Origin of the sequence: Pseudoalteromonas sp. SR44-8 (assembly GCF_014163635.1) — a bacterium.
GTDB classification, from domain to species: Bacteria; Pseudomonadota; Gammaproteobacteria; order Enterobacterales; family Alteromonadaceae; genus Pseudoalteromonas; species Pseudoalteromonas rhizosphaerae.
On sequence record NZ_JACJDS010000004.1, the window covers coordinates 57,672 to 107,981 of the forward strand.

General features: G+C 41.3%; 32 protein-coding genes (1 of these 32 cut by a window edge). 10 read left to right on the forward strand and 22 right to left on the reverse strand.

The features are described from left to right. Together H5183_RS02695 and H5183_RS02700 are read right to left on the reverse strand one after the other, a co-directional pair. Nucleotides 1–667, reverse strand: partial view of an ATP-binding protein gene (locus H5183_RS02695; RefSeq protein ID WP_182730867.1) — the 5' portion only. 2,111 nt of this gene lie to the left of the window's left edge; 667 of the gene's 2,778 nt are visible here — the first part of the coding sequence; the start codon lies at nt 665–667; the stop codon falls past the left edge of the window. Nucleotides 668–743: 76 nt separating this feature from the next. After that, entirely contained in the window at nt 744–1,631 is an 888-nt protein-coding gene (locus tag H5183_RS02700; protein ID WP_145236287.1) for a cation diffusion facilitator family transporter, read from the reverse strand. 217 nt (nt 1,632–1,848) lie between these two features. On the opposite strand from H5183_RS02700, the gene H5183_RS02705 reads away from it, so the two are divergent. Further along, on the forward strand, nt 1,849–3,291 hold the full coding sequence (locus tag H5183_RS02705; protein ID WP_182730868.1) for a diguanylate cyclase domain-containing protein: 1,443 nt from the start codon (nt 1,849–1,851) through the stop codon (nt 3,289–3,291). Nucleotides 3,292–3,886: 595 nt separating this feature from the next. On the opposite strand, the gene H5183_RS02710 is transcribed toward H5183_RS02705, so the two are convergent. The 4 genes from H5183_RS02710 to H5183_RS02725 all read right to left on the reverse strand — a co-directional run bounded on the left by H5183_RS02710 (nt 3,887) and on the right by H5183_RS02725 (nt 7,161). Next, a complete protein-coding gene (locus tag H5183_RS02710) occupies nt 3,887–4,762 on the reverse strand; it encodes an SMP-30/gluconolactonase/LRE family protein (RefSeq protein ID WP_182730869.1) in 876 nt (291 codons plus the stop codon). Between the two features lie 39 nt (nt 4,763–4,801). Next, nucleotides 4,802–5,509 carry a sulfite exporter TauE/SafE family protein gene (locus H5183_RS02715; protein ID WP_145234128.1) on the reverse strand — a complete coding sequence of 236 codons (708 nt, stop codon included), beginning with the start codon at nt 5,507–5,509 and terminating at the stop codon, nt 4,802–4,804. Between the two features lie 99 nt (nt 5,510–5,608). Beyond that, on the reverse strand, nt 5,609–6,388 hold the full coding sequence (locus tag H5183_RS02720; RefSeq protein ID WP_182730870.1) for an SDR family NAD(P)-dependent oxidoreductase: 780 nt from the start codon (nt 6,386–6,388) through the stop codon (nt 5,609–5,611). A 41-nt stretch (nt 6,389–6,429) separates the two neighbouring features. Then, nucleotides 6,430–7,161, reverse strand: coding sequence for a FadR/GntR family transcriptional regulator (locus H5183_RS02725; protein WP_145234132.1), 732 nt, complete (start codon nt 7,159–7,161; stop codon nt 6,430–6,432). A gap of 247 nt (nt 7,162–7,408) precedes the next feature. On the opposite strand from H5183_RS02725, the gene H5183_RS02730 reads away from it, so the two are divergent. Next, a complete protein-coding gene (locus tag H5183_RS02730) occupies nt 7,409–9,037 on the forward strand; it encodes a sodium:solute symporter (RefSeq protein WP_182730871.1) in 1,629 nt (542 codons plus the stop codon). A 124-nt stretch (nt 9,038–9,161) separates the two neighbouring features. Then, complete coding sequence (locus H5183_RS02735) at nt 9,162–12,416, forward strand: glycoside hydrolase family 88 protein (protein WP_259397090.1); 3,255 nt, start codon at nt 9,162–9,164, stop codon at nt 12,414–12,416. 58 nt (nt 12,417–12,474) lie between these two features. Here the strand turns inward: H5183_RS02735 and H5183_RS02740 are convergent, their stop codons facing one another. Beyond that, the gene (locus H5183_RS02740; protein WP_182730872.1) at nt 12,475–13,503 is read right to left on the reverse strand and encodes a family 43 glycosylhydrolase; all 1,029 of its coding nucleotides are present in this window, start codon (nt 13,501–13,503) and stop codon (nt 12,475–12,477) included. 102 nt (nt 13,504–13,605) lie between these two features. Between H5183_RS02740 and H5183_RS02745 the strand changes: the two genes are divergently transcribed. After that, nucleotides 13,606–14,616, forward strand: a complete 1,011-nt coding sequence (locus H5183_RS02745) for an arabinan endo-1,5-alpha-L-arabinosidase (protein ID WP_149980056.1) — start codon at nt 13,606–13,608, stop codon at nt 14,614–14,616. A gap of 97 nt (nt 14,617–14,713) precedes the next feature. Here H5183_RS02745 and H5183_RS02750 read toward each other — a convergent pair whose 3' ends face one another. The 6 genes from H5183_RS02750 to H5183_RS02775 form a co-directional block, all read right to left on the reverse strand. Further along, nucleotides 14,714–15,148 (reverse strand): FKBP-type peptidyl-prolyl cis-trans isomerase, encoded by a 435-nt coding sequence (locus H5183_RS02750; RefSeq protein ID WP_145234141.1) that lies wholly within the window; start codon nt 15,146–15,148, stop codon nt 14,714–14,716. A 10-nt stretch (nt 15,149–15,158) separates the two neighbouring features. Continuing rightward, complete coding sequence (locus H5183_RS02755) at nt 15,159–17,609, reverse strand: glycoside hydrolase family 127 protein (RefSeq protein ID WP_182730873.1); 2,451 nt, start codon at nt 17,607–17,609, stop codon at nt 15,159–15,161. A gap of 22 nt (nt 17,610–17,631) precedes the next feature. Continuing rightward, a complete protein-coding gene (locus tag H5183_RS02760; protein ID WP_182730874.1) occupies nt 17,632–18,576 on the reverse strand; it encodes a glycoside hydrolase family 43 protein in 945 nt (314 codons plus the stop codon). Nucleotides 18,577–18,590: 14 nt separating this feature from the next. Further along, nucleotides 18,591–19,928, reverse strand: a complete 1,338-nt coding sequence (locus tag H5183_RS02765; RefSeq protein WP_145234145.1) for an MFS transporter — start codon at nt 19,926–19,928, stop codon at nt 18,591–18,593. A 248-nt stretch (nt 19,929–20,176) separates the two neighbouring features. Beyond that, nucleotides 20,177–22,984, reverse strand: coding sequence for a TonB-dependent receptor (locus H5183_RS02770; protein WP_182730875.1), 2,808 nt, complete (start codon nt 22,982–22,984; stop codon nt 20,177–20,179). A 529-nt stretch (nt 22,985–23,513) separates the two neighbouring features. Then, complete coding sequence (locus H5183_RS02775) at nt 23,514–26,351, reverse strand: TonB-dependent receptor (RefSeq protein WP_182730876.1); 2,838 nt, start codon at nt 26,349–26,351, stop codon at nt 23,514–23,516. Nucleotides 26,352–26,907: 556 nt separating this feature from the next. Between H5183_RS02775 and H5183_RS02780 the strand changes: the two genes are divergently transcribed. From H5183_RS02780 to H5183_RS02800, 5 genes are all read left to right on the forward strand, one after another. After that, nucleotides 26,908–27,870 carry a glycoside hydrolase family 43 protein gene (locus tag H5183_RS02780; protein WP_145234152.1) on the forward strand — a complete coding sequence of 321 codons (963 nt, stop codon included), beginning with the start codon at nt 26,908–26,910 and terminating at the stop codon, nt 27,868–27,870. Between the two features lie 325 nt (nt 27,871–28,195). Then, on the forward strand, nt 28,196–31,621 hold the full coding sequence (locus H5183_RS02785; RefSeq protein ID WP_182730877.1) for a LamG-like jellyroll fold domain-containing protein: 3,426 nt from the start codon (nt 28,196–28,198) through the stop codon (nt 31,619–31,621). Nucleotides 31,622–31,768: 147 nt separating this feature from the next. Then, a complete protein-coding gene (locus H5183_RS02790; RefSeq protein WP_182730878.1) occupies nt 31,769–32,629 on the forward strand; it encodes a chlorophyllase/cutinase-like alpha/beta fold protein in 861 nt (286 codons plus the stop codon). Between the two features lie 11 nt (nt 32,630–32,640). After that, entirely contained in the window at nt 32,641–34,233 is a 1,593-nt protein-coding gene (locus H5183_RS02795) for a carboxylesterase/lipase family protein (protein WP_182730879.1), read from the forward strand. Between the two features lie 114 nt (nt 34,234–34,347). Next, the gene (locus tag H5183_RS02800; protein WP_259397091.1) at nt 34,348–34,767 is read left to right on the forward strand and encodes a hypothetical protein; all 420 of its coding nucleotides are present in this window, start codon (nt 34,348–34,350) and stop codon (nt 34,765–34,767) included. A 289-nt stretch (nt 34,768–35,056) separates the two neighbouring features. Here H5183_RS02800 and H5183_RS02805 read toward each other — a convergent pair whose 3' ends face one another. The 8 genes from H5183_RS02805 to H5183_RS02840 all read right to left on the reverse strand — a co-directional run bounded on the left by H5183_RS02805 (nt 35,057) and on the right by H5183_RS02840 (nt 45,990). Then, nucleotides 35,057–35,830 (reverse strand): ABC transporter substrate-binding protein, encoded by a 774-nt coding sequence (locus H5183_RS02805; RefSeq protein ID WP_182730880.1) that lies wholly within the window; start codon nt 35,828–35,830, stop codon nt 35,057–35,059. Nucleotides 35,831–36,245: 415 nt separating this feature from the next. Continuing rightward, the gene (locus H5183_RS02810) at nt 36,246–38,216 is read right to left on the reverse strand and encodes an RICIN domain-containing protein (RefSeq protein WP_182730881.1); all 1,971 of its coding nucleotides are present in this window, start codon (nt 38,214–38,216) and stop codon (nt 36,246–36,248) included. After that, nucleotides 38,188–40,155, reverse strand: coding sequence for a glycoside hydrolase family 97 protein (locus H5183_RS02815; RefSeq protein WP_182730882.1), 1,968 nt, complete (start codon nt 40,153–40,155; stop codon nt 38,188–38,190). Before H5183_RS02815 ends, H5183_RS02810 begins: the two co-directional genes overlap by 29 nt. Next, a complete protein-coding gene (locus H5183_RS02820) occupies nt 40,155–41,222 on the reverse strand; it encodes an aldose epimerase family protein (RefSeq protein ID WP_246175459.1) in 1,068 nt (355 codons plus the stop codon). Before H5183_RS02820 ends, H5183_RS02815 begins: the two co-directional genes overlap by 1 nt. Nucleotides 41,223–41,438: 216 nt before the next feature. Then, nucleotides 41,439–42,029, reverse strand: coding sequence for an HAD family phosphatase (locus H5183_RS02825; RefSeq protein ID WP_182717781.1), 591 nt, complete (start codon nt 42,027–42,029; stop codon nt 41,439–41,441). 88 nt (nt 42,030–42,117) lie between these two features. Then, on the reverse strand, nt 42,118–43,617 hold the full coding sequence (gene araA, locus H5183_RS02830; protein WP_182730883.1) for an L-arabinose isomerase: 1,500 nt from the start codon (nt 43,615–43,617) through the stop codon (nt 42,118–42,120). A 22-nt stretch (nt 43,618–43,639) separates the two neighbouring features. Continuing rightward, nucleotides 43,640–44,341, reverse strand: coding sequence for an L-ribulose-5-phosphate 4-epimerase (locus H5183_RS02835; RefSeq protein WP_182730884.1), 702 nt, complete (start codon nt 44,339–44,341; stop codon nt 43,640–43,642). Then, entirely contained in the window at nt 44,338–45,990 is a 1,653-nt protein-coding gene (locus tag H5183_RS02840) for a ribulokinase (RefSeq protein ID WP_149980043.1), read from the reverse strand. The genes H5183_RS02835 and H5183_RS02840 overlap by 4 nt, the downstream gene beginning before the upstream one ends. A 238-nt stretch (nt 45,991–46,228) precedes the next feature. Between H5183_RS02840 and tal the strand changes: the two genes are divergently transcribed. Further along, nucleotides 46,229–47,182 carry a transaldolase gene (tal, locus tag H5183_RS02845; protein ID WP_182730885.1) on the forward strand — a complete coding sequence of 318 codons (954 nt, stop codon included), beginning with the start codon at nt 46,229–46,231 and terminating at the stop codon, nt 47,180–47,182. Between the two features lie 107 nt (nt 47,183–47,289). Here the strand turns inward: tal and tkt are convergent, their stop codons facing one another. Further along, complete coding sequence (gene tkt, locus H5183_RS02850; RefSeq protein ID WP_149980041.1) at nt 47,290–49,290, reverse strand: transketolase; 2,001 nt, start codon at nt 49,288–49,290, stop codon at nt 47,290–47,292. Nucleotides 49,291–50,310 lie beyond the last annotated feature (1,020 nt).

Genomic DNA, 50,310 nt, shown 5'->3' on the forward strand with positions numbered 1-50,310 from the left:
AGTCATTTAAATACAGGTCGATTTTTTCGGCAATGTCTTCAGATTTTTCAGAAAGCTGCGCCTTCACTTCGTATTCGATACGCGCGTAATGATTGTTGGTAAGTACAATGGAGGTTAATAACACCACTAAAATGATGAGAATGCTTACAATGTAATTAAGAATTTTATACAACGAATTTGGTCGCTTTTGCCATACCTGCTGAATAAAGAAAAAGCTCAATAAATCAATAACACATAAAACAATAGCGGCATTTAAGAAGTACTTAACTAAGGCTGTTACTATAGCAAGTATGGGTAGCTCAATGATAAAATAACCAATTAGCCCCAGCAGTGGAATACCTATTAACAGCCAATAAATAATACCGCGGATAAACAGCAGCCGTGCGGCTTTAAAGCTAAAATGATACAGCCAAAGTACTTCGCCAACAAATACGATTGATGGCCAACAATGCCCCCAGCGATAAAAAATAAAAGCCGCACTGATAGCGCAAGCAATTAACGCGTAGCGTAAGCCAAATAGCAACAAACAAATTAAAACAAAAAGCTGACCAAATAAAAATTCAGAGCTGTCTAGAAACCAAAATGGCAGTAAATTAACAAAGCCGGCCAACACGCCCAAAAGTATGGTGCAGCTAAATGCAAAGTATCGATGCTGAGAAAACGGCAATGTTTGCTTCCGAATAAAATAGACTATATCTAAAAGTAAAAGAAAAAACGCATTTTGCCAAGTTAACTACTTGTATTTAATGCTGACAACCATGGCTTTCGATTTGTAAAACGCTATTACCAACATTAAATTGCTGGGCTAACAATTGCTCAACTTTAAGTCGACATGCTTCATCATGTTTTTCTTTAGTGCAATGTTGTTTAAGTACCACATGCGCCCCTACAACTAACTCCTTATCGCGGCGCATAACCGTAACATTATGTACATTTTCTACGTGCTCAACTTGCCCTATGGCACTTTCAATATCGGCCACATCAGGTAGTTTTGCTTTATTTAAACGCAGACCTTTAACACAACCAACAATTACTTTTACGCCTGTAAACAAAACAAATAACGCAATCAACATGCTTGATAAAATATCAATAACACTCCAACCCGTTAGATAAATAAGTATACCGGCGATAAACGTAGACACGGTTGAAATCAAATCAAAAAATGAATGTAAAAATACCGCATAAACATTAAAGCTGGCCTTTCTACCTTTATATAATACCCATGCTGCGGCACCGTGAAATAAAAATCCAGTGGCGGCAATAACCGACATTAAATAACTATTGACAACTGGCCCTTGTCCTTCATGGTGATGTACAAAGCGCTCGCCGCCTTCGTATAAAATCACCAGGCTGATCGCCAAATATAAACAGCCATTGATCAAACCACCGGTCAACTCTGCTTTTTGATAACCATCGTTGTAGTTTTTAGCTAAATGAATCGCTAAGCTCGATGCGATCAAAGCAATAAATAAAGAACTATTATGAACAAATAAATGCCCTGCATCGGCTAATACAGCAAGAGAGTTTGCATAATAGGCACCAATCACTTGGATAATCATAAATGAGCTAGTGATGGCTAATGCAATTAATAATCTACGTCGTGATGCTTGGTGAGTTGTAATGTCGGTCATGAAAGGCGGTTTTACCTGTGCTTTAGTGTGCTAAGAGTCATCATTCTAAGAAACGTTAAAAGAGTAATGATATACAGTATCAATTGTAGTACTTCCATCAGTCAAACGCACTAAAAACTTAATATCGAGTTAATTTATATATAAAACGGCTAATTAAAGTACCATTTTCTTAAAATTGAATGTAAGCTTAATTTGTTAATAGGAAGTTGGAAATCCAGTGAGACAGTATTCTGTAGACGAAATTTGGCAATCTTTACAAGCCTTACCACTTGCAATCGTATTGTTTGATCAACAAACAGACACGCTGCACGCCAATGCATTGAGCCAACAGTTACTAAATTTAATGCCGGCAATAAGTCCAGTAGAAAAAGCGTTTCAGCACTTATCTATTAAACAAACAGAAAACCACACGATTGTTGATTATCACACCTTTTTAACTCCCCAAAATAACACCGAACAAACCTATAATATCGCCACAAAACACACAATATCCTGTGTAACAGTCACCTACAGTCTAATTGGCCCACAATTAATGATGCTGGTGTTAAAATCACACTCATCGTGTTCTGTGCAAGCTGACTTTGACGAAGTAATAGCAAAAATATCAACGCAACTAATTGATATACAGATAGATAATCTAGACCAACAAATCGAAAGTGCTTTAAAAACCATAGGTACATTTTGTGATGCTGACCGCAGCTATTTATTTCAATTTAGCGAAGACGGCAAAGAAATGAGTAATACCCATGAATGGGTTAATACACAGATCAAGCCATTTAAAGAAAAGCTGCAAGGTATTCAGCAAGATTTACTACCGTACTTTTTTACTATGATGAACGAAAAGCACGTTTTTAAGGTACCGAATGTTAATTTACTCCCTCCAGCCGCTGCAGCCGAAAAAGCTGAATTTGAATCCGAAGGGATCAAATCTGTTTTATGCATTGGGCTTCGCTCTGAGAACTCCTTGTTTGGTTTTATTGGCTGTGATTGCGTAACACATATACGCCACTGGACCGACACCGATCTTATGCGGATCAAACTGGTGGGTGAAATTATTGCCAATGCACTCAAAAACGTTCTGTATAAACAACGCTTAGAGCAAGCTCAACAACAATTACTATTGGTCAACCAAGAACTGCAATCACAAGCAAACCTCGACAGCCTAACAAATATCGCCAATCGTCGCTGTTTTGATCAAACATTACTTAATGAAATTCAACGTGCAACACGCTCAAATCAACCATTGAGTTTAATCATTTGTGATATCGATTATTTTAAACTTTATAACGACAATCATGGCCACCAGCAAGGCGATGAAGCGCTCAAACAAGTTGCCCATGCACTACATAACTTATGTAAGCGACAAGGTGATTTAGCAGCCCGCTACGGCGGAGAAGAATTTGCAATTGTGTTACCCAGCATTGATAAAACCCACTGTTTAAAATTTGCCAAATTACTGCAACAGCAAATCAGTCAACTAAATATCCTGCACCCAAATTCAAACATCGCCGACCACCTCACCCTCAGCATCGGATGTTACAGCTGTACACCAGATAAACATACCACCGCAGATATGATGATCCTCGCCGCCGACAGCGCACTCTACGTAGCAAAAAAATCAGGCCGCAATCAAATTCAAATCTTTGATGAAGAGCATTAGAGCCATGTATTCGTAGCAGCGAGTTTACCTCGCGACAAATCAAAGTGAACTTAATTTCAGATAAACCGCGCTGTTAACAATCCGTCCATGGAGCTTGGTTACATCGGTCATTGCCTAAATGGATTTAGGTACTTAGATTTTGTCGGGAACAAAAATCTGCCATGAACTCACTTCCTCAGGCTGCACTCTTTACTAGATATGTCGTTTACTTTAGGCTTCCTGCCCTTCGCCATAAAGGTCTGCTTCGCAGTTCAAAAATATTCCCGATATTTTTGTCGGTCCATCGTCACCCAAGCTGTAAGCTGCCTGCGTTGCAGTGAACAATAGAATATCAGCAAAAAAATTTTAAACGGACAGTTAGATTAAATAAGGTAACTTATCTTATAAAACATGACATATTGTACCCACTGTTTGTATACCATATTTTTAAAGTTCAAAATAAAGGCTTAAGCAAGGTATCGTGTCTGGTTCATTCAAAGCTAAATCGTTGTAGTTATACTCCCCTGAACGGCTTGTTGTAGGTCAAAAATTAAACATACTTTCGTGTGCGACCTCTAATAACAAGGGGATACATCGTTTATTTGGATCTACTTAATTACAGTTGTGCTGGGCTTTCTGCGATCCCTTTGACGCTTGCCGTTAAAATAAATACGGCGCCGCTGTAGGGGTATTGTTTTAGTATCTCAGGTTCTAGGCCAGTACGGGCGGAGGTAACGGCGATGGTTGTTAGATCATCGCCAAAAAAAGTGAGGCTGGTGATCCTAGGTGCGGGAAGTCGATAAAAATGCACGATAGTGCCATTTTCACAAAAACGATAAAGGCCGTGGCCATTCCAAGACGCGACCCACAAGTGATTGTCGTTATCGACTGTCATGCCATCGGGAAAGCCCATTGTCTCGTCAAATTTTACAAATACTCGCTTATTGCTAAGCTCACCTTGCTCATTTAAATCAAATTGATAAATAGTGCGGGTGGATGATTCTGTTGAATATAAAATACGGCCGTTTTTACTTATTGCAGGGCCATTACTGATCACATAATTGCTATCAACAATGGTTGGCGTTTGTTGCTGACCAAAGCGATACAACGCCCCAGTATTGTGTTGTTCATGTTTATCCATAGTGCCGAAAAACACATGCCCGTTGCGGTCGGTTTTGGCATCATTTAAACGGTTATTTACTGCAAGAGTAGCCAGTGGATACAACTCACTAGGTTGGAACGTGTTGTTATCAAGGTAATAAATGCCGCGCTCAAAACCTGCGATTAAACGCTGTTCGGTGGTTTCCATTATCCAACAAATAGCCTGCTCCATCGGGTAACGGCACACTGTTTGTTGCTGGCAATCAAAACGGTAAAGTAGTTTGTCTAAAATATCGACCCAAAATAAACACTTTAGCGATGCGCTGTAATATGGCCCTTCGCCAAGTAAACATTGGCAAGGAATGATCATTTTAATCGAGTTAATCGCCATTATTTACCTTAAAACAGCATGTGAGTTTATTGCGCTATTTTAACGTTGAAAGAAAATCAGTGCCAGCCCTGAAAAAGTCGCCACAATAATAATTAAAATACGCGTGGCTTGTTCATTAATTGTATTATTTAACAAGTATGAAAGCCCCCAACCAATTAAAATGGCGGGTAAGCATTCAATAAATAGCAGTAAGTCATTAGAGTCAGCGGTGCCCGTAAGCAGCAGCGCAGTGATCCCAAATAAATTAATAAACACGAAGAAAATACTTAAGTTAGCTTTGATTTTATCTTTATTTTGCGCTTGATAAAGTAGTCCCATCGGAGCGCCGCCTGCGGATGTGGTAGTACCAATAAAACCGGATGCTAGTGATGCCAGTACATTAGAGATAAAGGTAAGCTTAGGCGACCAACCTGTAAGTGATAACGCAACTGCAATTAGTAAACAACAACCGAGTAAAATACGATACTGATGGGGATCAACATGCAACATTACCGCTGCAGCAATTAACACTCCTACGGCGCCACCAAAAATTGAATAGCCGGTTTGCTTTAGATCTATTGCGCCACGGTGCTTTATGGCAAGAATTGAGGTGAGTAATAAAGCATTTAAAATCATTGGCCCTGGCACTAACTCTGGCATAAGCCAGTATAAAATAGGTGCGCACAATAAGCCAAGACCAAACCCAATCACGCATTGTAAGCATGCGCCTATTATTAATATAAAATAAACTAATACGATATCGGGCAACGCGTTTCTACCTTATTTAACTAGGTTTGACTAATTTACAGACAAGAATATCCTAATATTATAATATCATTGGCGTTAGGTAAATTTTTTTATTGAGTTTTAAGTCCAACCTGCATCAACAACAAGTGATTGTGCGGTCATCATTTTACTGTCGTCTGCGGCTAAAAATAATGCGGCATTGACAATATCATCCGCCTGTAATGTTTCATTTATACATTGATTATGTCTAACATTTTCAATCATATCTGGAGTTAACCAATGCGTTATTTGCCGTTCGGTCATCACCCAGCCAGGCACTAAGGTGTTAATACGAATATTATCTTTACCATAAGTCGCAGCTAATGAGCGGGTTAGTCCTTCAATTCCTGCTTTGGCGGTCGTATAAGCTGGCATGCCCGTTTGCTTAATACGCCAACTCACTGAGCCCATATTGATAATGCTACCACCACCAATTCGCTGCATTTGCGGAGCTACGGCTTGCGCCGAAAAAAAGCATGGCCGTAAATTAACGGCTAACTTATCATCCCAATATTCAACACTCATGGTATCGGCAACGTGGCGAGTATCGTCAGCGGCATTGTTGATCAATACGCTGATCTCACCTTGTGTTTTACCCGTTGTTTCAATAGCGGCTTTTAATTGTTCAATGTCACGAAGGTCACAGTAAATATACTGCGGATCAAAGCGATACAGGCCAGCTAACTGGCTGCACAATTGCTCACCTTGCTGTTTGGCAATATCAATAAAAGTTACTTTTGCATGCTGCTGACAAAAGCGTTTTACCATGACTTCACCGATCCCCGTTGCACCGCCGGTAATAAAAACACTTTTACCAGCGAGACTTGGATAACTTGTTGTGTGTGATGTTGAGACTGGCATGATTTCCTTAAGTATTAAGATAATTCATTAACAAAACATGGTTACTTCGATTCGTTTTGTGACTCTTTTTCAGCTATTTCTTTTTCAATAAATGACATAGCTTCGTCAATCATGTACGTCATCATGTTTTTAGCGCGCTCAGGCTCACCATTTAAAATTGCTTGATACACTTTAAAGTGTTCATCCGCAATGGCTTTTTTATTACCTTTCGCGGGTGTTGTATGCTGAATACTAACGTTAAGAGCAGTACAAATAAAATCACGCAATTGAAAGAAAAAACGATTACCGCTGGCAAACAAAATTGCGGTATGAAAAGCTAAATCACTTTCATGGATTTCGCCATCGGAGGCATCAGCCGCCGCTTGCATTTTTTCAACTGCAATCGCAATCTCTGCAATTGCGCCTTTATCAGCACGTCTTGCTGCAAGTGCCGCTGCTTGCGGTTCAATAGCTAAGCGTACTTGTAAAAATTCTTTTAACACATATAAGGTCGGGCTACTATCGAGCAACCATTTTAATACGCTGGTGTCGTATAAATTCCATGTGTTTGCTGGTTCAACCCGAATGCCTTGGCGCGGGCGCGATGAAATAAGCCCTTTGGCAGCAAGCATTTTCACTGCTTCACGAATAGCAGTACGACTAATGCCATACTCTTCACATAATTTTGCTTCAGTAGGTAAACCCGTTTCAGCAGTGTAATGACCATTAATAATGGCTTTACCTAACTCATTGGTTACCTGTTGCGACAAATTTAAATTTTCAATGCGTGCCATAAACAGTTCCTTTAAAAATACTTATTCTATGATACTACTATAACCTTACCGCGTCATCAGGCAAATCTTTGACAATGCTACTGTAAATACTTTTTTCCGCTGTTTGAACTGTGTAATTGCTGAAAACATAAAAATTTAAAGCATTACTAATTTTTAACAAATCTCTTTCATTCACCTCATTTGTATTATAATATTTTTATACACACAAATAATCCGGATTGATCTCCGGGCTTAGATGGAATTAAAGATGATCGAATTAAGTACACTCGACTGGCTAGTGTTAGCGGGATTTTTTGTTTTGTTATTAGCCGTTGTCGTCGTCTCGATGAGACAAAAAGAAGAAGATACTACAGATTATTTTTTAGCTGGGCGTAATGCGAGTTGGTTAGTTATTGGTGCGTCAATTTTTGCCTCAAATATTGGCTCAGAACACCTCGTTGGTTTATCTGGTGCAGGTGCACAATCAGGCATGGCATTAGCCCACTGGGAAATGCAATCGTGGATTATTTTATTACTTGGTTGGGTGTTTGTGCCTTTTTACTGGAGCAGTAAAGTATATACCATGCCGGAGTTTTTAGAGCGTCGCTATAATTCAAAATCACGCACTTTTTTATCGGTTATTTCCTTGATCAGTTATGTACTGACTAAAGTTGCGGTGACTGTTTATGCTGGCGGCATCGCGTTTAAAACTATTTTAGGAATTGAAAGCATTTGGGGCATTGATTTCTTCTGGATCTCAGCCATTGCTTTAGTAGTGATCACCGGTATCTATACTGTACTCGGGGGTATGAAAGCCATCATGTGGACCTCTGTTTTACAAACGCCAGTACTTATTATTGGCTCTGTGGTGATCTTAGTTGTCGGTTTGGATAAAGTCGGCGGGTGGTCTGAAGTTGAACGCATAAACGATATGAACATGCATTTAATTCGCAGTGCCTCAGATACCGAGTTTCCGTGGCCGGGGATCGTATTTGGTTCATTTATCATTGGTTTTTGGTACTGGTGTACCGACCAATATATCGTACAACGGGTACTGTCGGCGAAAGGTATTAAAGAAGCTCGTCGCGGTACTATGTTTGCAGGTTACTTAAAGCTATTACCTATTTTTATCTTTTTAGTACCGGGCATGATTGCCTATGCACTAAAAGTTAAAGGCATTATTAGTTATGACAGTGCGGACCAAGCGTTTCCTACATTGGTTGCCGAATTACTCCCATCCGGCGTCAAAGGCATCGTAATTGGTGGCCTCGTTGCAGCATTAATGAGCTCGTTAGCGTCGTTATTTAACTCATCAGCGACGTTATTTACTATCGATTTCTATAAAAAATTCAAACCCGAATCGAGCGAAAAGCATCTGTTAAAAGTTGGCCGCTTGGCAACCGTTGCAATTGTTATTTTAGGCTTATTGTGGATCCCCATTATGAGCTTAATTGCTGATGTACTTTATGAGTACTTACAAAGCGTTCAATCGTTAATAGCCCCTGGTATTGCCGCCGTGTTCTTGCTAGGTATATGCAGTAAACGTTTTACTCCTGATGCTGGTTTTATCGGTTTAGTGTCTGGGTTTGTGTTAGGTATGATCAGATTAGTACTATTGCCTTTCAAAGATGCTATCAGCGGTACACCGCTTGCGTGGATCACCGACATGAACTGGCTTTACTACTGCATTTTACTGTTTGTAGTGGTGGTAGCGATAATGATTGTGGTGAGTTTTTTCACTAAACCCGCCAGTGAAGAGCAGCTTAAAGGCTTAACCTTCTCAAGTATCGGCAAAGATACTTTAAAAGAAGTGGCTGCCGGATTAGATAAGTGGGATTACATTCATACTGCGGGGATCATCGGTATCACTGCGTTTATTTACTACCGCTTCTGGTAAAACTTAATTAGTTGTTCCCACGTTTATAGGGAGTGTTATCACTCCCTTTTTTGCACACAGATAAAGACACTCATTAATCAGGCTATCTAGCTTCCTCTCGTGTTGTTAGCCTCAGTGCCAATTAATGAACAATCATAAAGAGGTGATGATGAACACTCTGCTTAAAATTGCATCTATAAGTTCTCTAGTATTACTCAGTAGCTGCTCCTCAATAATTCCCCAAAAAAGTGTAGAAGCACGCTTTGTTCCTGAGCGTATGGACGACTTTGCGTTTGAAAATGATAAGGTTGCCTTTCGCGTTTATGGGCCTGCTTTAACAGACTCTGCTGAAAACAACGGTACTGACTGCTGGCTTAAACGGGTTGATTACCCAATTATTAATAAATGGTATAAAGGAGAACGAGAAGGTATCTCTTATCATGAAGATCATGGTGAAGGTTACGACCCTTATCATGTTGGTAATTCATTAGGCTGTGGCTCAATGGCCCTATGGGATGAAAATGCCGATAAAAGCGACAGACTGATACAGCCCAATGTGTATACTGATTATTCAATAATAGAAAAAACCGCTGATAAAGTCGTTTTTGAGCTCACTTACCAGTATAACGATAAAGACATCACCGAGAAAAAACGCTACACACTTGAAAAAGGTAGCCAATTTTATAAAGTACACAGCCAATTTACGCACAATGGTCAACCCATTCAACTTAAAGTTGCTGTCGGTGTCACTACCCATGATGGTAAAGCACAAGCACATGTCAACTCTGAAGGTGATGCAATAACAACGTGGGAAACCATTGACGGTAGCCAAGTGGGTACATCTGTACTATTACCTAAATTTACCCACACTCATTATATTTTACAACAAAGTGATAAGAAAGATCGTTCGCATGCACTGCTTGTTGCGCAAACGAATAAAGCGGGTGAAATTACCTATTATGCTGGTTTTGCTTGGTCAAAAGCGGGTGACATAACAACCTTCAAACAATGGCAAGATTATGCGAGTAACTATTTAGCCAAAGATAAAAACAAACAAGTAACCGCAGAATCTGTAAAGTCATTAACGAAAAAAGTAGCAGACTGGCAAATTGCACATTTTGACGAAGAAGGTAAATACCGCGCGCTGCCACGCAAACCACCACAGTGGATGAATCGCGAGCAATATCATGATTTAGAGTGGCATCATGGTGCCCTTTACGCGGGTATGAACGAATGGCGTAAAATTGCTGATGATGATAAATATACAAACTTTTTAATGGAAATTGGTCAGCGAAATGACTGGAAACTTCACCAGCGCCCTTATCACGCCGATGATCAAACGGTAGGTCAATTTTATCTGTCTTTATACGAAGACTTCCACCAACCAGAAATGCTTGAACCAACACGTAAGCAATTTGATTGGATTTTGGCTCACCCAAAAACCGGCACACTTGATTGGCTTGCCGAAAATACTCATGCCCATGATCGTTGGGGCTGGTGTGATGCATTATTTATGGCACCGCCTGTATGGGCACGTTTAGCTAAAATTACCGGTGAAGAAAAATACTTAGACTTTATGGATCAAGAGTACCACGCCACGTATGACCTATTGTGGAGTGAGAAAGATCAGCTATTTTGGCGTGATTCTAGTTTCTTTGATAAACACGAAAAAAATGGCGAAGACGTTTTTTGGGCTCGTGGCAATGGCTGGGTATTTGGTGGATTAGCTTTGATGATACCTGACTTACCAGTTACTTGGGAAAAGCGCGATTTTTACATTAATTTGTATAAAAGAATGGCGGCACGTTTAATTGAAATCCAACGTGAAGATGGCACATGGTCAATGGGATTATTAGGTGGAACCGAAGGTTACCCAATAAAAGAAACCAGCGGTACGTCGTTTTATGCATATGGTATTGCATGGGGTATCAACCAAGGTTACTTAGATAAAGTCACTTACCGTCCAGCGTTAATGAAAGCATGGCAAGCGCTGCAAAATTCAGTCACCGCTGAAGGCATGCTCGCCTTCGTACAGCCTGTAGGCGCAGCTCCTGGAGATTCATTTCCAGATTACACTGAAGTGTATGGTGTTGGAGCATTTTTAGCAGCCGGTAGTGAAGTGTATAAACTACTTGAAGATGAAAAACCAAAAAAACACGTCGCTCACAATACAATTCAAACGTTAATGCATAATGCAGGGTGGTGTTGGTTTCAAGATCCCCGCGCCATTATCCAAAACGGTAAATTAATTATCGGTAGCGTTGCTGGCAATGGTGTGGGTGACGCTGCGGTAGGTGTCTACGACCTTGATAAAAAGCAACTACTCGGTCGTACCACATTAAAAACTGAATTTGACCATGATGATCATAACTCACCGGTTTTTTATGCGCGTCCTGATGGCAGTGTATTAACCGTTTACGCACGTCATAATAGTGAAAAAGCACATTACTACCGTATTTCAAATTCTGACAATTTTTTAAATTGGGGCGAAGAGAAAACGATACAAAGTCCTGCCAACGTAACCTACATGAACTTATATGACTTATCCGATGAAGGAACACTTTATAACCTTTATCGCGGTATTGATTGGAATCCAACGTATGTTACATCAAAAGACGATGGTGCTACCTGGAGCGATGAACATGTTCATCTCATTCAAAATGAAGTCCCAGGCGTACAAAGACCGTATGCACGCTATGCAGGGAATGGCAAAGACACCATAGGTTTGTCATTTACTGACGCTCATCCGCGTGATTTTGGTAACAGCATTTATTATTCTGAGTTTCGAGATGGTAATTTCTATAACGTGGATGGCACATTGATTAAAAACCTGAAAAAGGAAGGTCCGCTAAAACCCTCCGAAGCAGAGAAATTATTTCAAGGTGGCGGCGGAACCTTCCGCGGTGTTGATTTAAGTGTTGAAAAAAGCGCTTGGACCAGCTCAGTAGCATTTGATGATAAAGGCTATCCACACGTTGCTTATACTTATTATTTAAATAATCAAGATCAGCGCTATCGTATTGCATCTTGGGATGGCAAAAAATGGCATGACCGTGAAGTTGCGTTTGCAGGAAGCCGTTTATATGACCGTGAAGCCAGCTATACAGGCTTAATCACTGTGGATCCTAGCGACCCTTCTCACGTGGTTATTTCAAGTAATGTAAATCCTACGACAGGTGAGTCTTTATCAATGCCGCATCAAATATTTAGCGCACACATTGGGCTTGATGATGATACTAAAAGTATTCAGTGGCAGCAGTTAACACATGATAAGCACAATGAAAATTTACGCCCTATGATAGTCAACTCTGATCAACATAAAGTGATTATGTGGTTACAAGGGCAATATAATAGTTGGACAGACTATTATTTAGATGCTGTAGGGATTATTGTTGAGTAATCAGCCCTAATTCATTAAAAAGGAGCCACAGGCTCCTTTTTTATTATCAGCTCTATAATTAGTCCGGAAACTCTGGCGAAAGAATAGGAAATCCTTGGTCATCCCACTTTATTATACGCGCTCGCGCATGGCGATTTGGATCTGTTAAGGGTGTACCCTGTAACTCTTTATAATCACGGCTATGGTAAATTAGTAAGTCTGTAACACCGTCCTCTGCTTTTACAAAACTATTGTGACCTGGACCAAAGCGCCCTACTTTTTCGTTACTTGCAAAAATTGGCTGTGGCTTTTTATGCCAGCTTGCGGGGTCGAGTAAATCAGCATCTGCATCGGCCCATAACAAGCCCATTGCATATCGATCATCGGTGGCACTGGCAGAATACGTAAGTAGCACTTTCCCCTCACGGATCATCACTGCAGCTCCTTCATTCACCTTATAGCCTTGTATTTCCCAATCAAGTGTTGGCTCTGAAATATTCACTATTGGCTCTTTTATCGATGTTGGTGAATCCATTTGTGCAATCCACAATGCGGAGTTATACGTTGCGGGTTGGTTTTGTTGTGCCCACACTAAATAACGCTTACCTTTATGGCTAAATGTTGTAGCGTCCAACGAAAAACTATCAAGGTGGGTTTTTAACTGACCCATTTCTTGCCACTGCCCGTTCATCGGGTTTTCACTGTCATTTTTGAGTACATACATGCGGATACTAAACGGCTTTTCTACATCACCCGCTGCAAAATGAATATACCAACTGCCATCAACTTTATGTAGCTCTGGTGCCCAAATATTGGTACTCATTGGGCCTTTTTCATTTTTATGCCAAATCACTTTTGGTTCAGCTAACTTCAAGTCATTAAGTCTACAAGCTTGACGTAATTCAATTTCGTCAAACTTAGGGGATGTACCAATAAAGGTATAACAACCGGTTTTTTCATCGCGGACCAACCAAGGATCAGCGCGTTGCAAAACAATCGGGTTATCAATTGGCATTAATGTTGGGCTATTATTTGCCTCTGCAACACTGTAAAAGCATGACATACTAAGTACGCTTATAATTGCAGTGGCAATCAGATTCTTGGCCATGGTATTTCCTATTTTTATAGTTTAATTTCCATTGTTAATATTGTATTACATATATTATAGTAGCTGATAAGTTTAATGATTAAAATAAAAAGGTAGGCAACTATGAAACACGCAAAAAAGTTCGCTCATACATGTAAACTGCTCGGTGCAAGCACATTACTTTGTTTAGCAAGTAATACCATGGCTAAACAAGTTGAAGTACACGACCCTGTAATGACCAAAGAAGGCGATACCTATTACGTCTTTAGCACGGGTATGGGGATCACGTATTACGAATCCAAAGACATGAAAAATTGGCAGCTTACCGGGCGCGTATTTAAAGACGAGCCGAGCTGGGCAAAACGAGTTGCCAGTGACTTTGGTGGCCACCTTTGGGCGCCGGATGTATACCAAAAAGATGGCAAGTTTTACCTTTATTATTCTGTGTCTGCGTTTGGTAAAAACACCTCGGCGATCGGTGTAACGGTTAACGAAACTCTAGATCCTAAATCACCAGATTATAAATGGATAGATCACGGTATAGTTATACAGTCTGTGCCTGAGCGTGATAACTGGAATGCCATAGATCCAGCGATTGTTGAAGATGACAATGGTACACCATGGATGAGCTTTGGTTCGTTTTGGGGCGGTCTTAAATTAGTGAAACTTGACGATGATATGGTACGTTTGGCACAACCACAAGAATGGCATAGCATTTCAGCACGCCCTAACACTGAACACGGACCTGTAGAAGCACCATATATCTTTAAAAAGAATGGCTATTACTACCTATTTGTGTCGTTTGATAAATGCTGCCAAGGTTTAGACAGCACTTACAATGTCCGTGTAGGGCGCAGTAAAAACGTAGAAGGCCCATACCTTGATAAAGAAGGCCGTGACTTAAATAATGGCGGTGGTTCGCTGGTGATCGAAGGTAATAAAGACTGGGTAGCGCTTGGTCATAATGCCGCTTATACCTTTGACGGTAAAGATTACTTAGTACTTCATGCTTACGAAACGGCTGATAACGGTTTACAAAAATTACGTATTCTACCGATGACTTGGGACGATAACTGGCCAGTAGTTGATAGCAAAGATCTAAACAAGCGCACCACTAAGCTGATTGAGAAGTAACACTTAAGAACAGCCACTAAAAACCTGCATTTTTTGCAGGTTTTTTGTTTTGATATATCGCATTCTTAACACAAGAATTACTGCTCTAGCACCAATATTACTCTTTAAAATCAATGAGTTTAATATCCATAAAAATAAGCTGCTCACTGCTTGTCGCTAAAGATTCATTCAGTGCCACACTGTAAATATCGTAGGCTAGATGCGGTAAAATCAAAAGTTCATAACGGCTGCCTTTAGGCATCAGCATGAGTGCTTCTTGCAAACCTTCAATTGCTTCTGCTATCTCATACTCAGCCACTTGCTCGATTTGCCGCGTATCATAAAGCACATGCCCTGTTGCAGTCATCACGCGTTGCTGCACCTTAACAGTAGCATCCCATGAAGGTGGTTCGCCACTTCCCAGTTCAATAATTCGATACATTAAACCCGAGCCGGTTACATGCACACCAGGCTGTGTTATGTATTGCTCTGCGAGCGGGTAGCGCCGAACACTCACTTTAGAATGCACATCGTCATAATGCTGTAAACTCATACTCGTCCTACTAGTTATTATTGATTAAACGAATACCGTAAATACCACCAGCAACCGATCCTTTTATTGCACTAAAGCGCAGTGTTAATGAGCTAGCTTTTTTCATTTCATCAGTTAATGGATAATCAATACTGTAAAATTCTGCACCGGTTTGCTTAGCAGGTAAGCTAACTTTTGCCAGCACCTCACCATTAATTGTGATAGTAAACTTACGTCCAACATCTGCAGTAAAGTAACGGATACGCAGTGCAACTGCCTGCTGCTCTGAGTTAGTTAGCTTATATTCAAACCAACCTGTTGCATCACGCCAATGATGGCCGTTATTAACACCTGCACGGGTATTTTCACCTTTAAAGTCATGCTCAACTTCAGGCTGTTGCTCGCCCGGTGTAATTTGGTCAACGGTCAATAAACGTAATTGCTCTTTTGCTTGTTCAGCCGCTTTTGAATCTTTAACAAATTGAGTAAATTCGGCTTCACTTTGCTGCGGCCAGTAAACTTGATAGCGACTATCATGAAGCCTAAAGAACGGAATTAACTGAGTTGTTTGTGTGCTCCCTATCCCCTGCTGAGCAATGGCGACATTTTTATCTGTGGTAAATGCAAGTTCTGCGCTAGGGGCTCGCTTTAAATCAGCAATAAACTGCTCGGGTTCACTGAGCATGATAGGCAGTGCTTCGGGTGGACAGGTCGGCCCTGCTGCAATATGACCCATGCGACTGTCATCAGCAACAAAGTTTAAATGCTCATTTTTAAACGCTTGTACTTTGGTTGCCATTACCACAGGACCATACAATACCGCATAGTAATCTTGGTCATCAGGCAACTGCTCTGTGTACAGTTTTGGCGCTAAAGAAAAAGTTAATTTATCGCCATCATGCCAGTCATGTTTTATTGCGTAATACCCCTGCTCTGCAGTGGCATTTATTGCTTTGCCATTAAGTTCAAATTGCAATTCATCAGTAACCCAACTTGGTTTACGAATATGCAGCTGCGCTGATGAGTTATGTTTTTTATCTAATGTGTTAATCACTAAGGTTATATTATTAGCATCAGGAAAATGGCTTTGTTGAGTTACTTTTAAGCCCTGTTGCTGCCAATCAAGGGTACTTGGAATAAATAGATTTACCCATAAGTTATTGTCTTTTTTGCTGTAGATAAGCTCACCGTATTTACTATGATTTTCGATACCCGAACCGACACAACACCACATTGAATCTTGTACCGATGAATACATACGATAGTGCCCAGGACGCATTGGCGTAAAGTACACAAGCCCACCGTGCTCAGGATGTTGCGACGATAAAATATGGTTATAGGTTGCGCGCTCGTAGTATTCTAAATAGCGAGTGTCCGCGGTTTTCAGAAACAGCAGCTTGCTGAGTTTCATCATGTTGTACGTGTTACAGGTTTCAGGGCCTTCAACGTCTTCAACCATCGCGGTAAAATCTTTTTTGTCGTGAAAATGCTCACGCACACTGTTACCACCAATGGCCACTGAGCGCTCTTTAGTCACTGTTTGCCAAAAATAATCTGCGCCTTGTTGCCACGCTTTATCATCAGTGGCCTCAGCGACCTTCAACATACCAATAATTTTTGGAATTTGGGTATTAGCATGTAAGCCAGTTAGCTTATCTTGTTTTTTTAACAGCGGATCGACAATGCTATTTTGAGTAAACTGTTGCGCTAATTTGAGATAACGCTTATCGCCACTGAGCGTCGCCATATCGGCAAATACCGCATTTAAACCGCCATATTCTGAATACAGCATCTGTTGAATCTGCTGCTCGCTTAACTTAGAGGTTAAATTTAAAAACCATTCGCCTAAATCAAACAGCATGGTTTTTGCTTGTTCACTGCCTGCAATAAAATAAGCATCACGCAGACCATGGAAAATTTTGTCTATGTTATAAAGCGGCACCCAACGATCATTTAAACTAAATAAATCGGCTTTAATATTGCCATCATGGATTTGTTGCCACATCGCTTGACCATTTGGTATGCCTCCTAAATAACCGTCATTAACCTGTTGTGCGCGTTGTAGCTCATTTAACATGTAATCTAAACGGCGCTTTAGTTCTTCATCGCCAGTTGCAGCCCACGCAAGGCTTAACGCCGATAAATAATGACCGCCAATGTGACCATCAAGCCCCGAGTCTTCCCAATTACCATAAGATGACGCTTTGGGCTCGATACCAGCTTCACGTAAGTAAGGGGCTAATAATTGATCTGGGTGCAATGCCAATAAATAACGAACGTTAGTTTGCTGGGCATGTAAAAATGGGCTTGCACTTAAGCTAACTTGCTCAAGTGCAAAAAGTTGTTGTGGTGTGCGCTGTGTATGATGCGTATTAACAGTTTTATCGACTGCATTAGGGTGTTCGCTGCAAGCCGATAACAACATTACCGCAAGTGAAAAACTAATAACGTGTGGTAATTTTTTTACTGCTAAAACAAACATACACAGAGTCCTTTTGTTATTTTTATTGTTCGCCAGGCTTACCAAAAACAGGCATACCGTTATCATCCCAATTTAGTGATTTTGTGAAGGTATGACGATCTGGGTTCCACAGTGGATCACCTTCAATTTCAGTATATTGACGACAGTGATAAACCAGCACGTCGTTACCATTTTCATCTTGCGTAAAACTGTTATGCCCGGGGCCAAACATCGACTTAGGCTCGTTACTACGAAATACCGGCTCTTGCACTTTAGTCCAGCTATTTATATCTAATAAATCACTATCTAGGTCCGCATATAGCAAGCCCATAGCATAGTTTTCATCGGTGGCACTGGCTGAATACGTTAAGAATATTTTACCGTTACGTTTAAGTACGTTAGGGCCTTCATTCACCCAAAAACCAATTATTTCCCAATCAAGTTCAGGGATGGTTAAACGGGTGATTTCGCCAGTGATCTCTGTTGGTGATGACATTTTTGCCAAGTACAGATTTGAGTTACCTTTTACACCCGGTTCTTTTTGTGCCCAGCAATAATAAAGCTCATCATTATGATAAAAAGTCGTGGCATCTAAACAAAAAGTATCCCATGGGGTTTCAATTTGACCGCAAAACTCCCACTCGCCTTCAATCGGATCCGCATCTTTACAGCTAATTGCATACATACGATGCTGAAATAAATCGTGCTTAATTTCACGACTCGGTGCTGCGGCAAAATAAACATACCAAGCGCCATCATTAAAATGGATCTCAGGAGCCCAAATAAGCTCAGAATATGGACCTGTTTGTGGCTTCATCCAGACCATTTTTGGCGTTGCAGTTGCAAGCCCTTCTAGGGTTTTTGCACGGCGCAGTTCAATGCCATCATAGGCAGGCACTGACGCGGTAAAGTAATAATAACCATCTGTGTGCTTATGAATATATGGATCAGCACGTTGTGGGATCAAAGGTTTAGGTAAAGTTGACATAAATGCTCCTAAAATTATTCTGGTAACCGCTGGTTTTTAACCATATCGGTATAATAGTTATCGGTAATTTTGTATTTAAATAGCACAAAGCCCAAAATGGCATGAAACACACCAGGAATTATGGTCAGCATTAATGCTAATCCAGTCATGGTAAATTGACTTTGTTCAATATTTGGCTGGTAATCAAAAAAAGCTAACAGTAAACCACCGGCAAGACCCGCTAAACCACCACCGGCTTTTTGGCAAAATGAAATCCCGCCAAATGACAAGCCTGATGCCCTAACACCATCTTTAATTTCGCCATAGTCAACCGCTTCTGCAATCGCGGACCAAAATACCGGTGCATGCAAATCAACCACGAAAGATAAAATGATATACAACACAAAGGCTAACCAAATATCACCAGGTTGCACTGCAAAAAACATTATCAGCGAAATAAACAACACTGCGATTTGTGACCATCTAAATAGTTTTAACTTACAATAACGTTGGGTGATCCACGTACTTGCCACCATAGATACTATTGATGCTGCGATACCGGCACTAGTAAATGTACCCGCCAGATCAGGAGCACCTAAATAGTACTTAGCGTAGTACATAGCCACACTGCCACGAATTGCATAACCTAGAGTACCAAGTACACATGCGGCGCATAGCAGCAACCATTGATCGTTTTTAATCAGCACTTTAAATTGGGTCAGTATACTTTCGGTTTGTGGTTCATGAGTAATACGTTCACGAGTAGTAAAAAAACAAAACAGAAACAATGCTACACCGCAGGTAGACACTAAAATCATTGCCAGTTTATAACCATGAGCGATATCGCCACCGCCCCACATTGACGCAAGTAAAGGTACTGAAAATACAATAATAACATTGGCTATTTTGGCAAAAAACATCCGAAAACCATTCGCTGATAAACGTTCTTTAGGATCTGCGGTTAATACGCCAATGTACGAAATATAAGGAATTGCTACACCGGTAAACATCAAGGTGGCAAATAAATAAGTAAGGTAAGCCCACACCAACTTCATATTGTAATCAAAATCTGGAGTGGTAAATAGCAGGACGATTGAAATACCATAGGGCACAGATAAAAATAAGAACCAATGGCGGAACTGCCCCCAGCGAGTTTTTACTTTATCGGTAATCACGCCCATTAATGGGTCAGTAAACGCATCAACAAAACGTGCAACTAAAAATAAAATACCCATATCAACAGGGTCGAGGCCATAAATGTCGGTGTAGAAAAACGACATAAAATAAAATAATGCAGCAACCATAACGTTTACTGCCATATCACCGGCACCAAAACCGACTTTTTCTACCACTGATAACTTTTGATTTTCCATACAACTACCTGATTTTTAAAATACGTTGTACCTTAATACGCCATATTTAAAAGAATAAAGGTCACCTATTCTTTGTTTTATCACATTGGTGACCATTGTATTGCTTATTATTGTAAATTTAATGATAACCTGATTAATAGTATTATCATACTATTTGTAACGCAACCATTTTCGCTTAGACAAAGGTCATATAATAGAAAATAGAAAAGCCTCGGACGATCCGAGGCTTTTATTTGATATAACTGTGATTAGAAAGAGTAACGTACACCTAATGCAAATGTGCGACTATATAGTGCACTATTTGAATTATGTGTCGTTGGATACTCATAATAACTTTGATACGTTTCTTGCGTTAAGTTAGTACCATCAAATGTCACCATCAGATCTTCTGTAACATCGTAGCTTACCTGAAAATCTAAACTCTGTTCTGGGCTACGGTAGATACCCAGTGGGTTAGCAAATTGTGCGGCCTCATAGCTATTTAAGAAATCATCACGCCATAAATAGGCCAAACGCATATCAAAGTCTTCTCGTTCATAGATTAAAACAGTTGAGTACGATGACTTAGACACACCAAACATATCACGCGAATCTGTACCAACTAACTCACCTACATCGTTATACTTCGGTAAATCTTGTTTTGAATCAAGTAAAGTAGCACTGGCTTGAATACCTGCCCCCATTAACCAATCAGGCAAATTGTCAGGGAAATATACAAGACCAAGTTCTAAGCCATCTAATGTACCATTTGACGAATTATTTGGTTGAGTAAGAATGTAATCCTCAGGCTCAGTCGCATCTGGGCCTTGATATTGAATGATACGGTTAGAGCCATAGACAAATCCTTCTATATCGCGCTTAAACAATGTGCCATACAGCGAGCTTGCTTCAGCAAAATACCACTCTAAAGTTAAATCATAATTCTTCGATTCAACGGGTTTTATGCTTGGATTCCCACCATTTGCAGTACCATAACCAATATCTGTGACATCTTCAGTATAATAAATAAACGAGTTTAGCTGTGAAAACTCAGGACGACGAATAGTCTGAGTATAAGCGGCACGTGCAATCAAATCTTCCGCTAAATGGTAGCGTACAACAAAGCTAGGTAACCAAGCCGATGAACTATTATCTGCAAAACTAACATCGGTAGGATTTTGATCAATATCGAAAAATGTCATATCAATCTTAGCATTTTCGTAACGAAGGCCAACTTGACCATCAATATCACGACCAAATAATGTGCTTGAAAAATTACCCTGAATATAAGCCGAATAAGCTTTTTCATCAACATCGAATGTTTTTTCTAACTCCAAACTTTCTGGCTTTATACCATATAGTTCGCGGAAATAGCCTCGATTCGCCTGAATGTAGTGGCCACTTGGAGCAACCCACGATGATGGCCAATTAGCTTTGCCATCAAAAAAGTCTTCATTAACAGCGGCTAATCCAGCATCAAGTGATGAAAAGGGTTGCCCAAGTGTCTCAACGAGGAACTTGGATTCACGTGATGCTTCTGAAGATCCTTTACTATCGTACTTAATACCGAAACCTATTTCATCGAAACCCAAACGGTCTACAAACAGTTCACCATCCAGCGTGAAGGTAAGTGAATCACCTTTGCGATTGCCACCATTGTCATACAGTTGAGCAACATTCCATTGCGAGGTATCGGTTAAATCAGCTTCATTCGCTGGGGTATCTGGATTATCAACATATTCTAATGCTGGGACACCATCTTTATCATTAAAATCAACATTTAAGCCATATGCTACCCGATCACTTCGCATTGCCAGGAATTCTGTTTCGTATTGGCTATCTTGATAATAAATTTCAGACGACAAATTAAAGTTATCATTGATAGTCCATTCGCCACCTAATGCAAACACGTAACTGTCGGTTTTACTTACATTCAAATCACCGCTATTAAAACCGTATGGTGCATCAACATAACGTTCTTTAATAATGTTAGTACCGTCAAAGGTCGTCGGTGGATTTTGCGTATCAACATTGCCCCACCAATCTACGAAGGTAAAGCTTAGCGAATTGAATGACTCATTACGGTAGCCATTATAAAAGGCTTCAAAGGTATATTGTGAATCGCTGTTAGGGCGCCATTGCAATGAAAGATTGGCAGCTGGGCGTTCACGCTTACCAGTTAAGTCATTAGAAAAAACGGCATCGCGTGACAAGTAATATTCAGTTGGCACACCATTGATATTCAATGTCGAACCCGATTGATATGGTAGGCCGTTTTCAAGACCAGGTTCCCATATTGGGCTTTCACTTACATTACCATTGCTTGGGAAAATACGCTCAAACGGTGCAAATCCTGCTGCCGGGTTAAGGGTCATAAATGGCACCATTGCACCTGCAGCCATATTTTGGTCGCGGTAATTAGTCTCTGCGTATGAAAGGTTGATCAAGGCACCAAACTCACCCATACCAGATTCCCAGCGATTACTCGCTAGTGCAGATAAAATTGGATCAACCTCTTCTGCTTGGTCTTGGTAAACACCGCGAGCAGAAACAACCACTCTTGAACCATCAAAGTTAAATGGGCGCTGGGTTTTGATGTCAATTTGACCGGCAATACCACTACCTACTTGTGAAGCGGAACGCGTTTTGAATACATCAACACTTTCCAATAAAGCTGCCGGAATATCAGCAAGCGCTACATTACGACCAGAAGCTGTAAATACTTGTCGACCATTGACTGTTGTTGTTACGTCCGTTAAACCACGGATAGATACCGTGTTTACTTCACCAGCACCACGGTCAGTAACCTGTATACCGGTTACCCGTTGCAGCGCTTCTACAACGTTATTATCTGGAAACTTACCGATATCTTCGGCAACAATCGCATCAACAACTTGGAATGACTGTCGTTTAATGTTCAGGCCTTTATTTAAGCTACCACGAATACCAGAAACCTGAATAACTTCAATGTCGTCTTTCTCAGCATTTGCTGATGTATTATCTTCTTGCTGTGCATATGCAAACTGGCATGACACTGCCATTAAAATTGCGCTAGCTATGTGTGTTTTTTTGAACATGAGTGGTGTTCTCCATTTGTTTTTCCCCCAGAAGGCTAATTACCCTCTGCTCCCCCTTATGTACAAAGCTTGTTGTCAGAGCCTGTATTAAGGTTGTCTTTTATTATGTTAATTATTTGCTGCCTGATATTGATAATATTGTATGATTAATTAGCAGTCAACTTATAACGCTAAATAAATGTTAATTGAAAAAATCGAAATACAGGCTTTAAAGTTGTGAAGAATAGAAAATAAAACAATAAATAACATAATCTTAGTTATTTTATTATGGAAAGGATTAAGAGCTTAACTATATTTTTGCAACAATTAAATGAATTTATTTTATTTAACATGGCAAATAAAGATACTATATTACAATTTAGCCAAGGCAACTTATTGCTCTGTACAACAAGTTCATTTTGATAATCATCATAAAACCCAGTTAAAAATTAACATTTTAGGTACTGCTAGGTAAGAGGTGCCGTTGGATAAAAAAAGTCCCAGACAGGCTGGGACTTTTTGGGCTTATACTTTTGGGCTTATATAAATATTAGAAAGTGTAACGTGCACCAATTGCAAATGTACGAGAGTAGATACCGTTGCTAAAGTTAAATAGGTTATCGTTACCTTCACCGTAATAGCTTTGATACACATCATCTAAGATGTTTGTTGCATCAAATGTCACCACAAAATCATCCGTCACGTCATAACTAAATTGAAAGTCTAAACTTTGCTCAGGACGGCTCCAAAATTGTAGCGGGTTCGCAAAAATAGCCGCTTCGTTACCGGTATAGAACTCTGAACGCCATACGTACGATAAACGCATATCAAACGAATCTCGCTCATAAATACCCACAATACTGTATGACTGATCCGACACACCGGCCATGCTTGACTCAACATAACCACTAATAGTTCCATCATCATTATATTCTGGTAATTGTTGAGATGAATCTAGCGCAGTAAAACTTGCTTGTACACCAACTCCGTCAAGCATCTCCGGTAAATTATCTGGGAAATATACTAAACCAAACTCTAAACCAGATAATTCACCTTCACTGGCATTCACAGGCGCACTTAATGCAAAGGGAATAACCTCTCCATCTGACGCTCTAGGTCGCATTACAATTTTACGCCCAGGGACAATCCGGCTATCTATGTCACGTAAAAAGTACGTTGCATATAAAGAGCTCGAATCTGCAAAATACCACTCAAGTGACACATCATAGTTTGTAGACTCCTCAGGTTGTAATTGCGGATTCCCCCCCACCCCAGTACCGTTTTTAGTCCCATCAGTTAATGGTTCAGTCCAGTATTGCAAGGCATTTAAATCTGTGAAATTAGGCATACGTAAGGTATTAGTATATGCAAAACGTCCTATCACATCATCGGTTATATTCCAGTTTAGAACTAAGCTTGGCAGTAATTTACTGACATCTGCGCTCGCAGAGCTTGACTCAAACACATTGGTATTTAGCCCTGTTTCAGCAGTAAAATCCATTTCTTGCTCATAGCTCACATAGCGAACACCAAACTCCCCGCTGATATTTTCAGTTAAGAAAAAGTTTGTTGTGGCATATAGCGCATACGAGTTTTCTTCGATATCAAAGGTCTTATATACATCTTCTGCTTCTAGATCATACACGCTGCGAACTGCACCAGCGTTATCTAGCATATAGCCACCATCTGCGGTGATAAAGCTATTAAATGTATCTGCACGGCCATCAAAGTAGTCATCAACTTGGAATACTATTCCAGAGCCATCGCCTGCTGCACCAGCTGCACCAAGTTGTTGGATCAGGCTTTCAACACTTGTACTATTTCCGATCCCACCTTCATTTGTTCGAGTGAATTCTTCAGCGGTGCGTTTTTCGTAACGACCACCAAATTTAATTTTATCGAAAAAGTTACCACCTACTAGATACTCAGCATCAAAGGTAAATGTTGTTGAGTCGCCGCGATTCCCGCCTCCATTATCATAGGCTGTTCCCGCATTCCAGTTTTGTATTGCAGCCATATCGGCTTCATTTACAGCTGTATTAGGATCATCCCAAAATGCGATACCTGGAACACCATCATTGTCATTAAAATCAACATCTAAACCAGTTGCAACACGGTCAAAGCGCATTGCAAAAAAGTCTGTTTCATACTCACTTTCTTGATAAACGACCTCAGTGTTAATAGTTAAATAATCACTGGCTTGCCACTGTGCACCAAGTGCGTATAAATAGCTGTCTGTTTTACCATAAGAGAAATCGCCACTTTGGAAACCACCCACAGCAATTGCTTGCTTTTCTTTTACAACGTTAGTGCCATCAAATACAACAGGCGTTTCGATGAAGCCGTTACCGTTTTCGAACGTATTAGAGAACCACATGGCATTTTGCGATTCATTTTCATAACCGGTGTAAAAGCCTTCAGCGGTAATTTCTAGGGTATCAACCGGCGCCCATTGAAGTGAAATTGAAGCAGCAGGGCGTTTACGCAAACCAGTAAAAGACGTACCAAATATCGCATCACGGGCAATTAAATACTCGGTTGGTTCGCCCTCAACATTCAATGTAGAGCCCGGAGCATAGGGTAAACCATTTTCTAGACCTATTTGCCAAACTTTATTACCTTGCGAATCATATTCAGGAATACGTGAATAGGGTGAATACATTGCTTGCGGTTTATTGGTAAAAAATGGAAACGCTGCACCCGCTGTTATCGTATCATCTCGATAATGGGTCTCAGAGTACGACACATTAAACAGTGCACCAAACTCACCCCCACCATCAAGTTCCCAGCGGTTGCTTAATAATGCGCTCACATTTGGGTCAACTTTATCAGGTTGATCGGAGTAAATACCACGTGCAGCTAAAACAACTTTTTTGCCGTCAAAATTAAAAGGACGATTAGTTTTAATGTCGATTGAACCGGCAATACCACGCTCTACCTGATCAGCTGAACGTGTTTTATAAACGGTAACACCCGATAATAAGCTTGCTGGGATATCTTGTAGCGCTACATCACGCCCTGCACCAGTAAAAATATCACGACCATTTACAGTGGTATGCACATCCGACAAACCACGAATAGATACTTGGCTCACTTCACCCGCACCACGGCCAGTAGTTTGCACCCCAGTTACCCGTTGCAATGCTTCTACTACGTTGTTATCGGGGAACTTACCAATATCTTCAGCAATAATAGCGTCAACGATTTGCACGCTAGCACGTTTTTCATCTAACGCTTTATTTAAACTGCCGCGAATACCTGTAACCTGAATAACCTCGATTTCATCAACGCTTTCTTCAGGAGTATTAATTGCTTCTTGTTGTGCATAGGCAAATTGACAAGTGAATGCCAACACTATCGCACTTGCTATGTGTGTTCTTTTAAACATTAGCGGTGTTCTCCAAGTTATAGTTATATCGGCGGGCTGAACTATTCCATTTAGCTACCGAAGAGTGACCACTGCATTGTCCAGAGATGTTGTCAAAACAGTACACGGGGATCTACATATTATTTTGTTAATAGATTAGCGCCCGAACTTTGATCATATTGTATGACTAATCAGCGGTCAACTCTAAAATCCAAATTAAAACAATCCGTAAAGAATATATTAAAGTTCTCTCCCAATTAAACCTTACCGGTTTGCTTGCATACGTCCTAAAAATTAAAATAAACAATAAAATACAACAGTATAAACAATTAAAAAAGCGAAACATCTACATAGTAGTAGGCTGTCGAGTTACAAAAAATAAGTAACCAGATATTTACCTTCGCAATTTTGCTGCTAAGATAATAAAAATACAATATTACAATAAAGAATTGTTTTTCACTGTATGTTTACTTTTTTGTACCAATTAAGCTCATTTTCGTACTCTATAATACAATTTGAGTCTGTGACCGTGAAGAGCGTATATTGAATTACAATCATTAATCACAAAGGACACCTAATGAACAATAAATTAACAGCCTTTGCACTGCCGTTACTGCTATCTAGCACTATGGCCGCTGCACAAAACCCATTATTTACCGATGTGTTTACTGCAGATCCTGCCGCATTGGTGCACAAAGATACGGTTTACCTGTATACCGGCCACGATGAAGCCCCCAATAACGATGTATTTTTTGAAATGCATGACTGGCTTGCCTTTTCATCAACCGATATGGTGAATTGGAAAAAGCACGGCCCAATTATGAAAGCCACTGACTTTAAATGGGCGAAAGGTGAAGCTTGGGCTTCTCATATGATTGAACGAGACGGTACTTTCTACTTTTTTACTACCGTTCGCCATGATGATACTAAACCAGGTTTTGCAATTGGGGTTGCCACCTCAAAATCCCCTACTGGCCCATTTAAAGATGCCATCGGTCATGCACTAGTAACCGATGATATGACCAAACATACACCTAATGACTGGGATGATATTGATCCGGCTATCTATGTAGAAGAAAACGGTGATACATACATGTTTTTTGGTAACTTAGTGCCTAAATATGTAAAACTAAGTGATGACTTACTCAGCTTGGATGGTGAAATTAAAACCATTGATTTACCAAACTTTACTGAAGCACTGTGGGTACATAAGAAAGAAGAATACTATTACGTATCTTATGCGTGTGAATTCCCTGAAAAGATCTGTTATGCGATGAGTAAAAGTATCCATGGGCCTTGGCAGTACCAAGGTATCCTCAATGAGATTGCCGGTAACAGCGAAACCAATCACCAATCAATTATCGAATTTAAAGGTAAAAGTTACTTTATTTACCATACCGGTGCAGTACCACCAAAAGACGGCAAACCAAGTGGCGGACGCTTTCGTCGCTCTGTTGCGATTGAACCACTGCTCTACAATGATGATGGCACCTTGCAGCGTATCATCATGACCACTGAAGGATTGAGTAAAGGTAAATAACTCAGTCAATAAATGGGCTCTTATTGCAGAGCCCTCATTACTATGATTTATCTTCCCCTACCTGCTAGACACATCTAGTGTTCCCATTAAAACAGCGAAAAAGCAGCACAAACCATTGCTTGATAATAATTAAAACACCGCGGTAATCATTGTAAACAAAGCACTTTTAATTTACATGTTAATTACTTTTGCAAAAGTATTTGCACATTTTAAATAGTACTATAAAATTACAATAATACGTAGCTACTACTTTACGTTAGGTGTACAGCAATTTTATCGACAACATTAAATAACAAAAATCCCCGTTATAAGAGGACACACAAAAATGAAACTAACCAGATTAGCAATGGTGATCACCTGCGCTTTAGCTGTTACAGCATGCTCTGAAGAAGGCACTAAGCTTGAGTCATCACCAGCAGTTGCCCAGCCACAAAGTGCAAAACCAACCGTCAGTGATAGCGTTGAGTACAACGAAGAAGGTAATGTAGCGGTAACTTATGTTGGCGTACATGATCCTTCCGTAATTGAAACTGACGGTACTTATTACATTTTTGGTTCACATTTAGCGGTAGCAAAATCAACTGATTTATTAAATTGGGAAATGATTTCAAGTCTTTCCGCTAATGAAGCCGTGAATGAAAGCCCGCTTTTTGACTTTAATTACACTAGCGAAATCGCCGAAGGTATTGAGTGGACTGATGGATTTACCGGTAACTGGGCTGCTGATGTGGTGAAAGCACCCAATGGTAAGTTTTGGTTTTACTATAACCATTGCGCCCAAGATAACCCTGACACACCTGACGTTGTTGATGAAGTATGCTGGAACCGCTCGTACTTAGGCCTTGCCGAAGCTGATTCTGTAGAAGGTCCATATAAAAACAAAGGTGTATTCTTACGCAGTGGCTATCGCAATGACGAAGAATTTGCGCAGTATCCCTTAGATAATGGCCAAACAACGTGGAATGGTGCGGTTGACCCGAATGCCATTGACCCTGCCGCCTTTTATGATAAAGACGGCCAATTATGGATGGTTTATGGTTCATATTCTGGCGGTATTTTTGTACTGGCAATGAATGAAGAAACCGGTATACCTGACGGTGAGCAAGGCTATGGTAAACACTTAGTGGGTGGTGACTTTAGAGCCATTGAAGGCGCATTTGCTATGTACAGCCCAGAAAGTGACTACTATTACTTGTTTTATTCAGTCGCGGGTTTTGATGTAAACGGTGGTTACAATATCCGTGTAGCACGTTCAAAAACACCAGATGGCCCATACTTAGATACCGCTGGCAACGATATTGCCACTGTAGGTGGTCTAGAAATTGGTGAAAAACTATTAGGTGGCTTTGAGTACACTCAAGAGCTAGGTGAAACGTCACCTGCTTGGGGTTATCAATCACCGGGCCATAATTCAGCACATTATGACGAAGCGACTGGCCGTCACTTATTGATTACCCACACGCGTTTCCCACAAACCTCGTCACCGTTTCCGACAGCGAGTGAAGCTCACCAAGTTCGCGTGCATGAGATGTTTATCAATTCGTTAGGTTGGCCTGTCACCTCACCACAACGTTTTGTACCACTAGAGGGTGATAATTTAGTGGTTGCTGAGCAATTGTACGGATACTACAAATTTATAAATCATGGTACTGATGTTAATACCAGTGCGGTGCGCTCAACTTACATAGCATTAAATGCTGATCACTCAGTGACCGGTGATGATACGGGTATTTGGTATATGGTTGATGATTCAAACGTCAAACTTGAGCTTGAATCTGGTACTTATTACGGTGTTGCTAAATGGCAATGGGATGATAGTAAGCAAGACTTAGTGGTCACCTTCTCTGCTGTATCACTTGAAAACGCCACGGTGTGGGGCAGTAAAATTGCTGAGATTGATGAAACCGCCAGTGTATTAGCAACCGTGAACGATGCGCTAAATATTAAGACTGAGCTGTCAATTGCTGATGAAGGTTATTCATTACCAACCAAAGGGAAAGCGGGTACGACTATTCGCTGGGAATCAAGTAATGAATATTACATTGATGCAAATGGCTCTGTATTTATTCCCACCCCTGATCGTGGCGATCAAGCAGTTACATTAACCGCTAGTATGTCACTTAACGGTGAAACCATCACTAAGAGCTTTAATGTTAATGTTAAAGCTCGTCCAGTATTTAAAAATGCGATTGCACACTATAGCTTTGAAAACGGCTTAACAGATAATTTAAGCAACCTTGCTGATGCCGTCACCACAGATAATAACTTAGACAACACAGGTGCTGGCACTGCTGCCTATAGCGTGGGCCAAACAGGCCAAGCATTTAACTTTGATGGCTCAACCGGTGTGCGTTTACCGGATGACATTATCAATTCTGACAGCTACACCGTTTCATTTTGGTCAAAGCCTGACGTTGTAACTGGTTACAGCCCCGCATTTTTTGCAGCAGAAAACGCTGACCGTTGGATTAGCTATATTCCAGGTGGCGCACCTCACTTCACGACTAATACACTACTATGGAGCCGCTACCTTGTTGAGCCTGAAGTAGAGCAGTGGAATCAAATCGAAATGACTCAAGGCGCTACGGCTGGACAGTGGAGTCATGTTACTATCACTTATGCTAACGGCACAATGAAGTACTACTCTAATGGAGCACTTGTTGGTTCAATGCCACGCCCTGACATGTTTAGTAGTGATACGGCCAAGTTTGCACTGGGTGTAAACTTTGGCTGGGATGCACCATTCCAAGGTCAAGTAGATGAATTTATTGTCTATGATTACGCATTAAACAGCTTAGATATTAATGGTGCAGCGATTAACAATCTAACTGATCCAACTAAGTTTGAAACCTTCATTACTGATGCACTTGATTTAGGTGATACAACGGCTATCCGTGAAAGCTTTGAATTACCCCGTGTTGGACCGTTTGTGTCAGGTATTAGCTGGACATCGAATAATGAAGAGTTCTTGAAACCTGTTAATGGCACTGCCGTTGTTAATCAGCCAAGCGCCAATGTTGGCGATCAAGTTGTTACTTTAACAGCAACAATTAACTATAAAGACTTTACAGATACTAAAACTTTTGCAGTTACCGTTAAATCACTTGCCCCTGCAGAATATAGCTTTGAAGGCGATTTAGCAGAGCTTAAAGATGCATACGCAAGTGCTAAACCAACTGGCGACCGTATTGATAACACCGGTGGTAACGCCACTTTTGTTGAAGGCATTAAAGGCCAAGCGTTATTCCTGCAAGGTTCAGGCGTGCGTTTACCAAATAATTTGATCACCACCAACGACTACTCAGTATCAATGTGGTTAAAACCTGAAACATTCTCAGATTACACCACCGCATTTTTTGCAGGGGCTAGTTCATCAACGTGGGTCAGCTTAGTACCCTCAATGGTTGATTCAAATACTACACGTCTATGGGCAAATGGTGGCGGTGCATTCTTTGATAATGGTGATTTAGGCATGCGCATCCCTGCTAAAGAGTGGACTCATGTTGCCTTCACGGTTGATGGCAGCAACGGTGATACGCTGAAAATGTACGTAAATGGTGAACTTAAAATTGAAGCTGGTGGCTTCCCTCGCGTATTCACTGTCGAAGGCGAAACCAATGAATTTGCGTTAGGTGTAAACTACTGGGATACACCGTATAACGGCGCGGTTGATGAGTTAAAAATATTTAACGGCGCAATCGATGCTGACGCAATCAAAGCACTCTACGATGCAGCTACTGCACAAGAGTAAGCTATTTAGGGTGAGCTGCCTTACCCAATAGTTTGTTGTCATAAAAAGCCAGACAAGAGTCTGGCTTTTTTTTAACTTTTTATTTTCAACATACACAACATCATATACAGTGATATTTATAATACAATATTAACTAAGGAAGGAGCTATGCAACGTCTTTTCATCACCTTAATATGCTTGATACCCTCACTATGCTTTGCGAAAACTGCTAACTATAAAGTGATAGACGAAGGTGGCAGTGGCCCATTTAGCGCCATTGCAGCCACTGAAACCTCGTTAAGTGACTATGTTATATACCGCCCGAAGCAGTTAAGCGCTGGGCAAAACCCGTCGCCAAAACTACCCGTTATGGTATTTGCTAACGGCGGCTGTATGGATACCTCCTATCCATTTGAGCATATGCTCTCTGACATTGCTTCGCACGGTTACTTAGTCATTGCTCTGGGCAAAATGCAAAACAGCCTTGATGACAGGCCCTTAAATAAGGCCAGTAATAGCATGATCCCTCACGCGATTGATTGGATCACAGCGCAATCTGCAAATCCATTAAGTGAATTTTACCAAAGCGCAAACCTTAAGAAAATCGCTATTGCAGGTCAATCGTGTGGCGGCGCGCAACTACTGGCCACTGGGGCAGATAAAAGAGTCAGCAGTTATTTAATGTTTAATTCAGGTATTGGTGATATGACCATGGCAAGCGCTGATGTTAAGTCACTGCAAAACTTGCATGCTCCTGTAATCTACCTTGTTGGTGGACCCACTGATATTGCCACTGACAATGCCAAGCTTGATTATCAACGCATAAGTCATGTGCCCGTGATCTTTGCTAATCATAAAACCGCGGGGCATTCAGGAACATTTGAACAGCCGTTTGGTGGTTCGTTCTCAAAGCTAGCTATTAAGTGGCTGGATTGGCAATTAAAAGATAAGCAAACCAATGCAACGCTATTTTTGCAGGGTAAAACAGCTGACTTTGTTAATTGGGATATAAAAGCAAAACAATTTTAAAAGGAATGATTATGAACACATCAACACTTAAGCGGCTTTTATGGGCTACATTTTTTACTGCAACAACGGCAACAGTGACCGCTGTCAACGCCGAGCCACTCATCCAAGTCACTGTGGCACAAGGTAAACTTCAAGGCACGGCAGAGCATAACTTAGCGGTATTTAAAGGTGTGCCGTTTGCTAAACCACCCGTGGGAGAATTACGTTGGAAAGCCCCGCAACCGGCTGAAAAATGGCAAGGTGTACGTAAAGCACAAGAGTATGCCCCTGCCCCAATACAAGCAGGCAACCCTGTATCTGGGATCAGTGAAGATAGCTTATATTTAAATATTTGGACGCCGGCAGAATCGAGCGTAGATAAACTCCCTGTAATGGTATGGATCTACGGCGGTGGCTTTAGTTTTGGTAGCTCATCCGATCCTATTTTTGATGGTACTGAGCTTGCCAATAAAGGCGTGATAGTAGTGTCTATTGCTTATCGCGTTGGTCAATTAGGTTTTTTAGCCCATCCTGAACTTAATAAGGAAAGCCCAGTTGGCGTATCAGGTAATTATGGGTTGCTCGACCAACTAGCCGCCTTAAAGTGGCTTAAACAAAACATTAGTGAGTTTGGTGGTGATGCAAATAATCTTACCATCGCTGGTGAATCTGCGGGCGGCATTTCGGTTAGCATGCTTGCCGCCTCACCGTTAGCTAAAGGGTTATTTAACAAAGTTATCTCGCAAAGTGGTGGTTCATTTGGTCCTACTCGCATTAAGAACTACCCCGGTGAAAACATGTCAACCTTACAACAGGCTCAAACAGAAGGTTTCGACTATGTAAAACAGTTTGGCACAACCTCCATTGCACAACTGCGAAAAATGAGCGCAAAAACTTTTATACCAAAAGGCTGGTCACTTCCCGGTGGTTGGCCCATTGTTGACGGCTATGTGATAAAAGACGACCAATATAAGCTCTATCAGCAAGGCAAGTTTAATGATGTACCTGCTTTAATTGGTTATAACTCGGATGAAGGCGTCAGCTTTGTGTGGGACCCTGATGTTAATAATTTTGTTGATGGAGTAAAGACTCGCTTCGGTCAATTTGCGCCAAGCACACTTGAAGCTTACCCTGTTGCAAAAAACAGCATCCCTCGCAGCGCCCGTAATCTGGTGCGTGATGCTGCCTTTGGTTGGCATACTTGGAGCTGGGCTAAGTTACAAACTGAACATGGAAGAGCCCCTGTTTATTTATATTACTTTGATCACCATCCTGAGCGTAAACTTGGCGGCAAAGATGAAGATTATGGCTCTGGCCACGGTCATGAAATAGCCTATATGTTTAAAAACCTTAATAAAGCAGATCCGAATGTAACTAAAAATGATTTAAAAATGTCAGATATAATGGCAACCTACTGGACTAACTTTGCCAAAAATAGCAATCCAAATGACGATGCATTACCAAATTGGCCTGCTTTTAATAATGACAAACCCAGCACTATGTATTTTCAACAGCAAGCGAAAGTCGGCCCAGTGCCCGACAAACAAGCGCTAGAAACACTTGATCAGTATTTTAAATGGCGCCGCACACCAGCCGGTGAAAAATGGGCTAACCAAGTTCGTTAGTCTGCAGCTATCCAAATAAAAGCCAAATTAATATTTGGCTTTTATTTACATGCCTCCCCTTTAGTAACGCCTCTTTCAGCCGATAAGTATGATTAAATCACATTATAAAGAGCCATGATGCAGATACATAAACCACTGGGACAGCCAATTGCGTCACCATCAGAGTCTACGGTAAAAAGTAACGATACTACTGGCTATCGTTTATCAGAAAAAGAGTTAGACAATATATCAGGCCGGGAAACTAAAGAGAAAGCAGAAAAAGAGGCCAATTCAGATATGCCCGATCACATCGCTAAAATGATCGAACAGCTGAAAAAAATCAAAGAACAGATTGAACAACAAAAAGAGCAACTCGAAAAGTTAAAAGCGCTAGATAACCAGCAAGATGAAGCTGTTAAAGCACAAGTCGAAGCGCAAACTAATATGATTGTATCAATGCAAGCTCAAATGGGTTCGTTAGTTCAAACCATCGCTGAAGCGATGAAAGAAGCTGGTATTACCGACACAGGTGCACTTGTCAGTGCCATGGTGTGATCAACTGAAATCGCGATTAGTTGTTACTATTGTAGTACTGCTCATATTCTATTATTAGCAATCGTGTTTTTAGCTATACTTAAATAAGCGCAATATCAACAATTAGGCATAATTATGAGTTATAAAAACTGGCCAATCGCTAGGCAGATTGGTGCACTCGTATTTCCTTGCTACAGCAATTTTTACTGACAAAAGTAAATCGGCCATTAAAATGCCTTCTGCTACCAGGCGCAATAAGCTTTGCAATTTAATCACCAAAATAATTAGTGATTGTTTAATCGATAGATTTTTAGTTAAAGGAACCGCTTTTTATTTGTAGATACTTTTCGATAGTTTTATCTTTCTTATCTGATGCAAGCACTTCATCTAAAGATTTCTGAATTTTTGTTATCATTTCATCTGATGTTTTTTTATTAGCTATCATGTAATAGCCACCTTCGTTCGACAGTAAATAGGCTTTTTCAATTGCTGACTGATCATAGCCCAGCGTTTTCATTTGATAGGCTAAATCTAATGGATCTCCAGGGATCAGATCTGTCCTTTTTTTAAATAAAGCTTTTAATATTTGTTCTGAATTAACAGTAACATAGTAGTCTATATTTTCTTGAAAGTGATTACGTTTAAGGAATTGCTCAACTGAACCGCCCATCAGCACACTAGTTTTATATTGTTTGATATCTGCGATTTTGTTGATCTGTATATCAGATCGGGAATTTAATTTATACAGATATACCTCTCTGGTGTGCAAAGGGCCAATCCATTTATACATATTTTCGAGCTCAGGAATACGAGCTACTGTAAAAAGCAAAGTGTTAGGAGTTTCTTGGACAGTGTATAAAGCGCGTTTAAAAGGATAAACTAACAGTTTGTATTTGATGTTCGCTTTTTGCAGCGCGGCTTCTACTAACTCTGTGCTAATACCAACTAGCTTACCACCTTTGTTAAAATTATAAGGTGGCCAGTCGTTCAACAAAATTGTAAGTTCAGGCTCTGGATCCTGAGCATTTGCATTTATATTTATATTTGACAATAAACTCAATAATAAAATCATTCTTAATATCATGAGGCTTCCTATTCCTGTGCCTGCTTCTATCTATAAAAAGCGCTATTTTTTAAGTTTATTTTATAATTATCTTTGGCTTTACCTTACATATTAGCAGCCTACGCTAACATTACACTTGGTTCACTGTATCTTACAATTATGGACAATCAAATTGTACCTTTGCTGCGTCACCTTACACTAATTAAATTAGCGACAACAGCTTAAAATACAACCACCTTTGATATTGAGCGAATCGCTTAACTTTGACAGTTTGTTAAAAAATACTAAATGTACAGGCCACGAGTGCACTTTATTAATGATGGCAATAACACGACTATTCAAATGTAAGTTCATAAAATTAAAACGCACGCTACATACACATAAAAAAGCCACTATCGAAACAGTGGCTTGGTGAGAGTCGAACGCTTATTTACATTTACTTTGGTTCGCGTAAATGGAAAATCTGACACTTGTTACCTAAATCAGGTTGTTGTGCAAAATTAGTTTTATCTGCAAGGCCACAATCACTTAAACCCAGTGCTTGCTTTGTGTAACGGTTGATCAACATCACGCCGCCACCTTCAACAGGGGTTATACGCCATTGTGCTGTTTTAGTTTCGCACGAAGCCATTTCAACGTTAGCGCCAGGCACTAAAGCATTGTTTGCCACAGCAGCGCAGTAATCGCTATCAAGGTCTTGTTTTAGAGCAACGTAGCCAGTGTCTGTTGGCGCAAAGAACCATTGCTGGGCATCGCTGTGAGTAAACGCTTGTTGCTCAACATTAGTACCCGCTTTAACTGCTCCTGCAACGCTCAATGCTTTACCACTTTGCTGGCTCATTACCGCGACACTGCCTACAGGCTGTAACTGCCAATCAGCACATGCAGTATCTTTACCTTGTTGTAAAACCGCTTGATTTTGCGCGGCTGAACACCCTGCTACGGCTAATGGTTTTTCAGTGTAGCGATTCGTAATAGTGACATTACCATCAGTGCTTGGTGCTACTTTCCATTGCTGACAGAAGTTATTACGCCACGCTGCAGATTGTATTTTCGCATTATCAGCATCACTGCAATTAGCCAGCTCTAAAAACTTGCTGTCTTCACGGTTCGCTAAACGTACAAAACCATCAGTAGTGGCATCAATCACCCATTGCCCATTAGTGCTTGCACATTGACGTTGCACAGCACGCGCATCTTGAGGATCGGCTGCAATGTCTAAACATAAACCGCTGGTTGCATTAACTAAGTTATAACGCTGACCTTGCACACGAGTTACAAGCGGGCCGTATTCGCCTGATGGTGGAGCCACTTCAACACCCGGTGTAACAGGTTTTGCAAAGTTTGGTGTGCCATTATCATGCCAAGTAAATTTTTGCGCACGCAAAGAACGTGTGGCACTACAACCATGCTCTACTGAATCATTGCCGTGATATACCAGCCAATCTTCACTGCCATCTGGCGAAGTGAAGAAACCATTGTGACCAGGGCCAAATACTTCATCAGTACGTTCAAACACCGGCTCGTCAAACTTCTTCCAGCTGTTTGCATCTAGCGGATCATCACCCACCAGCTCTAACATACCTAACTTATAATCTGGCGTGTTACAAAAGCTTGCGGAGTAAGTCATAAATGTACGACCGTTGTGCTGTAAAATCTCAGCGCCTTCGGTAACTTTACGGCCGCTGATCTCCCAATCAAGTTCAGGGCGTGTGATCACCGTGTGCGGTGAATTCTTTTTCAATGTCCACGGGTTTTCCATTTCAGCAATAATGTTTAACTGTTGATCGCCCTGCCACTGGGAATAAATAACATAGAGTTTGTCTTTATAGCTTAAATAGTTACCATCGATATTCCATACATCAGGCATGAGTGCGCCTTTGTATTCATACGGACCCATTGGGTCGTCACCGGCACTTTCTAATACATTAAGATGTTGGTTATCTAAAGTACCATCAGTCCCTGCTGTATACATCATGTACCAACGGTAGCCGTCAGGGCCTTTAACACGATGAAATTCAAACGCCCAAAAGTTACAACAACGCGCAGGATCGGTCGCTGACCATACATTTACTGGGGTTGCATCGGCAAGTCCTGCTAAAGTAGGTGATTTACGCATCACCAATTCAGATGTCCATGTTGTCGTCGTTAGGTAATAGTTACCATCCCAGTACTCAAGCCATGGATCGGCACCATTAGGAAATAATGGATTAGTGAATACGCCATCATCTTGCGTGGGTGCTTTTGCGCTCGCGATTGGTGCTGCATCTTGTGTTTGTTGTGTGTCTGCGCGGGTTGTAGATTCACACCCTGTAAGTGAGCTTAATGACAAAGCGAATAAACCTACAAGGCCTGTTGCTTTAGCAGTACGCTTTAATTTAGTGCGCAAGTGATGTTGTGCATTCATTGTTGGTATCACCCTTAGTTATTATAACAAACCCGCTATTGGGGTTTAATTTTATAGAAAACAGTTTTGAGTTGAGCTGTTGCGCCTCAACCTGTGTTAATTTTTTACCTGCGCTAAGTAGCTGGGCTGAACTGAAGTTACTAAAGCTTAAGTCAATATCTAACGTAATAGCTTTATCCTGCGCATTAATACCTGCAACATACCAGTTGCAGCGAGAACGTCTCGCCATCACCACCTGCTTACCTGGGCTGCCTTGCAAGAGCCTTGTTTCATCCCACAGAGTAGGCAGCGATTTCAAATAAGCTTTTACTGGTTCTGAAACTTTCGTCATTTGCTCAGGCGTTGTCACTAAGTGCTGTACCCCAGATGTAAATAAAATCGGCAGCGCGAGCTCAAAGGCATTATTGGTTTTGCGTTCAATATTAGGAATATCACCAAGTACCATAGGTGTAAAATCCATTGGATCAAACACGTTCCGAGTAAACACTAAGGTCGCTGCATGCTGCGCTTCTTTATCGGCAAATGCTTGAAAAAAGCTTATCATCTCAAAGCCTTTTACTGCTTCGGAGGTCATTAGATTAGGATAAGTTCGCTGCAAGCCCCTTGGCAAAGTGGTGCCATGAAAATTGACCATTAACTGATGTGCTGCTGCGTCTTTCAGCATAGCTTCGTAATAGGCCATCACAGATGAACCATCACCCGGGAAGAAGTCGACTTTAATGCCTTTAATTCCCATAGCTTGAAGTTTTGCAAAATGTTTAATGCGATCAGCACGCGTTAGTAATGCACTTTTAGGAGAATAAACCGTGTTATTCCACGCGCCTGATGAGTTATACCAAACCCATAAATCAACATTTTTTTGCTTAGCATAGGCTGCCAACTGCTGCATTTTCTCCCAGCCTATTTTTTGATCCCAATCCGCATCAATCAATACATATTGCCAGAGCATATCTGCTGCATAATCAATGAACTGTTTTTGCACAGGAAAGGTTGTAAAGTCATCCTTTAATAACCCCCAACTCCAAGCAGCAATCCCCGGTTTAACAAAATCAGTGTTAGTTAGCTGGTTTGGTCGGGCTAAGTCAGTCCCTAAAGTAGACTCAGTAACCGTTTGCAACGTGCCAATTGCCAATAAACGCCAAGGCGATAACAGCGGCAGTGTATGCTCTGGTAAATAGCCACCATTAGAAGTAACTTCACGCTGATCAGGAAAACGAACCTTAAACTGCCCTTGGCTATTATTGGTTAAATTAGTACCACTGTAATAGTCTTCACCACCAGCTTCTGAGATTAAAATATACTGCTCTTGGTGCTTAAATAATGCCGGATACACCCAGCCATTATTGGTTATTGCAGGGGTCGTTAATGCTGTCGCTTGTAAATATTCTTCTTCATAAGAAGGGTTAGTGTTCATCCAGCCAGATTGCGCTTGCGCTTTAGGCTGTAACCACGCAACGGTTTCACTTGGAAAGTTAAACCCCGTTTGTTCACTCAGTACGACCCGCGTATCCGAGGACTCCCCATCTAACTCGTAGCGAAAAGCAACCCCATCGTTGCTCACTTGAAAGCGAACATTCAATGTTTCGTGTTGCTGATTAGTCACACTAACAACCGTACTGTTAGCCTGGTAATCAACAAACTGTTGCTTACCAGTAAAAAGCTGGTAGCTATCATTCACTGTCGGCTGTTGTTTAACGGCTAATAATCTAAGCTTTTTAGTAAAATCGGTATTATTAAGCGTGATACCTAATAAAGATGGCTCAATTACTTTATCGCTACCTGACTGTACTTGATAACTTAACTGCCCTTGCTCATCTAAATCAACCAATACGGCTAACTGCTGATCTGGGCTATGAATAGTCGCAACCTCAGTCGCTTGCGCCACAGTTGTTATCACTAAGGCTGCAAACAGCAGCCCTATTTGATTAACGAAGTGCATTACTTAGTGCCAAACTCATACACAATACGCGTTGAATAAACCTCACCAGGCATCAAAGTTGTACTTGGGAATGTTGGCTGATTCGGTGCATCAGGAAAGTGCTGTGGCTCTAGGCAAAAACCACTGCGCTGCTTATGAACTAATCCAGAGGCTTGCTTACTGCTTCCATCTAAAAAGTTACCTGAGTAAAACTGTACCGCAGGTTCTTCGGTATACACAGTTAGGGTTCGACCTGAGCTTGGCTCATAAACGTTAGCTGCTTCAATCAAATCATGATTAGGTTTGTTTTTCAGCACAAAGTTATGGTCATAACCTTTACCAAGCTTCAGCTGCTCATCATCGACATTAATTTCTTTACCAATTGCTTTTGGATTTCTAAAATCAAACGGTGTACCCGCCACTTGCATTAACTCACCCGTTGGGATCAAACCGCCATCCACAGGGGTGATTGCGTTTGAGTTGATTTGCATTTGATGATCGAGAATATCGCCCTTACCGGCTAAGTTAAAATAACTGTGCTGGGTCATATTGATGATGGTTGGCTTATTTGTTTTTGCCACAAATTGCATATCTAGAGTATTTTTGTTGGTCAGTGTGTAGGTAACTTGTGTTGTAAGCTCTCCAGGATAACCTTGGTCACCATCAGGGCTCACTAAACTAAGTGTAACACCCGCACTGTTTTCTGTACTAAATGGAGCCATGGTCCAGACTTTTTTATCAAAGCCCTGCACACCGCCGTGTAAATGGTTAGCACCATCGTTAGTTGCTAGCTGATAGTCTGTGCCGTTTAAGCTAAATTTACCATTAGCAATACGGTTACCAAATCTGCCAATGATCGCGCCAAAGTATGTGGTTGCATTAGTGTAATCTTCTAAATTATCCATACCTAAAACAATATTACCCATGTTGCCATTGCTGTCTGGCGTTTCGATACGGGTAATAATGCCGCCATAATTGATCACATCAACGCTCACGCCATTACTATTGGTTAGGGTAACTTGGTTGATCGGAGTTTGGTCTGCCAGCTTGCCATAAGCGTGCAGTAATGCAGAAGGTGAATTGGTCATATTGTCTCCTTGGTGAGCACACGCGGGGGTTAAAGCAATCCCAAAGGACACTGCTATTGCAAAGATACCGCGAGATAATTTTTTAATCGATGTTGACGACTGATGAACCGCTGTTAGGCGCTGAGTTACACATTGCAATGACATGACAATAACCTTATTATAATTGTATTTATACTTTTATAATACAATATAGTGATCGATTGCAAATTTATTCGCCTAACTTTTTAGTTGTATTTTGCCGTCTTTGACTAAAATGCAGTCCATACCACCAGCCTGAGCTGCTTGATAGCCTATTTGCGTGTCTTCAAACACCACACAATTTTGTGGTTGAATGTTTATTTGTTTGGCTACGCTTAAAAAAGTTTCTGGGTGTGGTTTACCGTGGCGAACATCACTGGCAGTAACTAATGCGTCTATTTTATCGATTAACCCTGTTTGAGTTAGATGCTCAATGGCATGCGCACGGTCCGCGCCAGTACCTACCCCAATAGGCATTTTGCCATGGTAATAGTTTAATACATCGACTGTCTCAGTAATGATTTCTGGCTGATGGTTTAAGCCTAACCAAAATTGGTGTTTTTGCTTGGCAACTTCATCAGGATCATGACTAAGTCCATATTTTTCATTGAGAATATCAACAGTGGCAAGTGTTGGTACGCCACCTAAACTATACATATAGTCATAGTCAAACGGATAACCTAATGCATGGCAGGTCAGCTCCCATGCTTGTAAATGAGAGCCCATCGAATCGATAAGCGTGCCATCCATATCAAAAATAATGCCTTGGTATTTTGTGAGATCGAGCATGTGTACTCCAAAGTCTTAGAAAACAAAAGCCAACTTTACTATAAAGTTGGCTTATTTAGTTAACTTAGATCACTGCTGTTATAGGTGATTAAAGCCCACGTTTTAACATGTAATACGCTGCATTGTGGCGTAGCTCTGTTTTGAAACCACGGATGCTGGTATCAGCATCGATAATCATCGTTTCAACACCTGCCATTTCAGCAAAATCAACAATCATATCGGTGGTAACAGCTTGGCTGTACGCAGTGTGGTGCGCACCACCGGCATGGATCCACGCAGCAGACGCCACTGATAGGTTAGGTTTAGTTTCCCACAATGCTGATGCAACTGGTAAATGCGGTAACTCAGCCGGTGGCGTTACTGTATCTACTTCGTTGATCAAAATACGGAAACGATTACCCATATCAATTGGCGAAACGTTAATTGCCGCACCGGCTTTAGCAGTAAACAATAAACGACCCACATCACATTTCACCCCAATGGTGTGCGTGTGAACTTCAAGGCGTGGTTTTTGCGCTGCAATCGATGGACAGACTTCTAACATGTGAGCACCCAATACTTGGTCAGTATCACCCATGTTATACGTGTAATCTTCCATAAATGAACAACCGCCTTCACGGCCTTCACCCATTACTTTCATGATGCGTACCATAGCAGCTGTTTTCCAGTCGCCCTCGCCCCCATAGCCATAACCTTTTGCCATTAAACGCTGCGTTGCAAGTCCTGGTAAACCTGATAAACCAGACAAGTCTTCAAAACAGTTAGTGAATGCTTTAAAGCCACCTTTTTCTAAAAAGCGTTCCATACCAAGCTCTAAACGCGCTTCGTTACGTAGCATCGATACTTTGTAGTCATCTTGCAACGTTTCATCGCTAATCACATAGTCAGTTTTATATACTTCAAGCTGGGCATCGACTTCAGCATCTGTCACAGTATCAACAACTTTAACGAGCTCAGCTACACCAAAGGCATGCACTTCATAGCCAAAGGTGATTTGTGCTGATACTTTGTTACCTTCTGTAACCGCAACTTGGCGCATGTTATCGCCAAAACGTGCCACTTTAAGTGTTTGGCTCTCAGCCCAACCTTTAGCAGCGCGACACCAATCATCAATTTGCTTTTGCACGTCAGCACGTTGCCAGTGACCAGCCACTACTTTACGCTCTTTACGCATTACAGTACCAATAAAACCAAACTCACGATCACCATGCGCACTTTGGTGGGTGTTCATGTAGTTCATATCAATGTCAGCCCACGGTAACGCGGCATTAAATTGTGTATGAAGGTGTAACCATGGCTTACGTAATTCGTTTAAACCGGCAATCCACATTTTCGCGGGTGAGAATGTATGCATCCACAATACTAAACCCACACAGTTAGGATCTGTGTTTGCTGCTTGGCAAACCGCATGAATTTCTTCAGGTGTTTTTACCGTTGGCTTGCATACTAGATTAACTGGTAAATTAGCTTCGCTATTTAAACCAGCAACAATTGCAGCGCTATTATCTGCAACAGTATTTAACACTTTTGGGCCATATAAATGTTGTGACCCAGTTACAAACCAAACTTCTTTCATTGACGACGGCATATATAAATTCCTCTTGTACTGGTTAGCCACGGTTACTTTGGCCGTAGTAGGCATCTTTACCGTGTTTTCTTAAATAATGTTTATCCATCACAGACTTCTTAAGCGCAGCTGCATTTTGATCAAGCGTGCGAGTTAAGTAAGCCATGCGAGCAATTTCTTCTAGCAGCGCCGCGTGATACACAGATTGCGCTGCATCTTTACCCCACGTAAACGGTGCGTGCCCTGCCACAATCACCATAGGTGCTGCTTTTGGGTCGCGGTCTTTATAAGCATCAGTAATTTGAATACCGGTCTCAAGCTCATAATCGCCATTTACTTGCGCATCGGTTAGTTCACGGGTGCAGGTAATGTCACCGTGCACATAATCAGCATGAGTCGTACCAAAGCAAGGAATGCTCTGCTTTGCTTGTGCCCATGCAGTGGCATACGTTGAATGAGTATGCGTTACGCCACCGATCTCATTAAAATGACGATATAAGTGAATATGGGTTTTGGTATCTGAAGAAGGGCGCATGCTGCCCTCAACGATGTTGTTTTCGAGATCAACAATCACCATGTCTTCAGCTTTCATTTGGTCATAGGACACACCACTTGGTTTAATCGCAATCACGCCTTTGTCGCGGTCAATTTGCGACACATTACCAAAGGTATAAATTACTAAACCACGACGTTGTAATTCCATGTTAGCTTCAAATACTTCACGCTTTAACTCTGTGTAGCTCATGATTTTGCTCCATCAACATACTGTGCAAGGGCTTGATAATTAGCGTATAGCTCATCATAAACAGCAACCCGCTCAGGGTTAGGTAAATATTGATGACACACGGCAGACGCCATAACTTGTTGCGCATCAGCAACCGTCGCATATTCACCTGCAGCAACAGCAGCCATAATGGCAGCGCCAAGTGCACAGCTTTGCTCGCTTTCAAGTACGTCAATTGGGCAATTCCATACATCAGCACAGGTTTGCATTACGTAATCTGATTTTTTTGAAATGCCGCCAATTACCACTACTGAATCAATCGGTACGCCTTCATTTTGAAAGCGTTCAGTGATCGCACGAGCGCCAAAGGCCGTCGCCTCAACTAATGCTTTAAAGAACTGCGGCGCGTCAGTGCCCATTTTCATGCCCGTCATGGCCATTGCTACGCTTTGATCTGCATCAGGTGTGCGACGACCGTTGACCCAGTCAAGTGCTGTTACATCGGTATTTTTAACCGGTAACGCACTGGCAGCTTTTGATAAATCAACTAAAATTGAGTCTTCAATTTTATTGATCAAGCTTTGTTCAACGTCGTTTAAATTTGCTAACTGGCGAGTTGGCCACAGCATTAGGTTTTTAAACCATGCGTATAAATCGCCAAACGCAGATTGCCCCGCTTCAAGGCCAATCATGCCTGGGATCACTGAGCCATCTACTTGACCACAGATACCTTTAACACAGGTATCGCCAAGTTGCTGTTTTGAAGTAACAGTAATATCACAAGTTGAAGTACCCATTACTTTAGTTAAAACACCTGGACGCACATTGGCAGCAACTGCCCCCATGTGACAGTCAAACGCACCGTAACCTACAACTACATTCTGTGATAAACCAAGTTTATCAGCCCATTGCGCTGTTAATTTACCAGCGACTTGGTCACTTGGTTGGGTTGCTGCATTAAGCGTATCAACCACACCATCTAATAATGGGTCAATATTGCTGAAGAAACTATTTGGTGGGAAACCACCCCATTGCTCATTCCACATTTGTTTGTGGCCCGTTGCACAGCGTCCCAGTGTTAATACTTCTGGGTGAGTGGTGCCACACATCAATGCCGTCATCCAATCACAATGCTCAACCCACGAGTAAGTTGCCGCTTTTACAGCCGCATCATCTCTAAAAATATGTAATGCTTTAGCCCAGTACCATTCTGATGAATAGATGCCGCCCATGTGTGAAAGATAATTAACCTCGTTATTGGTCGCGGCTTTGGTGATCTCATTCGCTTCTTTAATCGACGTATGGTCTTTCCAAAGAATAAACATCGCATTAGGGTTTTCAGCAAATTCTTCAGTCAGCGCTAAAGGCGTGCCTTGGCTATTAATCGCCACTGGCGTTGAGCCTGTGGTATCAAAGCTCATACCTATTACTTTATCCGCAGTTCCCGCAGGTACTTGTTGCCATAGACCATTGACGACCTCAATCAAGCTGTCGATGTAGTCTTGTGGATGCTGGCGAAATTGATCTTTACTTGGATCGCAATATAAACCTTGCGCCCAACGCGGATAATTCACTAAATGGCTAGCCAGCTCTTTACCTGTGGTTACATCAACAAGCAGTGCTCTTACTGAATCAGAGCCATAATCTAAGCCCAATGTATAACGAGACATAAATACCTTTCACTAATTGGATACTAACAATGTTAGTCATTACTGTTATTTGTATGATAATATCAATAATGACGGGTTGTAAAGGTATTATAAAAATATTATTAACAGATTTATTCTGAAATATTCGTGACACCTGTGCCCTTTAAACTAATGTTTTGCACTAATAAAGGGCTTAAACCATGTCATAAGCAATGCTAAAAGCCGTTAATTTATTTTGTATGATGAAAATAGGATGTCTATGTCTAGCCAATTAGAACAATTAAAAACCATGACCACTGTGGTTGCTGATACCGGTGATTTTGAAGCAATCGATCAATATAAGCCGCAAGATGCCACTACCAATCCATCGTTATTGCTCAATGCGATTAAAATTGAAAAATACCGCCCACTGGCTGTTGAAGCCGTTGCTTGGGCTAAGCAACAAACAAGTGACAATGCACAGGTGATCAGCAAAGCTGCTGACAAACTGTCGGTACTAATTGGTGCAAATTTAATGGCTCAAGTGCCAGGGTTAGTGTCTACCGAAGTAGATGCGCGCTTATCGTTTGACACTCAAGCAACTATTGATAAAGCCCTTGAGCTTGTTGCGCTCTATAAAGAGCAAGATATTGATACCTCGCGCGTACTGATCAAAGTGGCGTCTACATGGGAAGGTATTCAAGCAGCAAAAGTACTCGAGCAACAAGGTATTCGCTGTAACCTAACGTTGGTGTTTGCATTTGCTCAAGCTCGTGCGTGTGCTGAAGCAGGTGCTTATTTAATCTCGCCTTTTGTTGGTCGTATTCTTGATTGGTATAAAGCAAACCAAACTGATAGCGATTTTAGCGGTGCTAATGATCCAGGCGTACAGTCTGTTGCACATATTTATAACTTCTTCAAAAAGCACGATTATAAAACCATCGTTATGGGTGCAAGCTTTAGAAACATCAGCGAAATCCAATTACTGGCAGGTTGTGATAGATTAACTATCAGCCCAGGGCTATTATCAGAACTAGCCGCAACAGATGCCCCATTAGCGCATCAACTGACTGCTGCTACTGAAACAGTTGCCCCGCCAACGCCTATGACTGAGCAAGCATTTCGCTGGGAAATGAATCAAGATGCCATGGCCACTGAAAAACTAAGCCAAGGTATTCGCCAATTTGCAATTGACCAAGAAAAACTAGAAGCCATTCTAGCTGAGCTGATCTAAGCTTCAGTCGTTATATAAAATCAATTCTGCAAATAAAAAAGCCCGCTGATTTAATTAAATCAGCGGGCTTTTTGTTCAGGTAAATTTTTAACCCAAGTTCAAAACAATTAAGCGTCTAGTAACGCATTAGCCTTAGCAACTAGGTTACTCACAGTAAAGCCAAAGTATTCAAGCAGAACTGGTCCTGGCGCTGACTCACCAAAGGTAGTCATACCTAGTACATCGCCATCTTGGCCAACATATTTATACCAAAAATCGCTATGTGCAGCTTCTACCGCAATTTTAGCAACACCAACAGGTAATACACTCTGGCGATAGGCTTTATCTTGCAAGTCAAACTGATTGGTACATGGCATAGATACAACACGAACCTGTTTACCCTGTGCGGTTAGATCAGCTGCTGCATTTACCGCTAACTCAACTTCAGAACCAGTGGCAATAATGATCAGTTCAGGTGTGTGCTCGCTATCAACTAAGATATAGCCACCTTTAGCAACATTCGCTAGTTGCTCTTTAGTGCGCGGCATTGCTTTAGTACCTTGGCGACTAAAGATCAATGCACTTGGGCCAGCTTCTTTGATTAACGCCTGACTCCATGCAACCGCTGTTTCAACTTCATCACATGGGCGCCAAGTCGACATATTTGGCGTCATACGCAAATTAGCAATTTGTTCAATTGGCTGATGGGTCGGGCCATCTTCACCTTGACCAATTGAATCATGGGTATACACAAAAATACTGTGTGCTTTCATTAATGCCGCCATACGCACAGCATTACGCGCGTATTCCATAAACATTAAGAAAGTTGCACCAAATGGGATAAAGCCGCCATGCAGCGCAATACCATTCATTATCGCGCTCATGCCAAACTCGCGTACGCCATAAAATACATAGTTACCGGCAGCATCATCTTGCAAGCCTTTCGCGTCAGGCCATAAAGTTAAGTTGGAACCGGCTAAATCAGCGGAGCCTCCCATAAGTTCAGGCAAATGCTCAGCAAAGAAGGTAATGGCATTTTGTGATGATTTACGGGTTGCGATGTTTTGCATATCTTCTTGGCACTTGGCAATGTACTGATCAGCAATTTCTGCAAAGTTGCTCGGTAATGATTTAGCCGTTACACGGCGGTTAAATTCTTTACTCAGCTCTGGGTGTGCTTTGCTGTAAGCGGCAAAGGTTTGTTGCCATGCGCTTTCTAAATCTTGGCCTTTGGCTTGGCCATTCCACTCATTGTATAGATCTTGAGGAATTTCAAACGCTGGATGTGGCCAATTTAGTTGCTCACGAACCGCTGCAATTTCATCATTACCCAGTGGTGAACCGTGACAATCATGACTACCCGATTTATTGGGCGAACCAAAACCAATCACCGTTTTACAACAGATCAGCGTTGGCTGATCTGGGTTAGCTTGCGCAGCTTCAATAGCACTGGCAATCGCGGCCATATCGTGACCATCAACGCCACTAATAACCTGCCAACCGTATGATTCAAAGCGTTTTGGGGTATCGTCAGTAAACCAGCCTTCTACTTCGCCATCAATTGAGATGCCATTATCATCCCAAAAAGCGATGAGTTTACCTAACTTTAACGTACCTGCTAATGAACATGCTTCATGAGAGATACCTTCCATCAAACAACCATCACCTAAAAAGCAGTAAGTGAAGTGATCAACGATATCAAAATGTGGTTTATTAAATTGTCCAGCTAAGGTTTTTTCAGCAATTGCCATTCCAACAGCATTGGCAATACCAGCACCAAGTGGCCCTGTTGTTGTTTCAACCCCTGGTGTATAACCATACTCTGGGTGACCCGGCGTTTTAGAATGCAGTTGGCGAAACTGTTTAATGTCTTCAATACTGACATCATAACCACTTAAATGCAGTAATGCGTACTGCAACATAGAGCCATGGCCGTTTGACAACACAAAACGGTCGCGGTTAGGCCAATCAGGATTTAATGGATTGTGGCGGTGAAAGTTTTGCCAAAGAACAGCAGCAATATCGGCCATCCCCATTGGTGCACCTGGGTGACCTGAATTAGCTTTTTGAACGGCATCGACAGCAAGCATGCGGATTGCATTTGCAGATTGAGAACTGGGAAGAGTCATCTGTTACTATTTCCTGTTAATATTATATTATAAATAATATCTCAAAATGTAATATAAATAGCAATCAGAAATCGCCCGAACTCGCTAAAAACAGTTCTTCAGCGCATACAAATGCAGCTCTGCAAATCATTTTCCTAGAACTTAACGATTTTTTGCACAAAAAACAGACAATGAGGGTAAATGAGAAACCATTAAATAATTTGTAGCTCGTGCTTAGCACGTTAAGCATATCGTCGCCGTAAACATCCGTAGTGTGGCTTGTAGAAGATCGCTTTAGCGCCGAATAGTGATCAAAAAACTCGTTTCACTGCCTCGCCACCTAAGCTGCCTGTGTCGTAGGCGCTAAGCTTGCTGGCGCACAAATATACAACACCATTTTCAATATTATCCACCGTAGGCGCTAAGCTTACTGGCGCGACAGTACTTCAAATAAACCAAAGGTTTAACAATCCGTCCATGGAGCTTGGTTACATCGGTCATTACCTAAATGGATTTAGGTACTTAGATTTTGTCGGGAACAAAAATATGCCACGACCTTCACTTCCTCAGGCTGCACTCTTTGCTAGGTATGCCGTTTACTTTAGGCGTCCTGCCCTTCGCCATAAAGGTCTGCTTCGCAGTTCCAAAATATTCCCGATATTTTTGTCGGTCCCTCGTCACCTAAGCTGCCTGTGTCGTAGGCGCTAAGCTTGCTGGCGCGACAATACACAATACTTCAAATTAACATCGGCGTTTGAATCCGTCCATGGAGCTTGGTCACATCGGTCATTGCCTAAATGGATTTAGGTACTTAGATTTTGTCGGGAACAAAAATCTGCCATGACCTCACATCTTCGCGCTGCACTCTTTATTCGGTAAGTCGTTTCGGTCACTCATCACCTAAGCTGCCTGTGCAGCAGTGAACTATTGTTAAATTAACATCGGCGTTTGAATCCATCCATGGAGCTTGGTTACATCGGTCATCCATGACCTCACTTCCTCAGGCTGCGAAACTCCGTTTCGGTCCCTCGTCACCTAAGC

Coding starts and splice junctions, on each gene's coding strand:
- H5183_RS02735 (WP_259397090.1), top strand. CDS start 9,162: ATGAACAATCATAAAGAGGTGATGATGAACACTCTGCTTAAAATTGCA.
- H5183_RS02775 (WP_182730876.1), bottom strand. CDS start 26,351: ATGTTTAAAAGAACACACATAGCAAGTGCGATAGTGTTGGCATTCACT.
- H5183_RS02825 (WP_182717781.1), bottom strand. CDS start 42,029: ATGCTCGATCTCACAAAATACCAAGGCATTATTTTTGATATGGATGGC.
- H5183_RS02745 (WP_149980056.1), top strand. CDS start 13,606: ATGAAACACGCAAAAAAGTTCGCTCATACATGTAAACTGCTCGGTGCA.
- H5183_RS02730 (WP_182730871.1), top strand. CDS start 7,409: ATGATCGAATTAAGTACACTCGACTGGCTAGTGTTAGCGGGATTTTTT.
- tkt (WP_149980041.1), bottom strand. CDS start 49,290: ATGACTCTTCCCAGTTCTCAATCTGCAAATGCAATCCGCATGCTTGCT.
- H5183_RS02820 (WP_246175459.1), bottom strand. CDS start 41,222: ATGACCAATTCACCTTCTGCATTACTGCACGCTTATGGCAAGCTGGCA.
- tal (WP_182730885.1), top strand. CDS start 46,229: ATGTCTAGCCAATTAGAACAATTAAAAACCATGACCACTGTGGTTGCT.
- H5183_RS02800 (WP_259397091.1), top strand. CDS start 34,348: ATGATGCAGATACATAAACCACTGGGACAGCCAATTGCGTCACCATCA.
- H5183_RS02815 (WP_182730882.1), bottom strand. CDS start 40,155: ATGCACTTCGTTAATCAAATAGGGCTGCTGTTTGCAGCCTTAGTGATA.
- H5183_RS02840 (WP_149980043.1), bottom strand. CDS start 45,990: ATGTCTCGTTATACATTGGGCTTAGATTATGGCTCTGATTCAGTAAGA.
- H5183_RS02785 (WP_182730877.1), top strand. CDS start 28,196: ATGAAACTAACCAGATTAGCAATGGTGATCACCTGCGCTTTAGCTGTT.
- araA (WP_182730883.1), bottom strand. CDS start 43,617: ATGCCGTCGTCAATGAAAGAAGTTTGGTTTGTAACTGGGTCACAACAT.
- H5183_RS02740 (WP_182730872.1), bottom strand. CDS start 13,503: ATGGCCAAGAATCTGATTGCCACTGCAATTATAAGCGTACTTAGTATG.
- H5183_RS02835 (WP_182730884.1), bottom strand. CDS start 44,341: ATGAGCTACACAGAGTTAAAGCGTGAAGTATTTGAAGCTAACATGGAA.
- H5183_RS02780 (WP_145234152.1), top strand. CDS start 26,908: ATGAACAATAAATTAACAGCCTTTGCACTGCCGTTACTGCTATCTAGC.
- H5183_RS02720 (WP_182730870.1), bottom strand. CDS start 6,388: ATGCCAGTCTCAACATCACACACAACAAGTTATCCAAGTCTCGCTGGT.
- H5183_RS02710 (WP_182730869.1), bottom strand. CDS start 4,762: ATGGCGATTAACTCGATTAAAATGATCATTCCTTGCCAATGTTTACTT.
- H5183_RS02755 (WP_182730873.1), bottom strand. CDS start 17,609: ATGTTTGTTTTAGCAGTAAAAAAATTACCACACGTTATTAGTTTTTCA.
- H5183_RS02795 (WP_182730879.1), top strand. CDS start 32,641: ATGAACACATCAACACTTAAGCGGCTTTTATGGGCTACATTTTTTACT.
- H5183_RS02790 (WP_182730878.1), top strand. CDS start 31,769: ATGCAACGTCTTTTCATCACCTTAATATGCTTGATACCCTCACTATGC.
- H5183_RS02810 (WP_182730881.1), bottom strand. CDS start 38,216: ATGAATGCACAACATCACTTGCGCACTAAATTAAAGCGTACTGCTAAA.
- H5183_RS02750 (WP_145234141.1), bottom strand. CDS start 15,148: ATGAGTTTACAGCATTATGACGATGTGCATTCTAAAGTGAGTGTTCGG.
- H5183_RS02725 (WP_145234132.1), bottom strand. CDS start 7,161: ATGGCACGCATTGAAAATTTAAATTTGTCGCAACAGGTAACCAATGAG.
- H5183_RS02805 (WP_182730880.1), bottom strand. CDS start 35,830: ATGATATTAAGAATGATTTTATTATTGAGTTTATTGTCAAATATAAAT.
- H5183_RS02770 (WP_182730875.1), bottom strand. CDS start 22,984: ATGTTCAAAAAAACACACATAGCTAGCGCAATTTTAATGGCAGTGTCA.
- H5183_RS02700 (WP_145236287.1), bottom strand. CDS start 1,631: ATGACCGACATTACAACTCACCAAGCATCACGACGTAGATTATTAATT.
- H5183_RS02760 (WP_182730874.1), bottom strand. CDS start 18,576: ATGTCAACTTTACCTAAACCTTTGATCCCACAACGTGCTGATCCATAT.
- H5183_RS02765 (WP_145234145.1), bottom strand. CDS start 19,928: ATGGAAAATCAAAAGTTATCAGTGGTAGAAAAAGTCGGTTTTGGTGCC.